General features: G+C 72.8%; 56 protein-coding genes (2 of these 56 running past the window's edge). 17 read left to right on the top strand and 39 right to left on the bottom strand.

The window, feature by feature from the left end; translation table 11 throughout:
* Positions 1–1205: the 5' end (the start) of a BTAD domain-containing putative transcriptional regulator gene (locus tag FGW31_RS24905; protein WP_142195723.1), read on the bottom strand. The gene continues 2068 nt to the left of window position 1, outside the view; the window shows 1205 of its 3273 coding nt (coding positions 1–1205); its start codon is at positions 1203–1205; the stop codon falls past the left edge of the window.
* A 389-nt stretch (positions 1206–1594) separates the two neighbouring features.
* Here FGW31_RS24905 and FGW31_RS24900 point away from each other — a divergent pair, with 389 nt between their 5' ends.
* A complete protein-coding gene (locus FGW31_RS24900; RefSeq protein ID WP_142195722.1) occupies positions 1595–2395 on the top strand; it encodes a site-2 protease family protein in 801 nt (266 codons plus the stop codon).
* Positions 2396–2425: 30 nt separating this feature from the next.
* Here FGW31_RS24900 and FGW31_RS24895 read toward each other — a convergent pair whose 3' ends face one another.
* Together FGW31_RS24895 and npdG are read right to left on the bottom strand one after the other, a co-directional pair.
* Positions 2426–2617, bottom strand: coding sequence for a hypothetical protein (locus tag FGW31_RS24895; RefSeq protein ID WP_142195721.1), 192 nt, complete (start codon positions 2615–2617; stop codon positions 2426–2428).
* 55 nt (positions 2618–2672) lie between these two features.
* The gene (gene npdG, locus FGW31_RS24890) at positions 2673–3386 is read right to left on the bottom strand and encodes an NADPH-dependent F420 reductase (protein ID WP_142195720.1); all 714 of its coding nucleotides are present in this window, start codon (positions 3384–3386) and stop codon (positions 2673–2675) included.
* A gap of 141 nt (positions 3387–3527) precedes the next feature.
* On the opposite strand from npdG, the gene FGW31_RS24885 reads away from it, so the two are divergent.
* Positions 3528–4133, top strand: a complete 606-nt coding sequence (locus FGW31_RS24885) for a hypothetical protein (protein ID WP_142195719.1) — start codon at positions 3528–3530, stop codon at positions 4131–4133.
* Between the two features lie 90 nt (positions 4134–4223).
* Here FGW31_RS24885 and FGW31_RS24880 read toward each other — a convergent pair whose 3' ends face one another.
* Positions 4224–4451: a hypothetical protein gene (locus FGW31_RS24880; protein WP_142195718.1), complete on the bottom strand. Its 228-nt coding sequence runs from the start codon at positions 4449–4451 to the stop codon at positions 4224–4226.
* Positions 4452–4510: 59 nt separating this feature from the next.
* On the opposite strand from FGW31_RS24880, the gene map reads away from it, so the two are divergent.
* Together map and FGW31_RS24870 are read left to right on the top strand one after the other, a co-directional pair.
* The gene (map, locus tag FGW31_RS24875) at positions 4511–5368 is read left to right on the top strand and encodes a type I methionyl aminopeptidase (RefSeq protein ID WP_142195717.1); all 858 of its coding nucleotides are present in this window, start codon (positions 4511–4513) and stop codon (positions 5366–5368) included.
* A 299-nt stretch (positions 5369–5667) separates the two neighbouring features.
* Positions 5668–6315 carry a biliverdin-producing heme oxygenase gene (locus FGW31_RS24870; RefSeq protein ID WP_142195716.1) on the top strand — a complete coding sequence of 216 codons (648 nt, stop codon included), beginning with the start codon at positions 5668–5670 and terminating at the stop codon, positions 6313–6315.
* Between the two features lie 195 nt (positions 6316–6510).
* On the opposite strand, the gene FGW31_RS36125 is transcribed toward FGW31_RS24870, so the two are convergent.
* From FGW31_RS36125 to FGW31_RS24855, 3 genes are all read right to left on the bottom strand, one after another.
* Complete coding sequence (locus FGW31_RS36125; protein WP_325053531.1) at positions 6511–6903, bottom strand: type II toxin-antitoxin system VapC family toxin; 393 nt, start codon at positions 6901–6903, stop codon at positions 6511–6513.
* 18 nt (positions 6904–6921) lie between these two features.
* Positions 6922–7119, bottom strand: a complete 198-nt coding sequence (locus tag FGW31_RS24860; RefSeq protein ID WP_142195715.1) for a hypothetical protein — start codon at positions 7117–7119, stop codon at positions 6922–6924.
* A gap of 196 nt (positions 7120–7315) precedes the next feature.
* Positions 7316–7960 carry a PhzF family phenazine biosynthesis protein gene (locus tag FGW31_RS24855; RefSeq protein WP_142195714.1) on the bottom strand — a complete coding sequence of 215 codons (645 nt, stop codon included), beginning with the start codon at positions 7958–7960 and terminating at the stop codon, positions 7316–7318.
* Positions 7961–8309: 349 nt separating this feature from the next.
* Between FGW31_RS24855 and FGW31_RS24845 the strand changes: the two genes are divergently transcribed.
* On the top strand, positions 8310–9467 hold the full coding sequence (locus FGW31_RS24845; RefSeq protein WP_142195713.1) for a serine hydrolase domain-containing protein: 1158 nt from the start codon (positions 8310–8312) through the stop codon (positions 9465–9467).
* A 417-nt stretch (positions 9468–9884) separates the two neighbouring features.
* A complete protein-coding gene (locus FGW31_RS24840; protein WP_142195712.1) occupies positions 9885–10508 on the top strand; it encodes a hypothetical protein in 624 nt (207 codons plus the stop codon).
* A 39-nt stretch (positions 10509–10547) separates the two neighbouring features.
* On the opposite strand, the gene FGW31_RS24835 is transcribed toward FGW31_RS24840, so the two are convergent.
* Together FGW31_RS24835 and FGW31_RS24830 are read right to left on the bottom strand one after the other, a co-directional pair.
* Positions 10548–10877 (bottom strand): hypothetical protein, encoded by a 330-nt coding sequence (locus FGW31_RS24835; RefSeq protein ID WP_142195711.1) that lies wholly within the window; start codon positions 10875–10877, stop codon positions 10548–10550.
* A gap of 105 nt (positions 10878–10982) precedes the next feature.
* On the bottom strand, positions 10983–11210 hold the full coding sequence (locus FGW31_RS24830) for a hypothetical protein (protein ID WP_142195710.1): 228 nt from the start codon (positions 11208–11210) through the stop codon (positions 10983–10985).
* 385 nt (positions 11211–11595) lie between these two features.
* Between FGW31_RS24830 and FGW31_RS24825 the strand changes: the two genes are divergently transcribed.
* Complete coding sequence (locus tag FGW31_RS24825) at positions 11596–12594, top strand: hypothetical protein (RefSeq protein ID WP_182674596.1); 999 nt, start codon at positions 11596–11598, stop codon at positions 12592–12594.
* 37 nt (positions 12595–12631) lie between these two features.
* Here FGW31_RS24825 and FGW31_RS24820 read toward each other — a convergent pair whose 3' ends face one another.
* Positions 12632–13366, bottom strand: a complete 735-nt coding sequence (locus FGW31_RS24820; protein ID WP_142195709.1) for a bifunctional DNA primase/polymerase — start codon at positions 13364–13366, stop codon at positions 12632–12634.
* 233 nt (positions 13367–13599) lie between these two features.
* Between FGW31_RS24820 and FGW31_RS24815 the strand changes: the two genes are divergently transcribed.
* The gene (locus FGW31_RS24815) at positions 13600–14475 is read left to right on the top strand and encodes a glycerophosphodiester phosphodiesterase (RefSeq protein WP_142195708.1); all 876 of its coding nucleotides are present in this window, start codon (positions 13600–13602) and stop codon (positions 14473–14475) included.
* Between the two features lie 61 nt (positions 14476–14536).
* Here the strand turns inward: FGW31_RS24815 and FGW31_RS24810 are convergent, their stop codons facing one another.
* A complete protein-coding gene (locus tag FGW31_RS24810; protein ID WP_142195707.1) occupies positions 14537–15166 on the bottom strand; it encodes a TetR/AcrR family transcriptional regulator in 630 nt (209 codons plus the stop codon).
* Positions 15167–15268: 102 nt separating this feature from the next.
* On the opposite strand from FGW31_RS24810, the gene FGW31_RS24805 reads away from it, so the two are divergent.
* Positions 15269–15541, top strand: coding sequence for a DUF6243 family protein (locus FGW31_RS24805; RefSeq protein ID WP_182674594.1), 273 nt, complete (start codon positions 15269–15271; stop codon positions 15539–15541).
* A gap of 37 nt (positions 15542–15578) precedes the next feature.
* Here the strand turns inward: FGW31_RS24805 and FGW31_RS24800 are convergent, their stop codons facing one another.
* Genes FGW31_RS24800 through FGW31_RS24790 form a run of 3 tightly spaced genes read right to left on the bottom strand, consistent with a single transcriptional unit; the run spans position 15579 to position 19196 of the window.
* Complete coding sequence (locus tag FGW31_RS24800; RefSeq protein ID WP_142195706.1) at positions 15579–16571, bottom strand: small ribosomal subunit Rsm22 family protein; 993 nt, start codon at positions 16569–16571, stop codon at positions 15579–15581.
* Position 16572: 1 nt separating this feature from the next.
* Entirely contained in the window at positions 16573–17781 is a 1209-nt protein-coding gene (locus FGW31_RS24795; protein WP_142195705.1) for a serine hydrolase domain-containing protein, read from the bottom strand.
* Positions 17742–19196, bottom strand: coding sequence for a multidrug effflux MFS transporter (locus tag FGW31_RS24790; protein ID WP_233452574.1), 1455 nt, complete (start codon positions 19194–19196; stop codon positions 17742–17744). Before FGW31_RS24790 ends, FGW31_RS24795 begins: the two co-directional genes overlap by 40 nt.
* A 135-nt stretch (positions 19197–19331) precedes the next feature.
* On the opposite strand from FGW31_RS24790, the gene FGW31_RS24785 reads away from it, so the two are divergent.
* The gene (locus tag FGW31_RS24785) at positions 19332–20333 is read left to right on the top strand and encodes a Gfo/Idh/MocA family protein (protein ID WP_142195704.1); all 1002 of its coding nucleotides are present in this window, start codon (positions 19332–19334) and stop codon (positions 20331–20333) included.
* 22 nt (positions 20334–20355) lie between these two features.
* Here FGW31_RS24785 and FGW31_RS24780 read toward each other — a convergent pair whose 3' ends face one another.
* Positions 20356–21996 carry an alkaline phosphatase D family protein gene (locus FGW31_RS24780; protein ID WP_142195703.1) on the bottom strand — a complete coding sequence of 547 codons (1641 nt, stop codon included), beginning with the start codon at positions 21994–21996 and terminating at the stop codon, positions 20356–20358.
* A gap of 134 nt (positions 21997–22130) precedes the next feature.
* Between FGW31_RS24780 and FGW31_RS24775 the strand changes: the two genes are divergently transcribed.
* The gene (locus FGW31_RS24775; RefSeq protein WP_142195702.1) at positions 22131–22910 is read left to right on the top strand and encodes an SDR family oxidoreductase; all 780 of its coding nucleotides are present in this window, start codon (positions 22131–22133) and stop codon (positions 22908–22910) included.
* 350 nt (positions 22911–23260) lie between these two features.
* On the opposite strand, the gene FGW31_RS24770 is transcribed toward FGW31_RS24775, so the two are convergent.
* Positions 23261–23578, bottom strand: coding sequence for a hypothetical protein (locus FGW31_RS24770; protein ID WP_142195701.1), 318 nt, complete (start codon positions 23576–23578; stop codon positions 23261–23263).
* A 907-nt stretch (positions 23579–24485) separates the two neighbouring features.
* Here FGW31_RS24770 and FGW31_RS24765 point away from each other — a divergent pair.
* The 4 genes from FGW31_RS24765 (at position 24486) to FGW31_RS24750 (ending at position 28145) form a co-directional block, all read left to right on the top strand.
* Positions 24486–25265, top strand: a complete 780-nt coding sequence (locus FGW31_RS24765) for a helix-turn-helix transcriptional regulator (protein ID WP_233288701.1) — start codon at positions 24486–24488, stop codon at positions 25263–25265.
* A 147-nt stretch (positions 25266–25412) separates the two neighbouring features.
* Positions 25413–26123, top strand: a complete 711-nt coding sequence (locus tag FGW31_RS24760) for a helix-turn-helix domain-containing protein (protein WP_233288700.1) — start codon at positions 25413–25415, stop codon at positions 26121–26123.
* A 204-nt stretch (positions 26124–26327) separates the two neighbouring features.
* Complete coding sequence (locus FGW31_RS24755; protein ID WP_142195699.1) at positions 26328–27248, top strand: ACP S-malonyltransferase; 921 nt, start codon at positions 26328–26330, stop codon at positions 27246–27248.
* An 18-nt stretch (positions 27249–27266) separates the two neighbouring features.
* Positions 27267–28145: an IclR family transcriptional regulator gene (locus tag FGW31_RS24750; protein ID WP_233452573.1), complete on the top strand. Its 879-nt coding sequence runs from the start codon at positions 27267–27269 to the stop codon at positions 28143–28145.
* A gap of 511 nt (positions 28146–28656) precedes the next feature.
* On the opposite strand, the gene FGW31_RS24745 is transcribed toward FGW31_RS24750, so the two are convergent.
* Together FGW31_RS24745 and FGW31_RS24740 are read right to left on the bottom strand one after the other, a co-directional pair.
* Positions 28657–30639 (bottom strand): ABC1 kinase family protein, encoded by a 1983-nt coding sequence (locus tag FGW31_RS24745; RefSeq protein WP_233288698.1) that lies wholly within the window; start codon positions 30637–30639, stop codon positions 28657–28659.
* Positions 30636–32789: an MMPL family transporter gene (locus FGW31_RS24740; RefSeq protein WP_142195698.1), complete on the bottom strand. Its 2154-nt coding sequence runs from the start codon at positions 32787–32789 to the stop codon at positions 30636–30638. The genes FGW31_RS24745 and FGW31_RS24740 overlap by 4 nt, the downstream gene beginning before the upstream one ends.
* A 351-nt stretch (positions 32790–33140) precedes the next feature.
* Here FGW31_RS24740 and FGW31_RS24735 point away from each other — a divergent pair, with 351 nt between their 5' ends.
* Positions 33141–34205 (top strand): polyprenyl synthetase family protein, encoded by a 1065-nt coding sequence (locus FGW31_RS24735; RefSeq protein ID WP_142195697.1) that lies wholly within the window; start codon positions 33141–33143, stop codon positions 34203–34205.
* Positions 34206–34309: 104 nt separating this feature from the next.
* Here the strand turns inward: FGW31_RS24735 and FGW31_RS24730 are convergent, their stop codons facing one another.
* Positions 34310–35197, bottom strand: a complete 888-nt coding sequence (locus FGW31_RS24730; RefSeq protein ID WP_142195696.1) for a helix-turn-helix transcriptional regulator — start codon at positions 35195–35197, stop codon at positions 34310–34312.
* 222 nt (positions 35198–35419) lie between these two features.
* On the opposite strand from FGW31_RS24730, the gene FGW31_RS24725 reads away from it, so the two are divergent.
* Positions 35420–36262: an SDR family oxidoreductase gene (locus FGW31_RS24725; protein WP_142195695.1), complete on the top strand. Its 843-nt coding sequence runs from the start codon at positions 35420–35422 to the stop codon at positions 36260–36262.
* A gap of 342 nt (positions 36263–36604) precedes the next feature.
* On the opposite strand, the gene FGW31_RS24720 is transcribed toward FGW31_RS24725, so the two are convergent.
* The 20 genes from FGW31_RS24720 to FGW31_RS24625 all read right to left on the bottom strand — a co-directional run.
* The gene (locus FGW31_RS24720; protein WP_185907438.1) at positions 36605–37510 is read right to left on the bottom strand and encodes a helix-turn-helix transcriptional regulator; all 906 of its coding nucleotides are present in this window, start codon (positions 37508–37510) and stop codon (positions 36605–36607) included.
* Positions 37511–37827: 317 nt separating this feature from the next.
* Positions 37828–38670 (bottom strand): ABC transporter permease, encoded by an 843-nt coding sequence (locus FGW31_RS24715; protein WP_142195693.1) that lies wholly within the window; start codon positions 38668–38670, stop codon positions 37828–37830.
* A 37-nt stretch (positions 38671–38707) separates the two neighbouring features.
* Entirely contained in the window at positions 38708–39652 is a 945-nt protein-coding gene (locus FGW31_RS24710; protein ID WP_142195692.1) for an ATP-binding cassette domain-containing protein, read from the bottom strand.
* Between the two features lie 115 nt (positions 39653–39767).
* Positions 39768–40304 carry a YbaK/EbsC family protein gene (locus tag FGW31_RS24705; protein WP_142195691.1) on the bottom strand — a complete coding sequence of 179 codons (537 nt, stop codon included), beginning with the start codon at positions 40302–40304 and terminating at the stop codon, positions 39768–39770.
* Positions 40304–41050, bottom strand: a complete 747-nt coding sequence (gene fabG / locus FGW31_RS24700; RefSeq protein ID WP_142195690.1) for a 3-oxoacyl-[acyl-carrier-protein] reductase — start codon at positions 41048–41050, stop codon at positions 40304–40306. The genes FGW31_RS24705 and fabG overlap by 1 nt, the downstream gene beginning before the upstream one ends.
* Before the next feature lie 73 nt (positions 41051–41123).
* Positions 41124–41603, bottom strand: a complete 480-nt coding sequence (locus FGW31_RS24695) for a 3-hydroxyacyl-ACP dehydratase FabZ family protein (RefSeq protein ID WP_142195689.1) — start codon at positions 41601–41603, stop codon at positions 41124–41126.
* Positions 41597–41998: a 3-hydroxyacyl-ACP dehydratase FabZ family protein gene (locus tag FGW31_RS24690; protein ID WP_142195688.1), complete on the bottom strand. Its 402-nt coding sequence runs from the start codon at positions 41996–41998 to the stop codon at positions 41597–41599. Before FGW31_RS24690 ends, FGW31_RS24695 begins: the two co-directional genes overlap by 7 nt.
* On the bottom strand, positions 41995–42258 hold the full coding sequence (locus tag FGW31_RS24685) for an acyl carrier protein (protein ID WP_142195687.1): 264 nt from the start codon (positions 42256–42258) through the stop codon (positions 41995–41997). Before FGW31_RS24685 ends, FGW31_RS24690 begins: the two co-directional genes overlap by 4 nt.
* A gap of 119 nt (positions 42259–42377) precedes the next feature.
* A complete protein-coding gene (locus FGW31_RS24680) occupies positions 42378–43493 on the bottom strand; it encodes a beta-ketoacyl synthase N-terminal-like domain-containing protein (RefSeq protein ID WP_142195686.1) in 1116 nt (371 codons plus the stop codon).
* Positions 43494–43593: 100 nt separating this feature from the next.
* Positions 43594–44541 carry a beta-ketoacyl synthase N-terminal-like domain-containing protein gene (locus tag FGW31_RS24675; RefSeq protein WP_142195685.1) on the bottom strand — a complete coding sequence of 316 codons (948 nt, stop codon included), beginning with the start codon at positions 44539–44541 and terminating at the stop codon, positions 43594–43596.
* Complete coding sequence (locus FGW31_RS24670) at positions 44538–45677, bottom strand: beta-ketoacyl synthase N-terminal-like domain-containing protein (protein WP_142195684.1); 1140 nt, start codon at positions 45675–45677, stop codon at positions 44538–44540. Before FGW31_RS24670 ends, FGW31_RS24675 begins: the two co-directional genes overlap by 4 nt.
* Positions 45674–46930, bottom strand: a complete 1257-nt coding sequence (locus FGW31_RS24665) for a beta-ketoacyl-[acyl-carrier-protein] synthase family protein (RefSeq protein WP_142195683.1) — start codon at positions 46928–46930, stop codon at positions 45674–45676. Before FGW31_RS24665 ends, FGW31_RS24670 begins: the two co-directional genes overlap by 4 nt.
* Before the next feature lie 115 nt (positions 46931–47045).
* Positions 47046–47306, bottom strand: a complete 261-nt coding sequence (locus FGW31_RS24660) for an acyl carrier protein (protein ID WP_142195682.1) — start codon at positions 47304–47306, stop codon at positions 47046–47048.
* Positions 47307–47448: 142 nt separating this feature from the next.
* Positions 47449–49173, bottom strand: a complete 1725-nt coding sequence (locus tag FGW31_RS24655) for a phytoene desaturase family protein (RefSeq protein ID WP_142195681.1) — start codon at positions 49171–49173, stop codon at positions 47449–47451.
* Positions 49174–49258: 85 nt separating this feature from the next.
* A complete protein-coding gene (locus FGW31_RS24650) occupies positions 49259–49984 on the bottom strand; it encodes a 2-hydroxychromene-2-carboxylate isomerase (RefSeq protein WP_142195680.1) in 726 nt (241 codons plus the stop codon).
* A 28-nt stretch (positions 49985–50012) separates the two neighbouring features.
* Positions 50013–51014 (bottom strand): acyl-CoA thioesterase family protein, encoded by a 1002-nt coding sequence (locus FGW31_RS24645; protein ID WP_142195679.1) that lies wholly within the window; start codon positions 51012–51014, stop codon positions 50013–50015.
* Positions 51015–51030: 16 nt separating this feature from the next.
* A complete protein-coding gene (locus FGW31_RS24640; protein WP_182674592.1) occupies positions 51031–51855 on the bottom strand; it encodes an alpha/beta fold hydrolase in 825 nt (274 codons plus the stop codon).
* A 420-nt stretch (positions 51856–52275) separates the two neighbouring features.
* Positions 52276–53478, bottom strand: a complete 1203-nt coding sequence (locus FGW31_RS24635; RefSeq protein WP_233452572.1) for an NAD(P)/FAD-dependent oxidoreductase — start codon at positions 53476–53478, stop codon at positions 52276–52278.
* On the bottom strand, positions 53475–55241 hold the full coding sequence (locus tag FGW31_RS24630) for an amino acid adenylation domain-containing protein (RefSeq protein ID WP_182674589.1): 1767 nt from the start codon (positions 55239–55241) through the stop codon (positions 53475–53477). Before FGW31_RS24630 ends, FGW31_RS24635 begins: the two co-directional genes overlap by 4 nt.
* 79 nt (positions 55242–55320) lie before the next feature.
* Positions 55321–55323, bottom strand: the final stretch of a protein-coding gene (locus tag FGW31_RS24625) for an amino acid adenylation domain-containing protein (protein ID WP_233452571.1). It continues 2916 nt past the right edge of the window; the window shows 3 of its 2919 coding nt (coding positions 2917–2919); its start codon lies beyond the right edge, outside the window; its stop codon occupies positions 55321–55323.

Here is a 55323-nt window from a genome sequence, read left to right as displayed (position 1 = left end):
CAGCGCTGCAGCAGCGTCTCCACGAGCCGGGCGGCGGCGTCGACCACGTGCTCGCAGTTGTCCAGGATCAGCAGTACGCGGCGTCGGGCGAAGTGTTCGGCGAGCCGTTCCACGGGGTCGGCGGGCCGGTCGGCGACGGCCCGCATGCTTTCGGCGCCGGCGCCGTACAGCACGGTCTCGCGGGCGCCGACGGCGGTGAGGACGGCCTCGGGGACGGCCTCGGGGTCGTCGACCGGGGCGAGTTCGGCGAGCCACACACCGTCCGGGATGCTCTGCCGTACGGTCTCGGCGGCCTCCTGCGACAGCCGGGTCTTGCCGGCCCCGCCGGGCCCGAGCAGGGTGACCAGCCGGGCGGCGGCGAGGTCCGCGCGGATGGTCTCGATGTCCGCTTCCCGGCCGACGAACGAGGTCAGCCGGGCCCGCAGGTTGCCGGGCCGGGTGGCGGCCGGGGAGGGTCCGGGGGCGGCGGGGGCCGCGGACCGGTGCAGCAACCGGGCGTGCAGGGCGCGCAGTTCGGGGCCCGGGTCGGAGCCGAGACGGTCCGCGAGCAGGCGTCGTACGTCCTCGTAGGCGGCGAGCGCCTCGGCGGTGCGGCCGGTGTCGTGCAGGGCGCGCAGCCGCAGGGCCTGGAGGGGCTCGTCGAGGGGGTGGCTGTCGCAGAGGGCCGTCAGGTCGGGCAGGCACTGCTCGGCGTCGCCGAGGGCGAGGGCGGCGGCGTGCCGGGCGCGCACCACGTCCAGGTGCCGGGTCTCCAGGCGGGCCGCCTCGGCGGTGCGGTCGGGCAGTCCGGCCAGGGCGGGGCCGCGCCACAGGGCGAGGGCGTCGTCCAGGACGGCGGCCGCCTTCTCGGCGTCGCCGTCGGTCAGGGCGCGCAGGCCCTCGCCGGCCAGCCGCTCGAAGCGGTGCAGGTCGACGTCGTCGGGTGCGGCGGCGAGCCGGTAGCCGCCGTCGGCGGAGGCGACCGCGTCCGCGCCGAGCACCCGGCGCAGCCGTCCGACGAGGGCCTGGAGCGCGCCGGTCGCGTCGGCGGGCGGGTCGCCGTCCCACACCTCGTCGACGAGCAGCCCCGCGGGCACGGTGCGTCCGGCGCGCAGGGCGAGCACGGTCAGCAGCGCACGCAGCCGTGCCCCGCCGACCGGGACGACGGTGCCGTCGGGGCGGAGTGCCTGGGTGGTGCCGAGGATGCGGTAGCGCACGGCATCCATTCTCTCCGGTGGCGGTCCGCGGGGTCACCGGGTTCGGGCGGCGCGGCGCGGTGTCCGTACGACGGTTCCGGCGGCGCGGCGCGGTGTCCGTACGACGGGTGCCGACGGCGCGGCGCGGTGTCCGTACGACGGGTGCCGACGGCGTGCGGTGCGGGTCCGGTGCCTAATGCCCGGCGCCTGGCGCCTGGTGCCTGCCCGGCGCTCGGTGCGGGTCCGGTGCCCGGTGCCTGGCGCCTGCCCGGTACCCGGAGAGGGCCCGGTGCCCGGTGCGGGCCGTCCCACCCTGCACCGGAACCGGCCCACCGCGCGAGACGTTTTCCTGGTGCGCCCGGTACCGTCGGGCAGTCCCCCGCGGGTCCCCCCGCGCGCCCGACCGTTCAGGGAGTCCCATGACCACCGCCACCACCCGTCACAGCGACCGGCGGATCAGCCCCGTCTTCCTCGGGATACTGGCCGTCACGGCGGTCACCGGGTGGGCCACCTGGACCGGGTTCGCCGCGCAACCCGGGGTCGCCGTGTTCCTGTTCGTGACGGCCGCCTGGATCGTCTCCCTGTGCCTGCACGAGTACGCGCACGCGCGCACCGCGCTGCACAGCGGCGACATCTCGGTCGGTGCGAAGGGCTATCTCACGCTGAACCCGATGAAGTACACGCACGCGCTGCTGAGCATCGTGCTGCCGGTGCTGTTCGTGATCATGGGCGGGATCGGTCTTCCCGGCGGCGCCGTCTTCATCGAGCGGGGCCGGATCCGCGGCCGCTGGCGGCACAGCCTGATCTCCGCGGCGGGTCCGCTGACGAACGTCCTGTTCGCGGTGGTGTGCACGGCGCCGTTCTGGCTGGACGCGCTGGACGGTGTACCGGCCGACTTCCGGTTCGCGCTGGCCTTCCTCGCGCTGCTCCAGGTGACGGCGGCGATCCTGAACTTCCTGCCGGTGCCGGGCCTCGACGGCTACGGCGTGATCGAGCCGTGGCTGTCGTACAGCGTGCGCCGGCAGGTGGAGCCGTTCGCGCCGTTCGGGCTGCTGTTCGTGTTCGCGCTGCTGTGGGTGCCGGCGGTGAACGGCGTGTTCTTCGACGCCGTGGACGGACTGCTGGGGGCGCTGGGCATCCACGAGTTCGACACGTACTGCGGATACGAACTGTTCCGCTTCTGGCGGGGCGAGAACGGCATCTGCGCGGTCGCCGGCTGACGCGACGCGGGCGTCGGCCCCTGGCGAGCGTCAGCCCGTGACGGAGCCGTCGCTCGCCCGGTTCCGGCCCCGCCGCAGGTAGTACCAGGTCATGTTGGACGACAGGCCCACCAGCAGCACCCAGACGATGCCGATGAACACGCTGCCCCGCACGAAGGAGACGACGGCCGCGGCGACGGCGAGGACGCAGACCGCGAGGGCGTAGAGGGCGAGGCGGGGCATGGCTGCTGGCTCCTGTCGGGGGACACTGCTACGCCGTCCAGTGTCCCCCATCGCCTCATACGTCCGTGACGCGGAGTCCCGCGTGCGCCTTGTAGCGGCGGTTGACCGAGATCAGGTTGGCGACCAGCGACTCCACCTGGTGGGCGTTGCGCAGCCGCCCGGCGAAGATGCCCCGCATGCCCGGAATGCGGCCGGCCAGGGCCTGCACGATCTCGACGTCGGCACGGGCCTCGCCGAGCACCATCACATCGGTGTCGATCTCGTCGATCTCCGGGTCCTGCAGCAGGACGGCCGACAGGTGGTGGAAGGCGGCGGTGACCCGGGAGTCCGGCAGCAGCGCGGCGGCCTGCTGGGCGGCGCTGCCCTCCTCCGGCTTGAGCGCGTAGGCGCCCTGCTTGTCGAAGCCGAGCGGGTTGACGCAGTCGACGACGAGCTTGCCGGCCAGTTCCGCGCGCAGGGACTCCAGGGTCGCGCCGTGGCCGTCCCAGGGCACGGCGACGATGACGATGTCGCTGCGCCGGGCCGTCTCGGCGTTGTCGGCGCCCTCGACGCCGTACCCGAGTTCCTCCGCGGCGGCCCGTGCGCGTTCGGCCGCGCGGGAGCCGATGATCACCTTCTGGCCGGCCTTGGCGAGCCGGTACGCGAGGCCCTTGCCCTGCGGTCCGGTGCCGCCGAGCACGCCGACGACCAGCCCGGAGACGTCGGGCAGGTCCCAGGGGTCCTTGGCGGGGGCCTTCGCGGGCTGCTGTGCACTGTCGGTAGAGGTCATGGGCCGACTCTACGTCCGTGGCGGCGCCGCTCCCGGTGCGCGTGAGCCCCGTCACGGCGGCGCCCGCGGCGTCCCCGGGTCGGGCGAATCCGGTTCGAACACGGGGACGTGGACGGGAGGTTGGGGGCAGGATGCGGCCGTATGGATGCGGTACGGGTGGCGTTGCTGCGGGACGTTCTGGCCGGGACCGAGTGGCTGGGCGCCACCCGGAGGTTCGCGGGGACGCTGCGCGGCTCGGTGGTGTCGCACGGCGGCGGGCTGCTGCTCGTGGGCACACCGGAGTACGAGCCGTGGCACCTGGCGGCGCACCTGGTGGACGAGGCGGCCTGGTCGGGCACGCCCGAGCTGGCGCCCACGCTGGTGCGGCACGACGCGCGGCCGTCCGATCCGGCGCACCTGGCGGTGGCGCTGGGACGGCTGGAGGCGGCGCGGCGGGGCGAGACGCTGCTGGTGGTGGCGCCGCCCGGCGAGCCGTCCGCCCCGCTCCTGGAACGGGTCTGCGGTGCGCGCCGGGCCGGGGCGACGCTGCTGTCGCTGGGGCCCGAGACCGGGGAGCTGCCGGCGCTGGCGCACGAGGTCCTGCCCGTGCCGGACGGCTCCGAGCTGGACCTGGACACCGTGCAGCACCTGGTCAGCGCGGCGGCCGGGGAGAACGCCCTGCCGGCCTCCCGGGGCCGGCGCCGCTTCCGTGACCGGCTGTCACGGCTGGCGGACCTGCTGACGGCTCCCCCGCCGGCGCGCTGGTAGGCGACGGCGGCGGGGTCGGTCCGTGGCGTTCGGCAGGCGACGCGTGCGGCGGCTCGGTCACCGCGTTCGGCCGCGGCGCGTGCGGCGGGTTCAGTCGTCGCGGTCGGCCGCGGGCGCGTCGTGCCACTTGGGGTCGTTCTCCCACTGGAGGTTGCGGTCGCGGGCCGTCTCCATGGCGCGCTCGGCCTCGGTGCGGCTGGCGTACGGGCCGAAGCGGTCCTTGCCCGGGCAGTCAGGGCCCTCCTCGACCTTCTTGTGCTCCAGGCAGTAGTACCACTCGCCCGGTTTTCCGACCGTCCGCTTCTTGAACAGGGGCATGACCGGCTCCTTTCACCACGAAGATGGTCCCCCGTCGCCGCTGAATTAGACTCGCCGGCATGTCTGGCCAGTCGCTGCTCGTACCTGGGGAGCTGTCCCCCACCCGCTCCGTGCCCGGGAACATCCGCCGTCCCGAGTACGTCGGCAAGCCCGCCCCGACGCCGTACACCGGTTCGGAGGTGCAGACGCCCGAGACGATCGAGGCGATGCGGACCGCCGGCCGGATCGCGGCACGGGCGATGGAGGAGGCGGCGAAGCTCATCGCGCCCGGCGTGACGACGGACGAGCTGGACCGGGTGGCGCACGAGTACATGTGCGACCACGGCGCCTACCCGTCGACGCTCGGCTACCGCGGCTTCCCGAAGTCGCTGTGCACCTCGGTCAACGAGGTGATCTGCCACGGCATCCCCGACTCGACGGTGCTGCGCGACGGCGACATCGTCAACCTGGACGTGACCGCGTACATCGGCGGGGTGCACGGCGACAACAACGCCACGTACCTGGTCGGCGACGTGGACGAGGAGAGCCGGCTGCTGGTCGAGCGGACCCGCGAGGCGCTCAACCGCGCGATCAAGGCGGTCAAGCCCGGCCGCCAGATCAACATCATCGGCCGGGTGATCGAGTCGTACGCGAAGCGGTTCGGCTACGGAGTGGTCCGTGACTTCACCGGTCACGGCATCAACTCCTCCTTCCACTCGGGCCTGATCATCCCGCACTACGACAGCCCGCACGCGACGACGGTGATGCAGCCGGGGATGACCTTCACCATCGAGCCGATGCTGACGCTGGGCACGCACGAGTACGACATGTGGGACGACGGCTGGACGGTCGTGACGAAGGACCGCAAGCGGACGGCCCAGTTCGAGCACACGCTGGTGGTGACGGACACCGGCGCGGACATCCTGACCCTGCCGTAGCCCTCCCCCGCGGGCCCGCTCTCTTCCACAGAGGGCGGGCCCTGTTGCGTGCGCGGCCCCTGGTGTTTACGCACCTGTGGTTCACGCAGGCGTCCTGTTGCTTGTGCGGGCCCTCTGGCTTGCGCGGCCCCTGTTGTTCGCGCGTGGCCGTGTTGTTCGCGCGTGGCCGTGTTGTTCGCGCGTGGCCGTGTTGTTTGCGCGGGCCGTGTTGTTTGCGTCGGGACCGGCACGGGGAGGTTTCCCGACAACCTGTCGGGAAACCGTTGACTTAGGTAAGCCTAACCACAGAAACTTGGGGCATGGACTCCTTCTCCACTCTCATCCGCACCGCCTCCCACGAGCAGCACATGGAGGCGGAGACGTCGACGTTCATGAGCGACCTGCTGGGCGGCCGCCTGGGGGTGGAGGCGTACGCCCGGTACACCGAGCAGCTGTGGTTCGTGTACGAGGCACTGGAGTCCGCGGCGGAGCGGCTGGCTCCGGACCCGGTGGCCGGCCCGTTCGTCCGGCCGGAGCTGTTCCGGCTGGCCTCGCTGGAGCGGGACCTGGCCCACCTGCGCGGCCCCGGCTGGCGCACCGGCCTGACCGCGCTGCCCGCGACCCGCACCTACGCCGACCGGGTCGCCGCCTGCGCCCGCGACTGGCCGGCCGGCTACGTCGCCCACCACTACACGCGCTACCTGGGCGACCTGTCCGGCGGCCAGATCATCCGCGACCGCGCGGAGCGGGCCTGGGGCTTCGCCCGCAAGGGCGACGGCGTCCGCTTCTACGTCTTCGAGCAGATCCCCAACCCGGCCGCCTTCAAGCGGAGTTACCGCGAACTGCTGGACGCGGTCCCGGTGGACGACCTGGAGAAGCAGCGCATCGTCGCCGAGTGCAAGCGCGCGTTCGCCCTGAACACGGACGTCTTCCGGGCACTCGGCGAGGAGTTCCCCATGACGGCATGACACCGACCGCCGTCACAACAGCCGCAGCCGCTCATCGCCCGGCGCACTTCCGCGTCCGTACGGTCAGCGCTTCGGCGGCGCGCAGCCGCACGTCCGGGCCCGTGCATACAGCGGCGGATCCAGAGCGCGTGCACGCCCTCCCAGGGGCGCGTGGAGGTGCGGCGGTGTGGAGTCCGTTGCCGTCGGAGGCGGCAGCTAGTCGGCACCGAGGATGCGGAGGCCGTGGTGGAGGCGGAAGTCCTCGTAGTCTTTGAGGTTGGGCGTGGCCAGCGGCAGGTCGTAGGTGAGGGCACAGGCGGCAATCCACATGTCGTTGGCCGGGCGGGGCCGGCCACGCTGTATCCCGGCGGCGGAGAGCCGTCCCCAGGTGACGGCAACGGGCTCGTCGCCGGGCAGGACGGGGATGCCGGCGAGCCAGTCGGCGAGTTCCTGGCGGCTGCGGGCCCCCCAGTGGCGGATCTCCGTCCACTCGGTCAGTTCGCCGTAGGTGACGAAGGTGATCAGCGGCCTGCGACCGATGAGGCGAGTGGCGAGCGGCCCGGTGAGCTTGCGCTTGTGCGACAGGGAGGCGACGTCGGTGTCGAGGATGACGGGTTACATGTGGCGTCAGGCGACGTCTCGGTGGCGCTCGGCGCACGTGAAGGCGCGGAACTCTTCCAGTTCCTCATCCGACTGGAACGTGTCGGCGGCGAGATCGTCCAGGGAGCGGATCGGTTGGGTGTCCTTGGCCGCCAACAACTCCTCGACCGACAGGCGCGGCCGGAGCGGCGGGGAGCTGAGGTCTTCCGGTGTGGGCGTGCTCATCAGGACCTCCACCAGGGACGGGAACCGGCTCCGTGGCCCAGCATTTACGGCGCCTTCACCTGCTGCGACCAAGGTTCCACACCACAAGCGCGCCTTCGAACAAGTGTGCCGTAAATCCTCCGCCGACGGCCCCGGCGCCGGTGCCGACCTCGTGAACCGGCAGCAGCTCCGGGGCCGCCACCCCGCGGTGTTGCGGTCAGCGTTCCAGGTGGACCCTGCCGCCGACTTCCGTCCAGCCCTCCGGTTGCGGGGCCGTGAGGATCTGGGAGCCGGTGCCCTGGGTGATGTTCAGGGCGCGGCCGAGGCGGTCGGTGAGGAGGAGGGCTGCGGCGCCCGTCGCCTCGTCCTCGTCGATGCCGTCGTCGCGGCCGGGGAAGGCGCGGGCGCGGACGCGACCGGCCGCCTCGTCCAGCCAGGCCCAGGCGTAGATCCACTCGCCCTTCGGCGGGACGGGCAGGTCGTCGACCTCGGCGGCGGTGGCGTACTGGCGCAGGGTGCGCGGCGGCACCCACTCCGCGCGGGCCTCGATCCAGCAGAACTCGCCGTCCTGCCGGGCGCCCACCACCCCGGCCGGGGTGACGAGTTCGGGCACGTCGAGCAGCCAGGCCGTGCCGACGCAGGGGTGGCCGGCGAAGGGCAGGCGCAGGGTGGGGGTGTAGATGTCGATGACGCCGCGCTCGGGGTCGTCGACGAACACGGTCTCGCTGAAACCGAGTTTCGCGGCGAACGCCTGCCGGTCGTCCCGCTCGGGCAGTACGGAGCCGTCGCGGACGACGCCGAGTTCGTTGCCGTATCCGCCGCGGGGGCCGCAGAAGACGCGCAGCACGTCGTAGTCAGTCACGGGGGCATTCAAGCACCGCGCGGAGCGGAGTGGCGGCGCGCGCACTTCGCGACGGCCGCCGGGGTGACGGGGGTGGGGGCCGAGCCGGGGCGAACAGCGGGACGGTGCGGGTGCCGGCGATCGCGAGGGTCGCGGCCGCGGTCCTGAGTGCGGCGAAGCCCTGGTGGCCCACGCCGCTCGCGCCCGCGTGGCCCGCCGAGGGCACACCTAGGGGTGACCCCCGAGGGGCCGGGGCCGGATATGCGGGGGTGGTCTCCTCTGTGTGCAGGATCTCGCGGGCGTGCGTGATCACCAGGATGGAGTGCGTCCGAGCAACGCAACTCCCTCCGAAACGCAGGAGCTTCGGCCCATGAACGTTCGTACTCGCGCCCGTGCCCGTACCGTGCTGGTCTCCGCGGTGCTGGGGGCCCTGGTCCTCGGTCCGCTCGCCGGGGCGGCCCCCGCCCGGCCGCAGTCCCCGCTCCCGTCCGTCACGGCAGCCGCCGCCGACGGGCCCGACACCGCCGCGTTGGAGCGGGCGCTCGTCGGCATCCCGGACGGGGACGTCTCGGCGGCGCTGGTCCGGGTGGGCGGGAAGGGCCGCTGGACGGGGAGCGCCGGTGTGCGCGACCTGCGCACGGGCGCGCCTGCGCGGGAGAACGCGCGGTTCCGGGCCGGGTCGACGACGAAGACGGTCACCGCCGCGCTCGTGCTCCGGCTCGTCGCGGAGGGCCGGGTCGACCTGGACGCGCCGGTCACCCGCTATCTGCCCGGGCTGCTGCCGTCCTCCTTCACCGAGCCGCCCACCGTACGGCACCTGCTGACGTACACGAGCGGTCTGCGACCGGGTGCGAACCTCGGCTCGACCACGGAGGAGATGTACGAGAACCGGTTCCGGACCCTCACTCCGGAGCGGGTGGTCGCCACGGCCGTCGCGGAGGGGCCGGCCTCCGCTCCGGGCGAGCGGCAGGTGTACCAGAACATCGACTACACGGTGCTCGGCCTGCTGATCGAGAAGGTGACCGGCGACAGCTACGAGCACCAGGCCGACGTGCGGATCTTCCGTCCGCTGGGCATGCGGCACACGGGCTTCCCGGCCGGACCCGACCCGCGCATCCACGGCCCGCACAACCGGGCGTACGCGGACATCGGCGGTGTGACGACCGACGTCACGGAGTGGAACATGTCCGACCGCTGGGCGGCCGGGAACATGATCTCCACCACCGCCGACCTGGAGCGTTTCCTGGTCGCCCTGTTCGGGGGCCGTGTGGTGCCGCGGCCGCTGCTGGACCAGATGTTCACCGTGCCGGACATCGAGGGCGCGACGTACGGCATGGCCTGGCAGCGCTTCGTCCACAACGGGACGGAGATCTGGGGCAAGACGGGGTCGCGGCCCGGCTACCACACGGTGCTGGCGGCGACCCGTGACCTGTCCCGGACGGTCGTGTACTCGGTGAACGCCAAGAGCGCCCGGGAGGACGGCTTCCCGCTCGTCGCACGCTTCGCCCTGCCCGCCTTCAACCGCTAGGGGCCCTCAGGGGTGCGGCACGGCCCAGTGCCGTGAGGCTGCTGTGGTCCGCACTGTGCCGCAGGCCACGGCCCGTGGCACAGTGCGGGAACAGCGCGAGCGCCTGGAGTGGCATGAGAAACCGATCGGAGTCACCCTTGAGAGAGGAGCTCGGCTCCATCGGTTCCGACCCCCTCCCCGGTCTCTCGAAGGAGAGACCGGGTCATGGTCGGAACGCGACGTGACGGTCGATGAACCTGGCCGACTCCATGCCGAGTTGACCCTCGGCAGGCCTGATCCGGCCATCCTGCGCATTGCGATGCGATGCGGTGCGGACGAGATGGCCGGCAGCCGGCCCAGCTCCCCTCCCAAGGAGTCGCTGACTTTCCACCGTGTGAGCAACGACCGACCGGCAACCATTGCGTCAAGGTGAGAAGAATGGGTGGACACTCCCACGACCACGACATGCCTCTGCAGGAATTCAGGCGGCACACCGGCGCTATCACTCTGATAGTGATCGGGGCCCGTCCGGCGCCGAAGAGCGTCGACAGCATATTGGAGATCGCGAACGCGGCCCACTTCCACGAAGAAGAAAGCTTCGTGGCGCGGAGCGACAACGGCAGTATCGAGTATGTGCCGTGCAGCCTGTCGGAGCACCCGATCCTCCAACTCATTTCTGAAGGAAGGCTGCAATACAAAATCATCGTGTCCGGTAGCCCGTACGGCGACCTTCCGTATCTCGCTCCAGGAACGTACTACAACTGGATCGAATTCGTGGAGGGGCCTGACCACGACGAGGGACGGTGGGTGGCACGCATAGTCAGCGAGGAGGGTGCGGTAGCCAGTGTTGTTACCGGCGTTGAGGTGAAGCAGATCTTCGCCTTCCACCTGGACGATGCGACACTTGCCGAACACAAGAAGCCTTCTGTGCATGTGCACGGAATCGGCATCGGTGAAGTGAGCGACAACTTCCCCACGGCCAGGTGGGCGTCGTCCACGAGCGGATGGGCCCCCATGGGCAACGGGTGTTGCCGCGTGGTGTCGTGCCAACCGGAACGGTGACTCGCGCCGGCAGCAGCAGGCCGACCGGGACGCGGCGCACTACGCAGGCCGGTAGACGACGACCGGGCAGATCGCGCAGGCCTGCGGTCCCTCCTGCGAGAACCACTTGCATGCGGAGCGGATGGCGCACCTGGGCAGTTCCGCGCTCTGTGCCGCGCCGGTGTCACGTCCGGCGGTCATCAAGCGGCCGATGAGGGAACAGCGCGCACCACTCCAGTGTTCACAGGAGTTCTCGACACAACGATCGGCGAAGCGAAAGCGTGTTTCCGGGTCACCGTGCCCTTCGCACGCATCGATGAACTGCTCGTCCACAGTGATCGAGGGGCGCAGATATCCCAGGCGTCCGTTCTCCCCGAGCACTCCGATCACCGCGGCTCCCTCATGACACGTGCTGCTGGGGCACAGCGGCGCGTCTCGCGTGCCGGCTCCACGGCCTGGTGTCGAGCCCGTGGGACGGGGGTTGGAAGGAAGCATCTACCTCACCTTCCGGACCCGGATGCCTTGCGTATGGCCTCCCTCGGCAATGCGGTCCACGCTCAAACCTGTCCCCAGGAGGTCGACTGCGCGGCCACCTAGGTTGACCGTGGCCAGTTCCGTGAGCACGGCCTTGCGAAGCGCATTGTCGATTCGTTGCACCACTTCGTCACTGAGATCGATTCCATCGAGCTCGACCCGGAACTGCTGTCCGCCGTTGTTCGCCATCACTCACCGTCTCTCCGCTGCCGTCGCTTGTGGATTCGGTGTTCGGGACGGAGCGGTGGACCGTTGAGCAACTGCCGCCCGTCGAGCACCTGCCGCTCGTCGCCTCAGCCAATCACCGTGGTGAGCCCACGGCCACTGCTCGGGTTCTTCCGGGTGACCGAATTCGTCCGGCCACTGCCGCCCGCCACCGACATCCGCCCCACTCGGAATCGTCCGGTCGACTCCGGGCGCCGTCCCGGTGCTTCCCACCGGGATCCGGCGCCCGCGGTCCGACGCGCCGCGGGCCGGTGGCCCCGGGGCTGGACCGGCTGTGTGCTCCGGGTGCCCGGCCGTGATCGGGGGCCGGTAAGGTTCGCCTGCGGAAAGGGGAGGGTGACGGAACCGGATGAGCAGGGATCTCGGCCTTCGAAGGCTCAACAGGCTCCGCAGGTGGAACAGGAGCGTGCTGGTCGCGGTGTCGGCGACCGCCGTGTCGCTGACGGCGAGCGGCTGTGTGGTGGTGCACGGGGAACGCGAGGTGCTGCCGGCCGCGACCCGCGCGGAAGCCGCGAAGGCGCTGGAGGAGTTCACCGCCGCGTACAACGCGGCCGACAAGGCGTACGACAGTTCCCTGGACGCCGAGCACACCACCGGTGCCCTCGCCGACATCGACGGGGCGCGGCTGAAGGCCGGGCGGGCGAACAGCCCGGAGGGCAACCCGCGTCACGCGCCGCTGGAGCTGACGGACGCGAAGTTCACCATCGTCGAGAAGGCGGGCTGGCCGCGCTGGTTCGTCGCGGACGCGGCCGGCAACAAGGGCGGCGCGGCGCGCTGGCTGCTGGTGTTCACCCGGGACGGCCTGGACGAGCCGTGGGAGGTGGCGTACCTGACGCTGGTCGCCCCGGACGACGTACCGGAGTTCAAGACGGACGAGAACGGCTGGGCCGAGGCCGTGCCGGCGAACTCCACGGATGTGGCGGTGCCGCCGGCCGAGTTGAGCAAGGGCTACGCCTCGTTCCTGAAGGACGGCGGGAAGACGTTCGCCGACGGCCCGCACACCAGCGCGTGGCGGGCGCTGCGCGCGAAGCGGGCGGAGCGCCCGGGTCTGGTCACGCAGTACATCGACGAGCCGATGACGAACGGCGACTACGCGCCGCTGGCGCTGCGCACCGAGGACGGCGGGGCGCTGGTGTTCTTCACGACGCGCCACTTCGAGAAGCAGACCGCGGCGGCCGGGGCGTCCGTGCCGACGCCGAACAAGGACGTGCTGGCGCTGACGGACGGGGAGATCACCCAGTCGCTGACGATGGAGTTCGTCTCCAACGAGGTGGCGCTGGACCCGGCCGACGGACCGGTGCAGGTGCTGGGCCGGATCCAGGGGCTGACGTCGGCAAAGGGCGAGTAGGGCGCGCAGGGCGCGTGCGGCCGGCCCGTGCGCGGTGTCAGTGGTGCAGGGGCCAGGCCGTGCCGGCGTGGTCGGACGGGTCGCCGGCGTGGCGGGCGCAGGAGTCGGTGAGGACCTCGAGGAGGCTCAGCGGGTCCGGCAGCGGGTGTTCGGGGCCGCGCAGCCAGTGCACCGACTGGTCGTCGTCGCCGGGCAGCCGGGCGGGCGGGACGAGGACGTAGGAGCCTCGGCAGTGCCAGCGCAGGCCGGGGTGCTCGTCCATGGTCTCGGGGTGGCAGTCCAGCTCGCACGGCCACCACTCGTCCTCGTCCTCGGGGGTGCCGCGGGTGAGGGTGAAGAACAGCATGCGGCCGTCGTCGCTCTCGGCGACGGGGCCGACCTCGATGCCGGCGTCGAGCAGGCGGGTGAGCGCCTCGCGGCCGGCGTCGAGGGGGACGTCGAGGACGTCGTGCACCATGCCGGTCGCGGTGATGAAGTTGGCCTGCGGCTGGTGGCGGGCCCAGCGCTCGATCTGCGCGCGGTCGGTGGTGGACTGCGTCTGCCAGGCGAACGACACCGGGTGCCGGGCGGGGGTGGGACAGCCCACGCGGTCGCAGGAGCAGCGGTATCCGGCGGGGTGGGCGGCGGGTGCGAGCGGCAGTCCCGCGTCGGCGGCGGCGAGCAGCAGGGCTTCCCGGCCGCCTTCGTCGGCGGCCTGCTTCGGGCGGCGTCCGCGCAGCCACTGGGAGAGTCTGCCCTGTCGGCCGCTCCGGCCGCCGAACTCCGCGCTCATCAATCTCCTCGCCTCGCCGTCGTGCCGAACAGCATGCCCTATGGTCCCACGATCGCGCGCATCGGGGGGCCGGAGCCCACAATCCGCGCAGGTGGGACGAGGGGGGCGGAGGGGACGAGGGTGTCGAGGGGTGCCGGACGGGGCGAACGGTGCGCTTGGGGGCGGTGCGGGCCGTAGCCGGTTCGGGTGTCATGGCGCGCTTCGGTGCGAGGGGCGCGCCTACCGTGGTCGCCATGGTCACATGGATCGCGGCGACGGGCCTGGCGGCCGTGGCCTCGGTGGTCTCCCTGGCCCTCCCGGCTGCCGGTGGTCCCGGGGCCCCGCTGGAGTGGGGCGGCGGACCGCTGACGGTGGACGCGCTGCCGCGGATCACCTACGTCGCCCATCGCGGCGGGGCCCGGGAGGTCCCGGAGAACAGCATGTCGGGGCTGATGGCGGCGTACCGGCGCGGTACGGCGCAGGTGCTGGACTTCGACACGCGGGTGCTGCGCGACGGCACGCCGGTGGTGTTCCACGACGCGACGCTGAACCGCACCACGTTCCTCGGCGGCGCGGTGCGCGACCTGGACGCCGGCGAGTGGCGGGGCGTACGGCTGCGTCCGCGGGACGGACTGCCGGGGAGCTGGCGGGCGGAGCGGCCGCCGACGGTGGCCGAGGTGCTGGATCGTTTCGGCGGGCGGATCGTGCTGATGCTGGAGGCGAAGGACCCGCGTGGTGTGGACCGGCTGGCGGCGCTGATCCGCTCCCGTGGCCTGACCCGCTCGGTGTTCGTGAACACCAACGACCCGGAGGTGGCGCGCCGCGTCCACGACCTGGGCCTGCTGTCCCAACTGTGGCGCTCGGCCCGCCAGTTGCGCACCGACCGCCCCGAGCGCTGGCGTTCCTACGTCGATCTGCTCGACGTCGACGTCCGGGCGCGGGACGCGGACCTGCGGCGGGCGGTGCGCTCCGGCGTCCCACGGGTGTGGGCGCACACCGTCGTCACTCCGGCCCAGCGCGACCGCGCCCTGGCGCTGGGCTGCGACGGGGTCATCACGGACGCGCCGGGGCGCCTGGCCCGCCGTCCGGCGCGGACGCCCGGTGCGGTGAGCGCGGCGCTGGGGCGGTGAGGGCGGCGCCGGAGCGGGGGCCGGGCGGGGCCCGGTGGGGCGGCGGGGCCGTGCGGGCGGTTCAGCGGGGGGCGAGGCCGTACAGCGCGTAGTCGACGAGGGTGTCGGTGTACTCGTACGTGATGGGGCCGGTGTACTGGAGCCAGCGCTGGGCCAGGGGCGAGACGAACAGCTCCAGGGCGATGCGCGGGTCGACGTCCGCGCGGACGTCCCCGGCCTGCTGGGCGGCGCGCAGCCGGTCGACGTACAACTGGAGCGGTGGTTCGAGCAGTTGGGCGACGAATCTGCGGCCGAGTTCCTCGTTGACGACGCCTTCGGCGGCCAGGGCGCGGGAGGGGGCCTCGAAGGCGGGGTCGCGCAGTTCGTCGACCGTGGCGCGCAGCACCTGCTTGAGGTCGGCGGCGAGGTCGCCGGTGTCCGGGATGGCGTACGACAGGTGTCCGGCGGCGCGCGCGGCCTGCTCGCCCAGGTCGAGGAAGGCCTCCAGGAGCACGTCCGCCTTCGATCCCCACCACCGGTAGATCGTCTGCTTGCCGACGCCGGCGCGGGCGGCGATGCCCTCGATGGTCGTCCTCGGGTAGCCGACCTCGACCACCAGTGCGAGGGCGGCGTCATAGATGGCGCGCCGGGAGCGCTCGCTGCGGCGGGTGGCGTCCGGTGCGGACTGGTTCGCGGACGGGGTGTGGGCCATGGGACGAATTTATCAGGTTGACAAGACGCCGCGTCTCGCCGGACAGTGGTGAAGGCATCAATAACGAGACGATACGTCTCGTTTAACTGGGAGGAGACGGTCATGGCGCGAGGCGGAGCAGGGAACATGCTCGGGGTCGGCGGCACTCGTCAGCACCTGGGCCGCGACGCGCTGCGCGGCGGCGGCCGTGCCGGCCGTGTCGGAGGCGGCCTCGACCCGCAGGCGCAGAAGCGCGAGCTGCTGCGCAGGCTCCAGGAGGAGCGACGGCACACCGCGCAGGACGGGCAGCGGCGGCAGGAGGCCGACGAAGGGACGGAGACGGAGACGGAGACGGAGGCCGAGACGGGGAAGAGCGAGGGCTCGCGGCGCGGTTAGTGCGCGGGCGGCTGCCCGGCGCAGGCGTCCGGTCCCGTCAGTCCTCGGCGGGCGGCCAGGCGTCGCCCCAGTCGGTGTCGCGGGCCGCGCGGTAGAGGTCGCCGTGGCGCTTGGTGACGGTGGCGCGGCGCAGGGCCGGGTCCGTCTCGCACAGGTCGAGGAGGACCTGGCCCTTGCGGATCTGCGGCTTGCGCACGACCCGGGCCGGCGCCGGGACCACCGGGAGGCGGGTGGCGGCGACGTAGCCGAACTTCTCGTCCTCGTAGGCGAGGGAGCCGCCCTTGACCTGGCGGTGCAGGGAGGAACGGCTGACCCGCGCCGAGAAGTGGCACCAGTCCGTGCCGGGGACGATCGGGCAGGCCGCGCTGTGCGGGCACGGTGCGGCGATGCGGAAGCCGGCCGACACCAGGCGGTCGCGGGCCTCGATGATGCGGGCGTAGCCGTCGGGGGTGCCGGGTTCCACGACGACGACGGCCTGCGCCGCCTGCGCGGCGGCGTCGACCAGGGCCGCGCGGTCGGCGGCGGTGAGTTCGTTGAGGACGTAGGAGACGGTGACGAGGTCGGCGCCGGCGAGGCTGAGCGCCGGGCCGATGCGGGTGCGCTGCCAGTCGGCCGCCTTCAGCGCGGGGTGCGCGGCGGCGAGTTCCCGGCCGAGGGCGAGGGCCGGCTCGGCCCAGTCGAGGACGGTCACCGGCCGCTCCCCGTCCCAGGTGGCGCAGGCCGCCCAGGCCGCCGCGCCGGTGCCGCCGCCGACGTCCACGTGGTCGCGGGGCACCCACCCGGGCACCGCGTCCGCGAACGCCGCCAGCGCCGAGCGCACCGCCTCGAATGTCGCGGGCATGCGGTATGCGGCGTACGCGGCCACGTCGGCCCGGTCCCGCAGGATGGGGGCCTCGGTGGGGGTGGCGCCCCGGTAGTTGGCGATCAGCCGGTCGACGGCCTGCGCGGCCTGCCGCGGCGGAAGCCCGTCGAGCAGCCCGGCGAGGGCGGAGCGCAGGGTTTCGGCGGGGGACGGGGCGGGGGCGTTCACGTCACGATTCTCTCAGCTCCGGCGGGCCGCCCGTGCCGGGCGGCCGGATGCCCCGCACCGCCCGCGCCAGCCGGGTGGCCGCCGCCGCCCTGGGCGCGCTGTCCGGCCGCCGGCGGCGCGGGTGGACGGTGTTGGCGAGGAGGATCAGGTAGGTGTCCGTGACCCGGTCCAGGACCAGGGACGTGCCGGTGAACCCGGTGTGGCCCGCGGCCCCGCGGCCCGCCAGCTCCCCCATGAACCACGGCTGGTCCATGGCGAAGCCCAGGCCGGGCGGGGTGAACAGCAGGTCCACGAAGTCGGGGCCGAGGATGCGGGCGGGCCCGTACGAGCCGCCGGCCAGCAGCGTGCGGCAGAACACCGCGAGGTCCCGGCCCGTGGAGAACAGCCCGGCGTGGCCGGCGACCCCGCCCAGCGCCCAGGCGTTCTCGTCGTGCACCTCGCCCCGCAGCATGCCCCGGTCGGCCTTGGCCCACGGCCGCCGCTGGTCCTCGGTGGCCGCCGCGTCCGGGCGCGGCCCGAAGCCGGTCGCCGTCATGCCGAGCGGCCGGGTGATGCCGTCGCGCACCAGCACGTCCAGCGTGCGGCCGGTGAGGCGCTCCAGGACGTGCTGGAGCAGCAGCATGTTCAGGTCGGAGTAGCAGTAGGTGCCGGGCACCCCGACGGGCCGCTCCGCGCGCAGCAGCGCCAGCCGTTCCGCGTGGTCGGCGCAGTCGTACAGCGGCAGTTCGGGACGCAGCCCGGAGGTGTGGGTGAGCAGTTGCCGGACGGTGATGCCGTGCCGCGCCGCGGCCGTGAAGTCCGGCAGGTACGCGCCCACGCGGGCGTCGATGCCCAGCGTGCCCCGCTCGATCTGCTGCACCGCGGCCACCGCGGTGAACAGCTTGGTCAGGGACGCCAGGTCGAACGGGGTGTCCACGGTCATCGGCACCCGCCGCTCCGGCGGCAGCTCCACCGGGGTGTCCGTCTCCTCGTCGTACGCCGCGTGGCGCACGGCCCAGCCCGCCGCCTCCTGCACGGCGAGGACCGGGCCGCGGCCGGCGACCACGACGGCGCCCGCCGCCCAGGGGCGCTCGCCGGCGGTCAGGGCGTGGACCTCGCGGACCAGGAGGCCAAGTTCCCCGGCGTCGAGTCCGGCCCGTTCCGGGGTGCCGTGGCGCAGTCTCGGCGCGCTCAGAAGCCCCCGCCCTTCGTGCTCGTCGGCCTGTTCCACGGGCGGCACATTCCCAGGAAGCAGGCCAGCGCCACCACGGCGGAGGCCAGTTGGACGACCGCCATCGGGACGGCGGTGTCCTCGCCGGCGATGCCGACCAGCGGCGAGGCGATCGCGCCGATGAGGAAGGACGTCGTACCGAGGAGGGCCGAGGCGGAGCCGGCGGCGTGCTTGGTGCGCAGCAGGGCGAGCGTCTGGGTGTTGGGCATGGTGATGCCCATCGCGGACATCAGGACGAACAGCGCGGCCGCCACGGGCACCAGCCCCACCTCGCCGAACACGCCCGACGCCATCAGCAGCAGCACCACCGAGGCGAGGGTCACGACGGCGAGCCCGAGGCCGAGCGCCAGGTCCAGGCTGACCCGGCCGACCAGCACCTTGCCGTTGATCTGGCCCACGATCAGCAGCCCGATCGAGTTCAGCCCGAACAGCAGGCTGAAGGTCTGCGGGGAGGCGCCGTAGATCTCCTGCACCACGAACGGGGAGGCGGCGACGTAGGCGAACAGGGCCGCGAAGGCGAAGCCGCCGGCCAGCATGTAGCCGGTGAAGGCGCGGTCGGCGAGCAGGCGGCGCATCGAGCCGAGGGCCTCGCCGACGCCTCCGCCGTGCCGGTCGGCGGGCGCCAGCGTCTCCGGCAGCTTCGCCCAGACGACGGCCGTCAGCAGCACGCCGACGACGGTGAGGACGACGAACACGCCCCGCCAGTCCGTCACCCGCAGGATCTGCCCGCCGATGACCGGCGCGACGATCGGCGCGAGCCCGGAGATCAGCATCAGGGTCGAGAAGAAACGGGCCATGGCCACGCCGTCGTACAGGTCACGGGCGACGGCCCGGGCGATGACGATGCCGGCCGCGCCCGCGAGTCCCTGCGCCAGCCGGAAGGCGACGAGGAGGTCGACGGTGGGCGCGAGCGCGCAGAGCACCGTGGCGACGACGTAGACGGCGAGGCCGACGAGCAGCGGGCGGCGCCGGCCCCAGCGGTCGCTCATCGGCCCGACCACCAGCTGCCCGAGCGCCATGCCGGCCAGGCAGGCGGTGAGGGTGAGCTGGACGGTGGCGGCGGGCGCGTGCAGAGCCTGGGTGACCTCCGGCAGGGCCGGGAGGTACATGTCCATCGCCAGGGGCGGCGTGGCGGTCAGACCGCCCAGGATCAGGGTGACCAGCAGGCTGGTGCGGCCGGCCCTGGCGCGGAGCGCCGGGTCGGCCGGTCCCCGGCCCGTTGCGGCCGGTCCCCGGCCCGTTGCGGCCGGTCCCCGGCCCGTTGCGGCCGGTCCCGGCGCGGTGCCGGGTGCCGCGCGCCCGGTGTCCGGGGCGGCCGCCGGGCCGGGCACCGGGTGTGCCGCCGGGTTCGTGGTGGCGTCGGTGGTGGAGTCGGTGGTGGTGCTGCTCGGTATGGACGGCCCGCCCTCGGGCATGTGGCCCCTCCCTTTCCGCGTCGTCGGCTCCCTATGCTCTCAGCTCGGACGGAGTGCTCGGCGTCAACGGCGATGCCCTGGGAGCGCTTCCATGATCTCCGCTACGCGGTGACGACACGAGCAGGGGTGGAACGGATGACAGGGCAGAAGGTTCGCTGGGGAATCCTGGCGACGGGAGGGATCGCCGCGACGTTCACGGCGGACCTGGTGGACATGCCGGACGCGGAGGTCGTCGCGGTGGCGTCGCGGTCGCCGGAGCCGGCGAAGGCGTTCGCCGAGCGGTTCGGCATACCGCGCGCGTACGGCGACTGGGAGTCGCTGGCGCAGGACGAGGACGTCGACGTCGTGTACGTCGCCGCCCCGCACTCGGCGCACCGCGCGGCGGCCGGGCTGATGCTGCGGTCCGGGCGGAACGTGCTGTGCGAGAAGCCGTTCACGCTGAACGCGCGCGAGGCGGCCGAACTGGTCGCGCTGGCACGGGAGAACGGGCGCTTCCTGATGGAGGCGATGTGGATGTACTGCCATCCCATGGTGCGGCGGATCAAGGCGCTGGTCGACGACGGCGCGATCGGCGAGGTGCGCAGCGTGCACGCCGACTTCGGGCTCGCGGGCCCCTTCCCCGCCTCGCACCGGCTGCGCGACCCCGCGCTCGGCGGCGGCGCGCTGCTGGACCTCGGCGTGTACCCGGTGTCGTTCACGCAGCTGCTGCTCGGGGAGCCGGCGGACGTCACGGCGCGGGCCACGCTGTCGGAGGAGGGCGTCGACCTGCAGACCGGGGCGCTGCTCTCGTGGGACGGCGGGGCGCTCGCCTCGGTGCACTGCTCCATCGTGGGCGGCACGGCGACATCGGCCTCGGTCACCGGGTCCGCGGGCCGCATCGACATCCCGTACGGCTTCTTCTTCCCGGAGCGGTTCGTGCTGCACCGGGACGGCCGTGACGCCGAGGAGTTCACGGCCGACCCGGCGGACGGCCCGCGCAACAGCCTCAAGCACGAGGCCGCCGAGGTGATGCGGGCGCTGCGGGCCGGGGAGACCGAGTCGCCGCTCGTCCCGCTCGACGGCACGCTCGCCGTGATGCGGACGCTCGACGCGATCCGTGACCGCGTCGGCGTCCGCTACCCGGGCGAGGCCGGCTGACCGGCCCGGCCGGTGCCGGGGCTCAGGCGGGCCTGAGCCCCGGCTCCCCCACCGCCGTGACGAAGGAGGCGGCCGTCGTGACCGGCGCGCCGGGCCTGGTCACGTACGGCACCGTGCGGAAGTCGGCGCGGGCCGCCTCCTGTCCCAGTTCGACCGTCACGTAGCCGCGCTGCCCGTTGTAGAACTTCAGGTGCGGGTTGGCGGTCATGTAGGTGTGCCAGTTGGCGGGCCGCTCGGCGCCGTCCTTGCCGCTGGTGACGGAGGTGGCGACGATCTCGGTGCCGACGGTCCGGGAGTCCGGGTCGTCGAAGTCGTCCTTGATGTCGAAGGCGTAGCCGACGTGCACGTCGCCGGTGAGCACCATCAGGTTCTCGATCCCGGCGGCCTTCGCGCCGTCCAGGACACGGCTGCGGGAGGCGCGGTAGCCGTCCCAGGCGTCCATGGACAGCTTCGAGGGCGTGGTGAGCTCGAACCTGCGCTGGGAGAACACGACCTGCTGCGGGACGACGTTCCACAGGGCCCGCGAGGAGTGCCAGCCGTCGAGCAGCCAGCGTTCCTGGGAGGCGCCGGTGATGGTGCGCGACGGGTCGTCGCTCTCCGGGCCGGGCACGTGGGCGCCGTCGCCGTAGGCCTGGTTGGAGCGGTACTGGCGGGTGTCGAGCACGTCGAACTGGGCGAGCCGGCCCCAGTGCAGGCGCCGGTACAGCTGCATGTCGGGGCCCTCGGGCTGCTGCGGGCGGCGCAGCGGCTGGTTCTCCCAGTAGGCGCGGTAGGCGGAGGCGCGGCGCAGCAGGAACTCCTCCGGCGGGACGCTGTTCTCCGGGATGTCGTCGGCGTAGTTGTTCTCGGTCTCGTGGTCGTCCCAGGTGACCACGAAGGGGTGGGCCGCGTGGGCGGCGCGCAGGTCCGCGTCGTCGCGGTAGAGGGCGTAGCGCAGCCGGTAGTCCTCGAGCGTCACCGTCTCGCGGTTGAACAGGGCCGGCAGGGTGCGGTCGGTGTAGGCGCGGGCGCCGCCCACGGAGTTGACCGCGTACTCGTACAGGTAGTCGCCGAGGTGGAAGACCACGTCGACGTCGTCGGCGGCGAGGTGGGCGTACGGGGTGAAGTAGCCGTCGTGGTACGCCTGGCAGGAGACGGCGGCGAGGGTGAGGGAGCCGGGTCGGCTGTCCACCGCGGGGGCGGTGCGGGTGCGGCCGGTCGGGCTGATCCAGCGGCCCGCGCGGAAGCGGTAGTAGAAGGTGCGGCCGGGTTCGAGGTGGGAGACCTCGACGTGCACCGTGTGGTGGAACTCGGGGTGGGCGGTGGCGGTGCCGCGCCGGGCGATCCGGCGGAACCTCTCGTCGTGCGCCACCTCCCAGTGCACGGTGACGCGTTCGGCGGGCAGGCCGCTGTCGGCCTGGAACGGGGCGGGCGCGAGCCGGGTCCACAGGACCACGGAGCCGGGCAGCGGGTCGCCGGAGGCGACGCCGAGCGTGAAGGGGTCCTCCGTGATCCGTGCGGCGTCGAGTTCGGCGGCGGCCGCGGTGCCGGCGGTGGGCAGGTTGACGGCGAACGCGAGCGCGGCGGCGGCCCCGGTCGCGGTCAGGAAGTGACGGCGGCCGATGTGCCGCGCGGCGGCGCGGAGTTCGGGGGCGTGCTGTGGCTGACGGGCCTCGGATGTCATCCGGTCCTCCCCTGGCGTGTGGATGCAGATGGCATTGGAGTGGCCGGGGACGGCTCGGCATTGACGCGCACACGGCATCCGGGTGACGGTCACATGAGGTCCGCATGGCGGACCCTCCCGTACGCTGCGGGGCCATGAACACCGAGGTAACGGACGGGAAGACGAGGATCGCCGTGGTGACCGGGGCGGGCTCCGGCATCGGGCGGGCGGTGGCGGTGGAACTGCTGCGCGCGGGCTGGTCAGTGGCGCTTGCGGGGCGGCGTACCGGCCCGCTGGAGGAGACGGCGGCGTCGGCCGCGGACGCGGGCGGCGGCGAGGCGCTCGCCGTGCGGACGGACGTGTCGCAGCCGGCGGACGTGGCGGCGCTGTTCGCGACGACCGTCGAGCACTTCGGCCGGGTGGACCTGCTGTTCAACAACGCGGGCACGTTCGGTCCGGGCGGGGTGCCGGTGGAGGACCTGCCCTACGAGGCGTGGCGGCACGTGGTGGACACCAACCTCAACGGGGCGTTCCTGTGCGCGCAGGCGGCGTACCGGCAGATGAAGGAGCAGCGCCCGCAGGGCGGCCGGATCATCAACAACGGTTCCATCTCCGCGCATGCGCCCCGTCCGCACTCGGTCGCCTACACCGCGACCAAGCACGCGCTGACGGGCCTGACGAAGTCGCTGTCGCTGGACGGGCGGCCGTACCGGATCGCGGTGGGCCAGATCGACATCGGCAACGCGGCGACCGACATGACGCAGCGCATGCAGGCCGGCGTCCTCCAGGCCGACGGGGAGATCGCTGCCGAGCCGGTGATGGACGTCGCGGACGTGGCGCGCACGGTGCGGCACATGGCGGAGCTGCCGCTGGAGGCGAACGTGCAGTTCGCGACCGTACTGGCGACGACGATGCCGTACGTGGGCCGCGGCTGAGGAGAAGACCGTCAACCAGCCCTCACATACGGAAGTTCATCTTCCGTAGCGTTGCCGCCGATGGGCGACCTATGCTCAACTCGTCTCCACCGAAGCTTCACAGATGGAGCAGGTCGCTTCCGCAGGCCATGTCCAGGGGGAGGGCAGTCGTTCCACACCGCCGGGTCGGGGGTGGACCCGCGAGGGACCGCGGGTGCGCACCGGCGGGTGGAACGGCTGCCTCGCATACGGGGACGACGCGCGCGTGCCGTCCGGCCGCCGTCAGTCCAGCGCCTCGATCTCGTCGGCGCACTCCACGGGCACCGCCACGTCCACTCCGGGGACGACGCGCGCGTGCCGTCCGGCCGCCGTCAGTCCAGCGCCTCGATCTCGTCGGCGCACTCCACGGGCACCGCCACGTCCACCAGGCTCTGCACCACGTACGGATCGCCATCGGACGGGTCGAGCGCCTCCTGGCGCCGCCGCTCGGCCTCGGCGCGGCCCCGGGCGAGGGACGCGGCGATCTCCCGGCAGTCGGCGGCGTGACCACCGTCCGGCGCCGGCTCACCGGCCGGGGTTCGGGGCGGTTCGGACGGCTCGACGGTCAGCGCCCAGGTGGCGACGAGACCGCCCAGACACAGTCCGGCCCAGGCCACCACGATCCGCCGACGCACCCCGACACCCGCCACCGGACCCCCGCCCCTTCCGCCACCGGCGGCCCATCATGCCGCACCTCCACGACACCGCGCCCGCCAATCTCCTCGCCCGTGCGCCTGCTGGGGCGGAGCGTCCCCGGCACCCGCGGTGCGCCGTGGACGCCCTCGCCGACGCGGACCTCCGCGGGCCACGGTCCCGCCGTCCCGTCGTACAGAGCGGGCCCCGATTCGGGGTGACATGGGTCACTTTTCTGCGTCGAGGTCGCATCTGCGTGCGTCGCGAAACGTTCATCCGCATGAAAGCGGCAAGAGATATACCGGACGGCGGACAGCGGCCGGAAAACGAGCCAAATTACGCTGTATACAACGGGCGCGAGCAAGAAAATGAACTTAACTCATGCCACTGGTCTACCCCTTTGAAAGCCGCCCCGAGACATTCGGGAATGAGTGAAGGATCCGATTCATTCGGATTGCCCGATTGATCAGCATCCGTGGCGACCCCTGCCCCACTAGCACAGGAATCAACAGTGGCAATGGCGGCTCACCGGGGGAAGATGACAAGTTGCGGCCAACTTGAGCACTCTACGTGCGAGTAACAGCCGGATCCGCACACGAACCGGAACTGTACTCTCCGGTTTCTGTATCTGTTCTGCATCTTGCTGCCACGGACCCCACCCCAGGAACTGGATATCGTCGGTCAGTCGTGATTACCTACACCTGATTTCGGCCACACCGTGAGCACATTGCCTTCGGCTGGTCCCCACGTGAGATTCATTGCCAAGGAGGCAAGCGTTCACAAGCGGCACGAAATTTGATTTCCGGTTCAATTAATTCGCCGAGCGGGGGCCGGCGGTGGCGCCGGGGCGTCACACAGCTGGGGCAACCAGGGCCGGTAAACGCGCGGCAGAGGCAATGTGGAAACAAACATGGGGGCTCACGCGTGGCTGGCACTTTGTTCGATCTACCCACCGTCGGCGACCTCGAGGAAAGCCTCCCACAGGGCCATGCCGCCCGCCTGGAGCAGACCCTGCTCCAGGCCCGCGCCCTGATCGAGTCCACGATGTCCCTGCACCGCCGCCGTCCGGCAACGGTGTCGGGCGTGACGCACACGGACGCCGAGGTGACCACCGAGACGCTCGAGAGACTCATACTCCGGGCGAGACGCTCGGTGAACGTGGCACTCACCGGGTCGGTCGCCTTCGTGGAGACGGTGCTGCGGTGCGTGGCCGAGGTGCCGAGCGGGGTGACCGTGCGGGTGCTGTGCACCCCGGCCGCCCTGGAGGTCTCGCCCGCGCGGCTGCGCGGCCTGGCCGGAGTGCGGATCCTCCCGCACGAACTGAGCGGATTCGTCGTCGCCGACGGCACGTCCGCGTTCCTGCGGCTGGCCACGCAGGGCCCGGCGGACGGCAGGGCGGCCGTCGTCACCGACCGCGCCGCGGTCAGCACCCTGCAACTGCTCTACGCCGGCGTGTGGTCACGCGGCCGCCGACTGGTCGACCACCCCGAGGTGAGTCCGCGTCTGCGCTCCGAACTCACCCGCCGCATCCTGGAACAGCTGCGGTCCGGGCGCACCGACGCCACCGCCGCGGTCGAACTCCAGGTGTCCCTGCGCACCTACCGGCGACACGTCGCCGAGATCATGCGTGAACTCAACGCGTCGTCGCGCTTCCAGGCCGGCGTGCGCGCGGTCGAACTCGGGCTGCTGCCGAAGGCGGCGTGACCGGCCCGGGCGCGCCGCGCCCCGTGTCCGTGGAGCGGACCCAGGGAACGAACATCCAGCGAGAAATGGGGGCACGAGGTGTGCGGCCAATCGGGGGACGAGTTGGAGCATGCTCTCTTGCAGGTCAGAGAGTTGATCGAGTCAACCATGATCATCCATCGGGACCGCAGCCGGCGGGAACAGCTCATCACGGCGCTGCCCGGCGGCTACGGACAGCTCATCGGCGTCACCCGGGAGCTGATGGCCCAGGCCACCAGCAGCATCGACATCCTGCGCTCCCGGGTCCCGGGCACCGGCAGCCAGCTGGAGCGGGTCGGGCTGCTCGAGGCCGACCTGCTGCACTTCGCCCGGGAGCGGGTGTCGGCCCGGTTACTGGCCGGGCCCGACCTGGTCGGCGACTCGCTCGGCAGCTGGCTGCCCGACCCGCACCGGCAGTTGACCGTACGGGTGGCGCGGCTGCCGCCGCTGCAGGTGCTCATAGCCGACCGGGCCACCGCGCTGGTGGTGGTCGGGACACCCGCCGAGCGCCGGGCGTCCCTCATCAAGGCACCCGAGGTGCTGCAGGCCCTGTGCGCGCTCTTCGAGAGCATCTGGTGCAGCTCCGCTCCCCCGGACGAGTACCTCGCCTTCGGCGACCGTGACCGGGCCCATCTGGTCCGGCAGATCCTGGGCGCCATGCGGGCCGGCGTCACCGACGAGGTGGCCGCCCGCGAACTGACCGTCTCCGTGCGGACCTACCGCCGCTACGTCGCGGAGATCATGGCCCTGCTCGGCGCCACCTCCCGCTTCCAGGCCGGCGTGCGGGCCGCCGAGCTGGGGCTGCTGCCACCCGGACAGGGCAACGGGCACCACCCGTGAAGGGCGCGCCGCAGCTTCCTGAAACGCGCGTTGCCGCGCCGCGGCACGCACAGTTTGATGGGTCCTCAGGGAACGGGACCGTCCTCGCGGACGGCTCCCGTCACCGGAGGTCCCCCCGTAGCCGCCGGTCCGTGGGGGCCCGCACCGGCCGGTCCGGTAAGGGTCCCCGCGCCCTCGACGAAGTCCGTTGCGGAAGGTGGATCCATGGAACGGCGGCCGATCGGTCTGGTGTTTCCCGGGCAGGGAACGCAGCGTCAGGCAATGGGCGCACCGTGGCGGGACACGCCGTCCTGGTCGGTCACCGAGGAGATCTCCGAGGCCACCGGGGAGGACATCGCCGACCTGCTGCTGAACGCGACGACGGAACACCTGCGCCGCACCGACCTGGCGCAGCTGTCGGTGTTCTCCGTCGCGATGATCGCCCACGCGGAGGCGGTGCGCCGCGGCGCGCTCGACGGCCCCGTGGTCGCCTGCGCGGGCCACAGCCTCGGCGAGTACGCCGCCCTCACCGCGGCCGGGGCGTTCACACTGCCCGCGGCGGCGGCCCTGGTGGCCGCGCGCGGCCGCGCCATGCGGGAGGCCTCCGGCGCCCGCGAGGGCACCATGGGTGTCCTGGTCGCGGCACCGCTGGACAGCGTGGAACACCTCGTGGACTCCGTACGGGAGGACGGCGCGGACGTGTGGGTCGCCAACGTCAACGCCCCCGGACAGACCGTGGTGTCGGGCTCGCCCGAAGGCGTCGCCCGGGTCGCGGACCAGGCCCCGTCGATCGGCGCCAAGTTCATCCGGCTCCAGGTCGGCGGCGCCTTCCACAGCCCGTACATGGCGCCCGCCGCCGAGACCCTGGCCGCCGCCCTGAAGGACACCGCCGCGGCGCCCCGGCACCTGCCGGTGGTGGCCAACGTGGACGCGCGGCCGTACGACGGCGGCGGCTGGACCGAACTCGGCACCCGCCAGCTCACCTCCCCGGTGCTGTGGGAGCAGAGCGTGCGCACCCTCACCGCCACCCTCGGCTGCGGCCGGCTCGTCGAACTCGGGCCCGGACGCACCCTGGCGGGGCTGATCCGCCGTATCGAACCCGGCGTCGAGGTGGTCTCCGTGGACGGCCCCGCCGCCCTGGACTGACTGACGACGACGAACCGCGTGAGCAGAAGAGACCCGGACACCACCATGGCAGCTGTTCCCGACGGCACGCGGACCCTCGCGGCGGCCGGCACGGTGACGGACACCGCGCCCCGGGAGTGGATCAGCGGTATCGGCGTGCTCGACAAGGCGTCCGTCCTGCTGGAGATCGTGGAGCGGGGTCCTGCGCCGCTCAGCGAACTGGTCACCCGCAGCGGGCTGTCCCGGCCCACCGTGCACCGCATCGCGGTGGCGCTGGAGCGGCTGGGGCTGCTGACCCGGGACTTCCACGGGCGGTTCGCGCTCGGCCCGCGGCTCGGCAGCATGTCCGTCGAGGCGCGTTACGACCGGCTGGCGCAGGCGGCGGGGCCGGTACTGGCCGAACTGCACGACCGCACCGGACTGGACGCGCGCGTGCTGCGCCGCCGCGGCAGGACGCAGACGTGCGTGGCGACCTGCGCGGAGGGCGCGCTCGGACCGGACGGCGCCGAGCGGGTGCCGGTCGGGATGTCCCGGCCCGCCGGTGCCGGGCCGGTCGCGCAGGTGCTGCTGGCCTGGCAGGAACCCGAGGAGATCCACGAAGGGCTGCGCGGCGCCCGGTTCACCGCGGCGCACCTCGCTCAGGTGCGGCGCCGCGGCTGGGCCCGCGGCTCGGACGTGATGCTGCCCGGCGACATCGCGTTCGTCGTGCCCGTGCGGGCGGCCGGGGACGACCGGGTGGTCGCCGCGCTGTCGGTGTCCGGTCCGCCGGGCCGGATGAACGCGATCCCGGCCAGGTGGCTGGGAGCGAACGTGTTCGACGCGGCCGCCGCCCTGGGCGACGCGCTGCACCGCTCCCACGCCCTGCCGTCCCGCAAACCCCCGGGGCCAGCGTCCGTGCGGGGCACGGCCGCCGTGTGAGGACCGGGCGCACCGGCGGTGTGCCGCGCCCGGCCCGGTGTGTGCGGGGCCGAACACACCGCTCCGGCACGCACGTTGCCGTCATCGGGACTCCGCGCGGGACACCGTCCGCGGCCGTGGTCGCCGGACCGCCCCACGACCGCGACCCGCCCCGGCACCTGGCCGGCCGCGAGCCACGCGGCGCCCGCAGCCGGACGCCGCGGCATCCCGGGCGCAGGACACCGGCGCACGCCGTCCGACCGAACGCGGCTCGGGCCGCCGTCCGGGACCGCAGTGGCCCGGACCGCCCACGACCGCGACCCGCCCGGCACCCGCGACCGGGCACGAAACAGCAGCGCACCGCCGTACGACCGAACAGCGTACGGAGGCGCCGCGCGGACCCCGCACCGGCACGCCGTCCGCAACGCACGAGGTCGGGTCGGCCGTCGTCACGGGCACGAGTGAGCGGACCGTGAGGCCGTTCAGCCTCGGCGGCTTGACGCCTTGGGCCGGGTGAGCGTCCCGTTGGAGGTCAGCGCTGCGGTTTGCTGATGGTGAAGAGCACGCGCAGCACCAGCACCGAACTGATCAGCAGCATATTGTAGCCGAAGACGTCGAACAGCCGCAGCGAGCCGGCGACCCGCGGCCCGCCCCGCGTGGACAGCAGCAGCATGCCCAGCACGCCGGCCACTCCGCCGAGGAAGGCGAGCAGCACGTCCCGGACGATGCCCTGGATGAAGCGCCGGTCCCGTTCGTCCGCGAACACCCGCACGTTGATGCTGAGCCGGCCCTGTTCCAGCGCGCTGCTGATGCGCTCGGCCCGGCGCGGCAGCCGCAGCAGCATCGGCAGCACGGCGGCGGCCTCGTCGGCCAGGGACCGGCTCAACTGCCGCGGGGAGAGCCGGCGGGCCAGTTCGGTGGCGGCGAAGGACCGCGCCTCCTCGACCAGGTCGAACCCCGGCACGAGCCGGCCCAGCGCGCCCTCCACCGTCGCCAACGCCCGGAAGGCGGCCGCCACTTCGGGCGGCACGGTGAGGCCGTACTGGGCGACGAGCAGGAACAGGTCGGAGAACATCTCCCGGCCCGGCGGCCCGGCGGAGGCGAGGTGGCGGGCCGTGTACCGGCCGAGCGCGCGGGTGAAGCGCTCCTCGTCGATCCCGTCGGGCCGTTCCACCAGGTCCAGCAGGGCGTCGGAGAGCGCCTGCGGGTCGTTGCGGTCGATCGCCATGAGCAGTTCGCGCAGACTGGCGCGCAGCATCCGGTCGATGCGGCCCACCGAGCCGAAGTCGATCAGACCGAGCCGGCCGTCGCCGAGCACCAGGATGTTCCCGGAGTGCGGGTCGGCGTGGAACACCCCGCCGATCATGATCTGGTGCAGCAGCGAGCCGAACAGGTCGCGGGCCAGCCGCTCACGGTCCAGGCCCTGCGCCTCGATGACGGTGTCGGCGCGGTTCAGCGTGACGCCGTCGAGCCATTCGACGACCAGCACCCGGGCGGTGGTCAGCTCCAGGTGGACCTCGGGCAGCAGGACCCGGGCGGCGGCCGCGGGCGCCCGGCCGTCGCCGTCCTCGGCTGTGCCGGGGACGGCGGCGTTCGCGGCGACGGCCGCGGTGTTGCGGGCCTCGGTGCGGAAGTCCAGCTCCTCGTGGAGCGAGTCGGCGAAGCCCTGCACCAGCGCACGCGAGCCGACCGTACGGCCCCAACTGGTCGTCCGCTCCAGCATGTCGCTGATCCGGAACAGGATGTCGAGGTCGCGTTCGAGCACCTGCCGGGCGCCCGGCCGCTGCACCTTGACGACCACCGCCCGGCCGTCGCGCAGCCGCGCCCGGTGCACCTGGGCCATGGAGCCCGCGGCGAGCGGCTCGGTCTCGAACTCCGCGAACACCTTCTCGGGCGGAGCCTTCAGCTCCTCGGCCAGCACCCGTTCGATGTCGGGCCACGGCTCGGGCGCCACCTCGTGCTGCAGGGCGCTCAGTTCCTCGACGAACACGTCGGGCAGCAGGTCGTAACGGGACGACAGCACCTGGCCGAGCTTGACGAAGGTGGCTCCCGCCTCCTCCAGCGCCAGCCGCAGCGACCTGGCCAGCGCGGCCTGGTCCTTGGGGCTCGCCGCGCCGCGCCGGGACCGGCCGGTCAGGAAACGGCCCAGCCCGTGCCGTACGGCGATCCTGCTGAGCTGGGTGTAGCGGCGGCTGCGCGCCAGCCTGCGGCGCAGCGCGCCGGGCCAGCGCACCATGCCGCGCACGGAGCCGCCCGCGACCGCCGCCTCCGACAGCACCAGGAAGATCATGGCGCCGAGCAGGGCCGCACCCAGCTGCACGGTCACCAGTGGGGTGCGGCTGGCCTGCGGGCCCATCGGCGTACCGACGACGCCCGCGGCGAGCAGGCCCGCGACGCCCGTGAGCAGTGCCCGGACCGCGCCGATGCGCAGTCCGAGCACTCTGCGGGCCAGTACGGCCATGATCATGGGGCCGAGCAGTGCGGTGGCCCCGGCGATCAGGAGGTAACTGCTCACGTACGCTGCGCGGCGACGGGCTCCTCGGCCGCCGGCTCCGGGTCGGCCTCCCGCTCCGGTTCGGGACGGACCCGGCCGGGCCACCAGGTCCGGTGGCCGAGCAGGGTGGTGACCGCGGGCACCAGCAGCACGGCCATCACGAAGGCGGTGAGCAGGATGCCGAAGGCCACGGCGAAGCCCATCTGGCGGAGCATGGAGTTCTGGGCCAGCAGCAGCACGCCGAAGGTGCCGGCGAGGATGACGGCCGCCGTTCCGACGGTGGACGTGGAGTGGGTGATGGCCTGGCGGACGGCCTGCGCCGGAGTGCTGCCGCGGCCCACCTCCTCCCGCAGTCGCGCCACCATCAGGATGTTGTAGTCGGTGCCGATGGCCACGACGAACAGGTAGACGATCACCGGCAGGGTGAAGGGCAGCCCCGCCTCACCGGCGACGGTCTGGAAGAGCAGCACGGTCGCGCCGAGCGTCGCGGCGAAGCCCAGGCCGACCGCGACCATCAGGTACAGGGGCGCGACGACGCTGCGCAGCAGCAGGCCGAGGATCACCATGATGGCCACGCCGGCGGCCGGGAAGACCACGGAGTAGTCGCGGTTGGTGGCGTGCTGGATGTCGGCGAGCACGGCGGACGTGCCGCCGACGAGGGCGCGCGTGCCGTCGGGCGCCGCCTCGTGCACGGCGTCGCGCAGCGGGCCGGCGAGCAGTTCCACGGCGCGGTCGCTGTCCGGCTTGTGCGTCAGCACCACACCGAACTTGGCGATGTCGCCCTTGGGCGCGAGGACGGGCGGCGTCACGCGTCCGAAGTCGGCGGCGGCGAGCTTCTCGCCGTAGGCGTCGACCTGGCGCCGGTCGAGCTTGCCGCCGTCCTCGGCCTCCAGGTACACCCAGGTCGGGTCGGTCTGGCCGGCCGCGAAGCCGCGCTCCAGTTCCTTGGCGGCCTGCACCGACTCCAGGTCCTTCGGCAGCGAACTGCTGCTGTCGAACACGGTGTTGAGGCTGAGCACGCCGGCCGCGAGCGCGGCGAGCAGACCGCCGGAGACGGCGGCGACCAGACCGGGCCGGCGGGCGGTGAGCGCACCGGTCCGCGCGGCGAGGCTGTGCTTGGGCTCCTTGCTCCACGCCTTGGACGGCCAGAACGCCTTGGTGCCCAGCAGCGAGAAGACCGCCGGTACGAGGGTCAGCGAGGCCACCAGGGTGACGCCGACCGAGATGGCCAGCGCCGGGCCGAGGGCCTTGAGCATGCCGAGGCTGGACAGCAGCAGGGCCAGGAAGGCGACGACGACGGCGCCGGCCGCGGACGCGATGGTCTCCCCGACCCGGGTGACGGCCTCGGTCATGGCCTCCTTCGGCTCCCGGCCCTGGCGCAGGAACTCCCGGTAGCGGAACAGCAGGAAGAGCAGGTAGTCGGTGCCGACGCCGAAGAGCACCACGATCAGGATCGAGCCGATCGAGGCGTCCGCCTGGAATCCGCCCGCCTCGGAGGCGATGGAGATCAGGCCGGTGGCGAGCACGAAGACGAGCCCGATGACGAGGACCGGCAGGATCGCGATGAGCGGGCTGCGGAAGATGGCCGCCAGCAGCACGATCAGCAGGACCAGCGTCGCCATCATGATCATGGCGTCGGTGTCGCCGGAGGACTCCTTGGTGTCCAGCGCCGTCGCCGCCGAGCCGGTGATGCCCATGTGCAGCTCGGTGCCCTCGAGGAGCGGCTTGGCCTCCTCGCGCATCTCGCGCACCGACTCGATCAAGGTTTCGTCGTAGGGGTTGTCGGTGTTCGCGAGGACACTCGCGAGGGCGATCTCGCCGTTCTCCGACACGGCCTGCGGGCCGGTCTGCACGGCGCTGATCTTCTCGAGGCCGGCCTTCTCCAGCCCGGCGGCGACCTTCTGCACGTCCGCGAGGTCGGCCTCGGTCAGCCGGCCGTTGTCGTCACGGCGGAAGACGATGACGGAGGCGGGCTGTTCCTCCTGCGGGAACGCCTTCTTCTGGAGTTCCCCGGCCTGCACCGACTCGTAGTGGGAGGGCAGGAATTCGGCCTGGTCGCTGACCGGTTTCAGGGGCGGCGCCAGGGACGCCACGCCTACCGCCGCGATCACCCACGCCAGTATGGTCAGCCAGGGGTGTTTGACGGCGGACCGTCCGACCCGTCCGAACATGGGGGGAGGCTCCTTCTCAGGGGATGGATGGGCGCACCGATTGTGTCCGCGCGCGTTCCCCGGCCGTCGGTGCGCGATGGAAAACTGTCATCAAGCTGCCGGGTGCCGCGGGCCTCACCGCCGGGCGCCGCAGGGAATTCCGACGCGCCTTCCGTTTCGTGGTTTCTCCGGCTTCCGGGCCGGTCGGGGCACGGGCAGTGGGCACGGACGGGCCCGTGGCCGGTATGACACCTTCATGCCAGGCCCGTTGTCGCGCGTGGGGGCGACTGCAATGGTTGCGGCTGGAAACAGCCGACGGTGTTCGACCGTCGTTCCGCTCCCGCAGGCCGCCCCGACAGGATGAGTTCGCTCGTGACCGCAGAGCAGCTGTACGAGGTCCCGACGACCGTCGTGCCGGTGGGCGACCGCCCGTACGCCGCCGCGCTGCTGCGCCGGCTCGGCCCCGACGTACCGGAGTTCCAGGACCGGCTGGGCGGTGCGCTGGCGGGTGTGGAGCGCCTGTTGCGCACGTGCACGCGGGACGCGTCCGACCCTCGGGTGAGGGAGCTGACCGGGCATCTCGCCGCCACCGGCGGCAAGCGGATGCGGCCCCTGCTGGTGCTGCTCGCGGCGGAGTTCGGGGATCCGGACCGTGCGGGCGTGGACCGGGCGGCCGTCGTCGCCGAACTGGTGCATCTGGCCTCGCTCTACCACGACGACGTGGTGGACCGGGCCCCCACCCGGCACGGCGCCGCCAGCGCCAACGCCCTGTGGGGCAACCGGATGGCCGCGATGGGCGGGAACTGGCTGCTGGCCAGGGCCGCCCGGATGTCCGCCGACCTGGTGCCGGACGCGCTGGCCCTCAACTCCTTCACGGCGAACCGCATCGTCGCCGGCCAGCTGCGCGAACTCGCCGGCCCCGGGCCGGAGGAGGACTCCGTCGGCCACTACTTCCGGGTCACCGCCGGCAAGACGGCCGCGCTGCTGGCCATGTCGCTGGGCGTGGGCGCGTTCCAGTCCGGGGCGCCGCGGGCGGTCGCCGACCGTCTCGTCGCGTACGGCGAAGAGCTCGGCCTCGCCTTCCAGATCGCCGACGACCTGCTCGACCTGCTCTCCCCCGAGGCGTTCAGCGGCAAGGAGCAGGGCCGGGACCTGCTCGCCGGCGTGCCCAGCCTGCCCGTGCTGCTGGCCCGGGACAGCAGCGACCCGGACGACGCGGAACTGCGGGAGCTGCTGGCGGCCGGACCGGCGGCGGGAGCGGACTGGCACCGTCGTGCCCTCGCCCTCTTCTCCGTCTCCCGGGCCACGGTCCGCGCGCAGTCGCTCATGCACGAGCGGCTGGACCGGGCGCGGGCGGCCCTCGACGCGCTGCCGCCGCTGCCCGCGCGCCACTCCCTCGACGCGCTCTGCGACTTCGTGGCCCTGCGCACCGGGTGAGTGATCCGGCGTGCCGCCGGGCCGCCGCCGGGAGGAGAACGCCGTGTCCGCATCCGTGCTTTCCTGACGACTGCGTGAGTTCAAGGACTCACAGGGGTGCACGGTCAGCCGGCTGGGTCGGTCCTCTCCGCACGGGCGTGCGGCCCGGGGGCCGGAGTACCGGTCCAGCTGGCGAGGAGGCCCAGAGCGTCGGCAGAAGGGGAGGCGGGTTCGGGGGTGTAGACGGTGAGGGTCTGTTCGGGATCGCCTTCGACGGTCAGGACCACGTAGTCGAGGGTGAGGTCGCCGACGAGCGGGTGATGGAGGCGTTTGGTGCCGCTGGTGTGCGCCTGGACTTCGTGGTCGGCCCACATACGGCGGAAGGCGTCGCTGTGCAGGGACAGCTCCCCGATCAGCTCGGTGAGCTGCGGGTCGTCGGGGTGGCGTCCGGCATACAGGCGCAGCATGGCCAGGCAGTCGCCGGCGACCCGGTCCCAGTCGGCGTACAGCGCGCGGGCGGCCTCGTCGAGGAAGACGAAGCGGGCGAAGTTGCGCTCGCGGCGAGGCCGGGCTTCGAAGTCGGTGTAGAGGGCGTGGGCCAGCCGGTTGGCGGCGAGCACGTCCGTGCGGCGTCCCTGGACCACCGCGGGGACGCTGAGGGAGTCCAAGGTCCGGTAGAGGACCGGGTGGACCCGCTGCGGGGCGAGCGGACGCCGACGGCCGGCCCGGGTGGCGGTGGGCTGGGCGAGGTCGAAGAGGTGGGCGCGTTCGGTGTCGTCCAGTCGCAGGGCGCGGGCGACGGCCTCCAGGACACTTTCGGAGACGCCCTGGGTGCGGCCCCGCTCCAGACGGATGTAGTAGTCGACGCTGACCCCGGCGAGCTGAGCGACTTCCTCGCGGCGCAGGCCCGGAACGCGGCGGGCGCCGCCGTGCGGGGCGAGGCCGGTCTGCTCGGGGGTGATCCGGGCCCGGCGGGTGCGCAGGAACTCACGGATCTCGCTGCTGCGGTCCATGGGTCCACCGTACGGCGGCCCCCGGCCCTCCGGAGCCCGCGAAGGAGGTACTGGCAGACCCCCGGAAGAGCCGTACCTCGTAGGCGGGCCCGGGCGGGGTCGGCGGGTGGTTGCCTGGATGGCGGGCCCGGGCACGGCACGGCGCAGTACGCGCCGTCCCGGCACGGCCGACGCCCCCCGACCCACCGGGCGCCGCATGCGGCACCCGAGAAGGAATCCCTCATGAGCAAGGTCATTTTCGTCACCGGTGCCGGACGCGGTCTCGGCACGGACATCGTCCGCCAGGCCCTCGCGGCCGGCCACCAGGTCGTCGCCACCGGCCGCCGCCCCGAGGAGGTCGAGAAGACCTTGGGCGGGCCGCACGACAACCTGCTGGTCACCAAGCTGGACGTCACCAGCCTGGACGACGCGCACGCGGCCGCACAGGCTGCCGTCGACCGCTTCGGCCGGATCGACGTCCTGATCAACAACGCCGGGAACTTCTTCGCCGGCTTCTTCGAGGAGATCTCGCCGGAGGACATGCGCCGGCAGATCGAGACCAACCTGTTCGGTCCGATGAACGTCACCCGTGCCGTCCTGCCCGTCATGCGCAGGCAGCGCCACGGTCACGTCATCACGATCTCCTCGCTCGCCGGTCAGGTCGGCACGGAGTTCACCTCCGCCTACGCGGCCTCGAAGTTCGCCGTCGAGGGCTGGATAGAGGCCCTGCACCACGACATCAAGCCGTACGGCATCCGCACCACGATCGTGGAGCCCGGCTACTTCCGTACCGAACTGCTCGTGGACGCCTCCACCACCTGGCCCGAGCCGACCGTCGACGACTACGCCGAGCGCACCACCGCCACGGTCGAAGTCTGGAAGAGCATCAACGGACGGCAGCCCGGCGACCCCGCCAAGCTCGCCCACGCCCTGCTGACCCTCGCCGGCCAGGACCAGCCGCCGCTGCGTTTCGTCGCCGGCGCCGACGCCATCGAAGGCGTCACGGCCAAGGCCAGGGAGCTCCTCGCCCAGGCCGAAGCCTCCCGTGAACTGGGCGGCGGCCTCGGCCACGACGACGCTGCCTGAGCGGCAGCCCGGCCGGCGTCCGACCTCTTCCCCGAGCAGTGCTCAAGGACAGGCGGTCAGTGGGGGCAAGGGGCCGGTGGGAGCGGTTGGTCGGGGTGGGGTGCCTCGGGAGCGTCGAGGTCTGGGCGGGGACTCGGGTGTGCGGGGTTCCGCTGCGGCGGGGGGGAGGCTCGGGGTGGTGCGGTGTACGGCCCCTGCGGGGTCGGAGGTGCGACCGAGGCGGGGGCTCGGTGAGGGGTGCGGCCCGCGGGGGCCGGGGTGTGCCCGAGGCGGGGGCTCGGTGAGGTGCGGCCCGCGGGGGCCGGGGGTGTGCCCGAGGCGGGGGCTCGGGGCACACGGGGTTCAGATGAGGCCGACCTGCATGGCTCGGGCGCCGGCCTGGAAGCGGCTGCGGGCGTCGAGCGCCACCATCGCCGCCGCCACGTCGTTGCGGACGGTGCGGACGCTGCATCCCAGACGGCGGGCTATCGCGTCGTCGGTGAGGCCCTCGGCCAGCAGCCGCAGGACGATCTCGGTGCGCGGCCGGCGCGTCGTCGCGGCGCCGGGGGTCCGTCTGAGCTGGCGCACGGCGGTGCCCCGCTCCCAGAACCGCTCGGCCAGCGCGCACAGGGAGTCCAGTTCGCTGGCGGAGCGCACCACGCGCGGTGTGTGGGAGTCGTCGATCACGACCGCCGCCGCACCGTCCATGATCATCGCGCTCACCGGCACCGAGTCGGCCATGCGCGGCGGCACGTCCTGCTGGGCCAGCCACTGCGCGTGGACCATGGCGTGGTGGGCGTGGAAGACGGACGACGTCCACACGGCGCGCAGCCGCATGCCCCGCCGCAGCGCCATGTCCACGATCGGCCGGGAGAAGGCGAACCCGCCCTCGACGTACCGCGGCACGAGGAACACCACGTCGCTCTCCGCCTTGGCGACCATCCGCTCGATCACGGTGGACGCGTCATGGCGGTGTCCTCCTCCGTCGGCGGATTCCTCGATCCGCTCGACGGCCCGCTCGTGCAGGGCGATGAACCGGTCGATCTCGACCGGGCGGGGCTGCGGGGAGCGCCCCTCGTGCATCGACCGGGCCAGCAGGGCCGGCAGGGCGATGCACGGTTCGACCGCGCGGAACGCGGTGGGGTCGTCCGCCGATACGGCGACGAGCCCCTCGGCCCGCAGTGTGTCCATCGCGCGTACGACCTCGGACGCCGGCCACTTCATGACCTGCGCCAGTTCACGCGTCTGCCAGTTCGTCCGCCGGAGCATCCTCCGGTAGAGAAGCTCCGAACGTTCGTCGAGACCGATACCGGATTGCGCCACGTCAACCTCTCGGAAGGTGTCTTCCCAGGGGCAGGTTTTGCCCACTCGCGGATTAAACCTAGACATGCCAAGAACGGCTTGGAGTGTTCGGTCTGCGGTTCGACATCTTGGTGCCACCGGGAAAGGACATCCCGCCCACTGCACCGGGGCAGAGGGCGGGATGAGGGCACTACCGGTCATGCGGTCCGGGGCGTCGGACCGGTTTGTCGGGTCAACTCGTCACTTCCTGCCAGGACTTCGGGTCGCGGCGTCCCGGCGGAGCGTCACAGCACCCGGAACGAGCGCTTGGAGATCGGGGCGCACACGCACACCAGGGCCAGGCAGACCGCGACGGTCGTGACCAGCTCCATCACGGTGACGTTCCCGGCGACCATGGCGCGCACGGCGTCGTTGGCGTACGAGATCGGGTTGGCCTGGGCGATCACGCGCAGCCCGGTCGGCATCGACTCCGGCGGCACGAAGGCGTTGGAGGCGAACAGCAGCGGGAAGGTGAGCAGCGTGGTGATCATGCGCAGCACGTCGCCGTTGCGCATCAGCGCCGCCATCATGATGAAGATCCAGCTCATCGACCAGCCGACGAGCAGGCTCATGAGGATCGCGCCCAGCACGCCGAGGATGCCGCCGGGTGGCGAGAAACCGAAGATGACCGCGGCCAGTACGGCCACGGCGATCAGCTGGTAGAGCGAGCGGGCGGCGTCGGCGAAGCTGCGCGCCAGCAGCACGCTGAACCGGTTGATGGGCAGCGTGTGGAAGCGGGTGATGACCTCGTTGCGCAGGTCGTTGATGAGGCCGTTGCCCGCCTGGGCGCCGGCGGCGACCGCCGTGATGATCATGATGGCGGGGGCCAGGCCGTCGATGTAGGCCATCTCCTTGGACATGCCCGGTGCCTCGCCGAGCACCTTCAGCACGCCGGCGAACATCAGCAGCATGACGAGGGGTTCGACGAACGTGACGATGATGACGCCGGCGTTCAGGTAGGGGCGCAGCGAGCGACCGGTGAGCGCGGCGGTCTGCGTGATGAGCCCGCTGGTGCCCCACTGGGCGGTCGTGCCGTCGCGCCGCACGGGTGGTGTCCGCAAGGGTGTACCGGCCTCGGCGACCGTCATCTGAGTGCTCCTTCTACGGTGGGGATGGTGGGGACGGTCACGCGGGCACCGGCGTCGCGGCGGGCTCGTGGGTGAGCCGGAGATAGACGTCGTCCAGGGTCGGTTCGGAGAAGCCGAGTTCGGCGATGTCGGTGTGCGCCTCGTTCAGCGCGCGCACCACGACCGCCAGGTCGGCGGAGGCGGTCACGGGCACACCGAGGGCGGTCGAGGAGTCCTGCGCGAGGGTGGGCCGGAAGCCCTCGGCCTCCAGGGCGCGCAGCGCGCCCGGCACCTGCGACTCGGCGGACAGTGTCACGTTCACCATGCGCTGGCCGACGGCGCCCTTGAGCTCGGTGGGCGTGCCCTCGGCGACGATCGAGCCCTTGGAGAGCAGGGTGATCCGCTCGCAGAGCCGGTCGGCCTCCTCCAGGTACTGGGTGGTGAGCAGCACCGAGACGCCGTCCTTGGCGAGCCGCTCGATGACCTCCCACACGGCGATCCGGGAGTTGGGGTCCAGACCGGTGGTGGGCTCGTCGAGGAAGATGACCTGCGGCGAGCCGACGAGGCTCGCCGAGATGTCCAGCCGCCTGCGCATGCCGCCCGAGTAGGTGGAGGCCGGGCGCTTGGCCGCGTCGGTCAGCTCGAACAGCTCCAGCAGTTCGTCGGCGCGGGAGAGCGCCTGCCGCCTGCTCGCGCCGAGCAGGCGGGCGATCAGGGTCAGGTTCTCGCGCCCGGACAACTGCTCGTCCACGGAGGCGAACTGGCCGGTCAGGCCGATGCGGCGGCGCACGTCCTGGGCGTCCCGGGTCACGTCCAGGCCGCAGATCCGCGCGGTGCCGGTGCTCGGTTCCAGCAGCGTGGACAGGATGTGGACCAGGGTCGTCTTGCCGGCGCCGTTGTGGCCGAGCAAGCCGTGGATCGACCCCTCGGGAACCGAGACGTTCACACCGTTCAGCGCGGTGACGTCACCGAACGACTTTGTGACGTCGATTGCCTCAATCATGGGATTGGCCACGTGCTTGGCCTCCGTTGCTCTCTCCGGCGGCCCGGTGGCAGGCCATGGTCTGGATATGTCTGCGGAATTTCCTGTGCCGCTGCTTCGTGATGCTAGGGCGGTATCACAAGGGAGACGGGGCGCCTGCAGGTTGCTGAAATACCGCGGCCGTCGAATCGGGTTCACTGATCCGCGCGATGCGCGGCCGCGCCATACGGAGGTAATCCTCGGTGGCGAGGGCCATCGACAGATCGAGCCGGGCCGCGTTGAAGAACAGCGTGTCGCTGCGCAGCAGGTCCTCCTCGACGATCAGTTCGAGGTCGGGGTGGAAGGAGAACGGAATGATGGATCCGCTGACCGAGCCGGCCAGCCGCTCGGCGGTCTCCCGGTCGGCGAACCCCGCCTTGCGCCCGCCGGCGCACTCGGCGACCCGGGCCAGGTCCACGCGCCGGTCGCCCGGGACGACGGCCAGCACGTACCGGCACGTCCGCTTCGTCGGCCGTACGGTGACCACCAGGCACTTGGCGCTCTGCTCCAGCGCGTGCCCGCGCAGTGCGCTGGCCGCCTCGGTACGGCCCTCGGGGGCGTGCTCGATGAGCCGGTACCTGGCACCGTGCCGGTCGGCCAGCGCGCGCAGCCGCAGGTAGGTCTCCCCGGTCATCAGACCGTCAGGCCGCCGTCGATCTGGAGGACCGATCCGGTGATGTAGGCGGCCCGCTCGCTCGCCAGGAAGGCGACGAGGTCCGCCACTTCCTCGGCCTGTCCGAAACGGCGCAGCGGAATGTTCTTCGCGGCGTCCTTCTTGACCTTCTCGGCGAGTTCGGCCGTCATATCGGTCTCGATGAATCCCGGCGCGACCACATTGGCCCTGATGTTGTATCGACCGACCTCTTTGGCGAGCGCCTTGGAGAATCCGATGATGCCCGCCTTGGAGGCCGAGTAGTTGGCCTGGGTGGCGTTTCCGTACACACCGGCGATCGACGAGATATTGATGATCGTGCCGGATTTGCGCTTCATCATTTCGAATATCACGGCGCGGCACACGTGGTAGACGCCGTCGAGGTTGGTGTCCACGACGCTGTGCCAGTCCTCGTCGGACATCAGGACCAGCGGGTTGTCGCGGGTGATGCCGGCCGAGCTGACCGCCACGTCGACCGGGCCGAGTTCGGACTCGGTGCGGGTGACCCAGTCGCGGACCGAGGCGGCGTCGGTGACGTCGACGCGCACGGCGAGGGCCCGCCGGCCGAGTTCGCCGGCCTCCTTCTCCAGTTCCAGCGCGGCCTGCTCGTTGGACTGGTAGCAGAAGGAGACGTCGTATCCCTCGGCCGCGAGCCGCAGGACCACGGCGCGGCCGATCCCGCGCGAGCCGCCGCTGACCAGGGCGACCGGCGCTGTGTTCTCCGTCATGACACTCCGTAGGTTGTCGGGGCGGCCCGGGCGGGCCGGATGGGGCGGGCGCGGTGCGGCGAGCGCGGGCGGCTCAGGAGCCCTGCGGCGCGGGCGGCGCGAGGGCGTCGCCGGGGCGGAAGGCCATGGTGATCTGGCCGATCGTCAGCAGCGGTGCGCCGCCGACGGTGCTCTCACCGGCGAAGATCATCGTGTCGTTCACGGCGCGTTCCAGGCGGGCGTGGTGCTCCACGGTGTCGCCCGGGAAGACCGGCCGGTGGAGGTCGATGCCGCTCATGGAGCCGAACAGCATGACCTGGCCGTCGGCCGCGTCGCCGGCCAGGCGGGTGGCGAGGATGCCGGCCGTCTGGGTCCACGACTCGATCAGCAGGAAGTCCGGGTAGGCGAGGTCGTCGTCGCCGGGCGACGGGCCGAGCCGGGCGTACCAGGGCTCGTTGAGGGTGACGGCCTTGACGGCCCGGATGTGGTCGTCGCCGATCTCGAGGACGCGGTCGACCATGAGCATCGGGTAGCGGTGCGGCAGGGCGGCGCGGACGCCGACGGCGGTCAGCACGGTGTTCCCTCCTGCCGGTAGCGCAGGCGGACCGAGGCGGCGGGGCCGCGGCCGGTGGCCACCTTGGCGGCGCAGCGCCAGTGCTCGCCGCGCGGCGACCAGGTGATGTCGACGGTCAGTTCGTCACCGGGGTGGACCGCGGAGAGGAACCGGGTGGACTCGACGGCGGCCAGCCGCAGTCCGCCGGTGACCGGCGGCGCGGCGGACTCCGCGGCGCGGCGCACGCACTCCATCACGCAGACGCCGGGGAAGATCGGGAAGTCCGGGTAGTGGCCGGCGAAGACGGGCTCGTCCTCGGTGATCGTCACCGTGAAGCCGGCCGTCCACGCCCCGGAGTCCTCGTCGTGGGCGGGTCCGCGCACCGGCCGCGCGGCGGCCAGGACGGTGCCGGTCACGGACGCTCCCCCAGTTTGCGGCGGACCACCTCGTAGGCGCTGTCCAGGGTGCGCACCTCCCTCATCTCCGACTCGGCGAACTTGACGCCGTAGGTGCGTTCCAGCACGACGACCACTTCCAGGGCCATCAGGGAGTCGACGCCGAGGGTCTGGACGAAGTCGGTGTCGTCCTGGACGTCGGTGACGTCCGCGTCGATGGTGTCGGCGAGCAACTGCCGCAGGTGTTCCCGGTCGAGACCGGCGGCCGCGTCGATCGGCATGTCCTTGCTTCTTTCTTCGGAGTGGGCGTCGGTCAGCGCGTTGCTTGGTGGTGCGCTTCGGTCGGCGCGGTGCTTGGTGCTGCGCTTCGGTCGGCGCGGTGCTTCGTGGTGCGTGTCGGTCAGCGCGCGGACAGGCGCAGCGCGGCGCAGGCGACGACGCCGTTGTCGTCCACGGAGGAGACGAGGGCGACGGCGCCGGCCGGGACCGCGGACTGCTCGGCGGCGGCCAGCAGCGATCCGATCTGGAAGGCGGCGGAGGCGGCCGCGGTGTCCCCGACGGCGCTCATGGACGGGGCCCGGTCGAGCACCTGGGCGCCGAAGCGGGCGGTGAGCACCTCGCGTTCGCGGGTGCCCGCGTTCCCGGCGGGCGCCGAGGTGGAGACCGCCCACACGTCGTCGCGGTCCACTCCCCCGCGCCGCAGCACGCCGTCCACGCAGGCGGCGAGGGCCTCGCCGGGGTCGTCGTCGAAGTAGACCCGGGACTGCACGGCCAGCACCTCGGCCAGCGCGCGGTCCGCCGCGTCGGCCGGATCGGCCGACTCCAGCATGAACATGGCGCAGCCCTCGCCGAGCAGGGCGTCCGCGCCGTCCTCGCCGCGCCGGTGGTGGTCCAGCCAGGCGCGGGCGTTGGAGAACTCCTCGGCCGCGCCGGACAGCACCGTGCGGGCGCGGCCGGAGGCGAGCAGCCCGGCGGCGTAGCTGAGCGCGGACAGGCCGGCGACGCGACCGCCGGCGATGGTGGTGTTCGGGCCCTTGAGGTTGTGCCAGATGGCGCACTGGCCGGCGGCGCAGTTCATCACCGCGTTCGGCATCAGCGACGGGTCGACGTAGAACGGCTTGTCGCCCTCGAGGGAGGCGCGGGTGAAGTCCATCATGCTCTGCGCGCTGCCGGTGGTGGTGCCGAGCACCAGGGCGGTCTCCTCGTCGGAGGCCGTGCGCCGGTCGCCGGAGTCGCGCAGCAGGTCGCGGACGGCGGTGACGGCCAGTCCGGTCACCCGGTCCATGGAGCGGGTGCCCTTCTTGCCGAGCACCTCGCGCAGTTCGAAGCCGGGGATCAGGCAGGCGTGGCTGTCGGGCGCCGCCCACTGCCCGGAGTCCAGCGGCGCGGAGGTGTCCTGTCCGGCGAGTACGCCGGCCGCGAAGCTGTCCTTGCCGATGCCGTACGGCGACACCGCGGACCAGGCGGTGATCACCGGCCGGGTCGTGGTCGCCGGCGCGCTCGCCGAAAGGGTCATGGTCGCATTCCGTTCTGCTCGGTGGTCTCGGTGGTGCTCGGTGTCCTCGGTGGCCCCGGTGTTCGGAGGTCCGGGGTCCGGGGTGTCCGGCGGGAGCCGGTCAGACCGCGGCCGGGCGGGCGCCGGCCGGCACCGGCGGGCGCAGCACCAACGTGGCCACGCCGTCGTCGGAGTCGGTCCCCGCCACCAGCCACATCGGGCCGTCGGCGCCCGCGTCGAGCGCGCCGACCGCCGCCGCGCACTGCACGACGCCGAGCGCCCCGGACAACTCGCCCCACACCGCGGCGAGGTCGTGCACGGGCAGCCCCTGCGACAGGGCCGGGGCGGCGGCCGCGGGTGCGTACCAGGCGGCCGGCTCGGACTCGACCTCGGCCAGTTCGGCGATGGTGCCGGCCACGTCCAGGCCGCGGGTGTGGGCGCCGATGACGGCCCGGACGGTGGCGCCGCGGGCCTCGGCGGCCTCGGCGCGTTCCAGCACCACGGCGGCGGCGCCGTCCGCCAGCGGGCCGCCGACCAGGCGGCGCGCGATCTCGTTGTCCGGCTCGACGCCCACCACGACGACGTGGTCGGCTCGGCCGGAGCGCAGCAGTGCGGTGCCCCAGCGGATCGCGTCGAGCCCGGAGGCGGGTCCGTTGCACAGCATCAGGTTGGGGCCCTTGAGGCCCCACCGGATGGCGATCTCGGAGGCGATGATGTTGCTGGAGGCGTTCGGGGTGTCCATGGGGCTGACGCCGTGGGTACCCTCGTCGGCAATGGTCTGGACCACGCGGCAGACGGTGTCGACGTTGCCCAGGTTGGAGCTGACCAGCACCGCGGTGCGGGTGCCGTCGACGGTCAGCTCGCCGTCGGCCAGCAGCCCGGCGTCGGTCAGCACGCGCTGCGCGGCGCACAGTCCGAGCTGGGTGGCGCGGTCCTTGTAGCGCAGGCCCTTCTTGCCCAGGACGGCGGCCGGTTCGACGCTGTCGCCGGGGCGGCTCGCGGTGGCCAGGGCGGTGGCGGAGTCGGCGCCCGGCAGGGCGACGCCGACGCCGGTGACGGTCATCATCATGATCCCTCGACAATCGCTACGGCGTTGACGCCGCCGAACCCGAATCCGTGCACCTGCGCCAGCCCCACCTCGTGCTTGGCCTCCTGGCCGCGGACCAGCCGCAGACCGGCCGCCTCCTCGATGGGCTGCTCCAGGTTGACCAGGGGCGGCACCTTGCCGGTGGCCATCACCTGCAGGGTGGTGACGAGGCTCATCAGGCCCGCGGAACCGCTGGTGTGGCCGGTCATCGGCTTGATGCCGGTGAGCACCGGACGGCCGGCGGCCTCGCCGAACACCTCGCCGTAGGCGGTGATCTCGACCAGGTCGTTGAGCGGGGTGCCGGTGCCGTGCAGCAGCACCATGTCGATGTCCTCGGGCCGGGTGCCGGCCAACCGGTGCGCCTGCCGCATCGCCTCGGCGACCTGGACCGGGTCCGGGGCGGTGGGGTGCTTGGCGTCGCAGGTCATGCCGACGCCGCGGAGCTTGCCCCACAGCCGGCCGCCCGGCCAGCGCACCTGCTCGCCGCGCAGCACGACGGCGGCCGCGCCGTCGCCGAGGATGGTGCCCCGGCGGTTGACGTCGAGGGTGCGCAGCGCGGTCGGCGGGTTGGGCTGGACGCGGTCGGCCAGGCCGTGCATCGACTCGGTGATCGAGTCGACGCCCGCGACGATGACGGTGTCCGCCTCGCCCAGCGCCAGCAGGTCGGCGCCGAGCGCCAGCGTGTACAGGGAGGCGGAGCAGGCGTTGGAGACGGTGAGGGTGTCGGCGGTGCCGAACCGTTCCCGCAGCGCGGTGCCGAAGTGCAGCCGGTCGGCGCCGAACGGCGCTCCGTCGCGCCACCACAGTTCGGCCGACCGCAGCTCGCGCAGGCCGGTGCCGACGAGCACCGGCACGCCGGACAGGTCGTCGCCGAGGCCGGCGTCCGCGGCGGCCTGGGCGACCGCGTCCAGCAGGAACTCGGTGGCGCGCAGCGGGCGGTCGGCGCCCGGCTCCGGCCGGTCGTCGATCTCGAACAGCTGCTTGCCGTTGTAGCGTTCGCCGTCGAACCCGCGCATCGGACCGAGTCCGCCGCGGCCGGCGCAGAGGTTGGCGAAGATCTCGTCCGCGTCCCGGCCGACGCTCGCGACGGCGCCGACGCCGATGATGGGCACCCTCATCGGACACCCTCCTGGTACTTGCCGAGGATCACGATGGCGTTGTTGCCGCCGAAGGCGAGGCCGTTGTTCTGCACGATCCTCAGGTCCGCCTCGACCGACTGGTTGGGCACGCAGTCGATCTCGCACTCGGGGTCGGTCTCGCGGTGGTTGATGGTCGGCGGGATGAAGCCGTGGTGGATCGACAGGGCGCAGGCGATGGCGGCCAGCGCACTGGCGGCGCCCATGGTGTGGCCGAGCATGGACTTCAGGGAGACGGTGCGCGGCACGGTGTCGCCGTACACGTCGTGGATGGCCCGCGACTCGGTGACGTCGTTGGCCTTGGTGCCGGTGCCGTGGGCGGAGATCAGGTCGACCTCGGACGCCTTGACGCCGGCGTTCTCCAGGGCGATCTCCATGCAGCGGGCGACGCTGTCCTGGTTCGGGGCGACCTGGTGGTAGGCGTCGCAGTTCATGCCGTAGCCGAGCACCTCGGCGTAGATGCGGGCGCCGCGGGCCCGGGCGGAGGCGAGGCTCTCCAGCATCAGCACGCCCGCGCCCTCGCCGGTGAGGATGCCCTTGCGGTCGACGTCGAAGGGGCGGCACACGTCGGGGGCGATGGTGCCGAGCCGGTAGAAGCCGGTGAAGGTCTTGCGGCACATGGCGTCGGCGCCGCCGCACAGGGCGTAGTCGACCTCGCCGCTGCGGATGGCGTCGAAGCCCTGGCCGATGGCGTAGTTGCCGGCCGAGCAGGCGGTGGCGATGGTGACCGCCTCGACGTTGGACAGGCCCAGCTCCTGGGCGGCGGCCACGGAGAGGCGGTTCGGGTAGACGCGGCGGGCCACGGTGGGGTCCATGGCCTGCGGTCCGGAGGCGACCTCGGTGCCGACCAGGTGGTCGAGTTCGTAGGACTCCCCGTCGGTGGTGCCGATGGAGATCATGCCGCGCCGGGCGCGCAGGTCGTCCAGGTCGGCGCCGGCGGCCTCGACGGCCATGCGGGCGGCGGCCACGGAGAACTGCGTGGCGCGGCCCAGGGTCTCGGTGGGCAGGTTGTGGATCCAGCGCTCGGGTTCGGCGCCGGTGATCTCGCAGCCGTTGGCGTGGGCGAAGCCCTCCGTGTCGAACAGCGTGATCGGCTTGGCGCCGCTGCGGCCGGCCCGCAGCCCTTCGGCGAACTCATCGGCGCCCACACCGATGCTGGAGAACACGCCGAACCCGGTCAGCACCACCCGGGTGGCCGCGTCGTCACGCGTCGCGTCGGAAACGTTCACTGACATCAATCTCCCTCGGTACGGCGTGGTCGCCTTGGATGAGGACAGGGCCGGGCGGCCACCGGGCGGCGGAGGGCCGACGGCGTGCTGCCCGCCCCTCCGGTCGCCCGGCGTACCGCCGTTACTTCTGGGCCGCGACGGCCTCGCCCACCACGGCGTAGACGCCGTCGAGGTTGACCATGCGCTCCAGCTCGGACTGCTCGATGGTGACCTTGAACTCCTTCTCGAGGCCCGCGAGGATCTCGATGGCGCGGAGCGAGTCCGCGCCGTGGTCCTCCTTGAAGAGGCTGCTGTCGGTCACCTCGTCCTCTTCGAGCTCCAGGACGTCGCAGACGATCTCCTTGATGCGGGCCTGGGCGGTGGTGTCGATGGCGGTGGTCATGTGATTCCCCTTGTTCTTCCGATGGTTCGGTCGGTGGATGGCTCGGTGGTTGGCTCGGTGGTTCGGTGCGGGGCCGGTCGGCCGTGGCCCCGGTGGGCCGTGGGCGGACGTCCCGCACGTCTCGGTGCGCGCGGGCGCGCGGTCACTCGCGTGCGCCGGCGAGGCCGGGCGACGGGAGGCGGAAGGGTCGGGGCGTGGTGGTGCGCCGGGCACCGCCGCGGCACACCTCCCTCGGGTCCCAGCCCTCGGGCCGTTCGGGCAGCAGGTCCGGGTCGCCGTACACGGTCCCGGCGCGGGCGGCGGCGAGCAGCGGCTCGCCGAGGATGTCGGCGGCGCAGCCGATCCCGCCGAGCATGACGCCGGCGATGCCGTTGCCGGCCTGGGTGCTGGCGCCGACGACGTGCAGTCCCCTGACGGCGGTGGCGGTGCCGGGCCGGGCGGTGCCGCCCCACTCCGCCATGCCGAAGGGCGTGCCGCCGGTGGACAGCGTGTACCGCTCGTGGGTGAGCGGGGTGGCCGCCTCGATGTGGGTGAGGTGCGGCCGCAGCGGGCCGAGGGCCTTCTCGGCGGCGTCCAGGGTGGCCTCGGTGAGTTCCTGCTTGCGCCGCAGATAGGTGGGGTTGCGGCGGTAGTCGCCGCCGTCGGCCGGTCCGTCCGTGACGCCCCACCACGCGTAGTCCGGCGGGCAGAGCGTCATCACCTGGAGGTTGGCGTGTCCCGGCGGGCACAGCTCCCGGTTGTGCGGGTCCTTCAGCGAGGCGAACGAGCAGAACAGGAAGGGCACGTCGCCCGTCTCGCCGCCGCTCACCCGGTCGAAGTAGCCGTCGATGTCGTCGGTGTCGTACCACCACAGGTTGGCGTTGGGCCGATCCCGCAGATCGGTGTCGAGGCCGAGGTAGAGCACCAGCCACGGCATGCCCATCTTCGCCCCGGCGGTGCGGGTGACGACCGACTTCTGGAAGTGTTCCGGGCCGACCAGTTCGAGCACGGTGCGCGGATAGTCCGCGTTGGACACCACCAGGTCGGCGGTGATGACCTCGCCGCCGTCCAGGTGGACGCCGACGACCTTGCGGTCCTCGACGAGGATGCGGGCCACCCGGCTGCGGGTGCGGACCTGTCCGCCGTGCGCCTCGATCACCTCGACCAGGCCCGCGGAGAGCACCTGTCCGCCGCCGGCCGGGTAGTAGGCGCCGCGCAGGTAGTGGTCGGTGACGCTGGTGTGCCGCGCCACCGTGGCCTGCTTCGGGGTGAGGCCGTAGTTGGGGGCCTGGGCGGCGAGCACGGTACGGGCCCGGGAGGACAGCCCGCAGTGCCGGAACAGGTCGTCCAGCGTGCGCCGGCCCCACTGCCGGATGGTGGCGGTGCGGGCGGCGATGTCCTGCGGCGCCCACGCGTGGGCCTCGAACAGCGCGGCGCGCTGCTCCTCGCCGAGCGCCGAGCAGACGTCGACGAACGCGTTCAGGCCCGCGGCCTCCTCGGGCATGGCCTGCGTGAGGCGTCGCCGGTACGCCTCCCAGCCGGCGGGCATGTCGACGGACACGCCCGGCACCCGGATCTGGTCGAAGCCGTCCTGGTCCATCTCCAGGAAGTCCACCCGGTCACCGAGTCCGACACCGGACAGGATGCTCGGGATGACTCCGCCGGGTGCACAGTCGCCCAGGTAGTGGACGCCCACATCGAATTCGTAGGCGCGGCGTCGCCGGAACACATGGCTGTTGCCGCCCACGATCGAGAACTGCTCCAGTACCAGGACGCGCTTGCCCGCGGCGGCCAGATACGCGGCGGCGGTCAGACCGCCGAGACCGGCCCCGACCACCACGGCATCCCAGTCGGTGCCGCGCGCGGTGCCGTGCGCGTCGCTGTCCACAGTCGTCTCCTCGTCATGTGGCGTGGATGGGTGGCCCTGGCCGCCGCACCGGCCAGGGCTGTTCAGGGGTGGGCGTGCCGCCCGGTCAGCCGCAGCCGCCGGCGTGGCCCTGGTCGCCGCCGGCCGCCAGCAGGTCGGCGTGGGTGGCGGGGTCCGGGGCGTCGGCGGCCGACTGCCGGGCGGACTCGGCCGCTTCGGTGCCGAGGACGGCGCGGACGAACGGCGCGACCCGGTCCACGCCCCAGAACTTGTCCCGGCCGTGAATGAAGAACGGCACGCCGAACAGGCCGTCGTGGGCGGACTCGGCGAGCAGGGCCGCGCCCCGCTTGCGCAGGTCGGGGTCCTGGGTCGCGGTGGACAGCCGCTGGGCGTCCAGGCCGAGTTCCTCGGCGATGCCGGCGATCACCTCCGGCTCGGAGATGTTCTTGCCGTCCTGCCAGCGGGCCTGGTAGGCGGCGGCGACGAACTCCTTGCCGCGGCCCTCGTCGTCGGCGGCGATCCACGCCAGGTGGGCCACCTCCCAGCAGGGGTCGCGGTCGATCGGCCAGCTGACGTCCAGCCCGCGCTCGGTGGCGAGCCGGCGGGTGTCCTGGAGGATGTAGAAGTTCTTCGCCCGGCTCATGGCGACGATCGGGAGGGTGACGCCCTCGTCGGCCAGCAGCCGTGCGGTCTCCTCGTCCGGCTCCCAGAACGGCAGCCAGTCGATGGCGTCGAGCACCTCGGGGTGGGTGCTCATCAGGTCGCGGTAGGCGAACCAGGAGTAGGGGCTGCGCAGGGAGAAGTACCAGCGCGGCCGGCGGCGGGAAGCCATGGGGTCCTCCGGGCTGTGGGGTGGGTGGTCACTCGCCGCGCAGCGCGCGCAGGACCTCGTCGTCGAAGACGGCCATCTGCCACTCGGCGTCCGGCGACACCTTGTGGCAGTAGCCGTGGGTGATCTCGCCGGTGGCGGTCTTGACGAGCTTGCCGTCCCGCACCACGTAGAAGTCCATGCGGGAGGTGTAGAGCATGTCCTTGAAGACGGACTCCACGGTGTAGACCGTGTACAGGTCCTCCTCCATGATCGCCTCGTCGGTGAAGTGCAGCTTGTTCTGCGTCACCACGGGGATCCAGCCGCGCTCGTCGAGGAGCCGCTTGATGCTGATGCCGCGGGAGGCGACGAAGAGGTGCTTGGCCTCCTCCATCTGGCGCAGGTAGCCCGACATCTGCATGCGCTCGGTGAAGTGGCAGTAGTAGTACGGGATGCGCCACTTCCAGCCGATGGCGTTGTCGTCGCCGATGATCTCGGCGAGCACCGGGTCGGTGGAGGCGTCCTCACCGCGGTGGAAGGCGCCGTGCAGGTCGTCCACCGGGGTGGAGGCCAGCTCGGCGGGCTCGGCGGTGGCGAGCCGGTCGACGACGAAGCGCTCCAGCTCCGCGGGGAGCGGCGCCGGGTCGGCGATGTTGGTGTCACGGCGCAGCAGCACGCGGAACTTGGAGGTGACGGCCTTCTTGGGGGCGCCGTCGCGCTCGACGATCGCGGCCACCGCGAACACCATCTCGCGGTCGGTGTCCTTGGTCTTGGGGGTGACCTCGACGGTCACGTCGTCGTCCAGGGTGAGCACGGTGTGCAGCCGCGTGTCGACGCCGACCACGTCGAAGTTGACGCCGTGCACCAGGTACAGCTCGGTGGCGCCGAGGCCGACGGCCCGGAAGTGGTCGAGCACCGCCGCTTCGAGCAGGTAGTTGTCGCACTTGAAACCGATCGCGGTGTTGATGTTGCCGCCCTCGTAGGAGGGGCGCATCGTCACCGAACTCGGCTCGGTCAGCAGCTTCTTGATGTCGACATCGGTCAGGGTGGCCATCGATGTACTCCCGTACTCAGTTGACCGCCGCCGGGGGGTGCCCCGCCGGCAGCGTGGTGAGGAATTGCTGGACAGCGAGCGAGAAGAGGTCAGGGCGCTCGGCCATCGGTGTGTGCGCGCAGCCCTCGATGCGGTGGATCGAGGCGTTGCCGAGCCGGGCCGCGAGGCGTGCGCCCTCGGCCGGCGGCGCGATCGGGTCCTGGTCGCCGATGACGACGTGAACGGGCAGGCCCACCAGGTCGACGGGCAGGAACGGGGTGCGCAGGTAGACGTGCAGGTGTCGCACGACCCAGTGCGGTCCGAGTTGTTCGCAGGAGCGCTCGGCCATCTCGGCCCGCAGGTCCGCGGCGAGCGGCTTGCGCGACCTGGCCGTGATGCCGTCCTCCGCTCCGAGCCGCAACAGGTCAAGGAACCGGGGCAGTTCGGCCCAGGTGAAGTCCTCCGGTCGCTGCCGGTAGAACGGTGCGACCAGGACGACGCCCCGGACGCCGAGCTCCTCGCGCGCATCGCGGCCGGCCGCCGCCAGGTCGGTGAGCAGGGTGAGCAGCAGCACCGACGCGTAGGAGTGGGCGATGACCACGTCGGCGCCGCCGGGTATCCGGCGTATCGCCTCGGTGATCCAGGCGGTGTCGTCCCGCTCGGCCACCGCGAAGGTGCCGCCCGCCCGCCAGGGCAGGCCGGCGCTCCACAACTCCAGGCCGGGCGGCCGGTGTTCCACGAAGGCGTCCCAGCTGCTCTCGCTGCTGCCGAGGCCGTGCAGCAGCAGCGCGCGCCGGCCGGCTTCGCCGGACGTGGCCCGCTGCCGGAGCACGAGCGGCTCGACATCGCCTTGTCGGAGCACCGGACATCCCTTTCCGAAGAAATTCGGGCAGCGGAGGATATGGCCGGGGCAAGGAGAATTGTTTCCCCCCGGCGAACTTCCGCCACGCTAGCAACCAATTCCGTGCCGCCAGACGGTCGGCCGGTGATTTTGCAGCGATATGCAATCCGCTGCACCGGCGCGCTTATCGGCGCGCCGCACACTCAAATCATCCAGGAATTACGGCCCGCCGAAAGGGCCGTTTCAGCAAGCTGCGACCGGGGGGCGTCACTCGGATCGGGCCGGCTCGCGGGAACGGCGCCTCGCGGCGGAGCCGGGCGGTGTCCGGTGTGCGGCCGCACGGCGGAGAAGGGCGGCCGGGCGGAGTCCGGCGACCGGCGACGACGCCGCGGACGCGCGTGCCGGACGCTACTCGGCTCCGGCACGGTCGAACGGCAGGCGCTACAGGGCTTTCCAGGCGGCGACGACGTCGTCCGCGGCGCCCTGTGCCGACAGCGCCCGCCGGGCGGCGAGCAGCGCCTTGGGCCAGTTGACGGTCAGTACGGCGGCCAGCCGGTCCTCGCGCCGGTAGGCGACGGCGAACCGGCGGCGCCCGGCGTCGGCCCGCACCACGGTGGCCTCGTCGCCGGGGCCGGGCCGGCCGAGCACGGTGATCTTGCCGCCGTACTGGTCGGACCAGACGAAGAACTCGGCGCGGCACGGCACCGGTTCGGGCCCGGTGAGGGTGCGGGCGACGGCGTCGGCCTGCTCCACGGCGTTGGTCCAGTGCTCGACGCGGACGTGCCGTCCGAGCAGCGGGTCGTGCCAGCGGGCGACGTCGCCCACGGCGAAGACGGTGCGCTCGGCGTCGGCGGCGCCGTACGCGTCGCACAGGACGCCGCCGTCGTCGTGCAGCGCGATGCCGGAGCCGGCCAGCCAGCCGGTGCCGGGGCGCACGCCGATGCCGACGACGACGGCGTCGGCGGGCAGCACGCTGCCGTCGGTGAGGGCGACGCCGGTGACGGACGGCTCGCCGACGAGGCCGGTGACGCCGGTGCCGGTGAGCAGGCGGACGCCGTTGTCGGCGTGCAGGAGGGCCAGTTCGGCGGCCGCCTCCTCGCCGAGCAGCCCGGACAGCGGTGCGGGCAGCGCCTCCACCACGGTCACGTCCGTGCCGCGGGCGCGGGCGGTGGAGGCCACCTCGGCGCCGACGAAGCCGCCGCCCACGATCACCAGCCGGCCGGTGCCGATCCGGTCGAGGTCGGCGCGCAGCCGCCGGCAGTCGGCGAGGGTGCGCAGCACGTGCACACCGTCGCGCGGCATGCCGGGCAGGGTGCGCGGCGCGGCGCCGCAGGCCAGGACCAGCCGGTCGTAGCCGAGGCGGGTGCCGTCGTCGAGGTGCAGCAGGCGGTGGCCGGTGTCCAGGGCGGCCGCGGCGGCGACCCGGCGTTCGGCGTTCCACTGCGCGGGGTCGCCGAGCGAGGCGCGCTGCTCGTCCCAGTCCCCGGCGAGGATCTGCTTGGACAGCGGCGGCCGGTCGTACGGGGCGTCCGGGTCGGGGTCGACCAGGGTGATCCGGCCGGTGTGGCCGGTCTCCCGCAGGCCCGCCGCGAGGCGGCTGCCGCCGACCGAGGCGCCGACGATCACCACGTGTCCGGCGGTCACGACGCCGCTCCCTCGGTCGGGGCGCCGGGGGCGTGGGCCAGGGCGCGCGGGGTGCGCAGCTCCAGCACGTCGCGCAGGCCGAAGGTCCAGCCGGACTTGCGGGCCTTGTTGGCCAGCTTGGCGGCGCGCAGGCTGTCCCCGCCCCGGTCGAAGAAGTCGTCGTCGAGGTGGACCACGGGCAGGCCGAGGACCTCGGCGAACAGGGCGCACAGCCGGGTCTCCGCCTCGGTCACCGGGGCGGCGCCCGTCGGCGCGTCGTCGGCCGGCGGTTCGGGCAGGGCGTCCTTGTCCAGCTTGCCGTTGGAGGTCAGGGGCAGTTCGCCGACCACGACGACGGCGGACGGGACCATGTAGGGCGGCAGGTGGCGGGCGACGGCCTCGCGCAGCGCGGCCGGGTCCGGGGCGGCGCCGTCCTCGGGGACCACGTAGCCGGCCAGGTAGCGGTCGCCGGAGCGGTCCTCGCGGGCGATCACGGCCGCCTGCCGCACCCCGGCCTGGGCCGCCAGCACCGAGGTGACCTCGCCGAGTTCGATGCGGTAGCCGCGGATCTTGACCTGGTCGTCGGTGCGGCCCAGGTACTCCAGGAGACCGTCGGGCCGCATCCGGGCGATGTCGCCGGTGCGGTACATGCGTCCGCCGCCGGGCGCGGCCACGAACCGCTCCGCGGTCAGCCCGGGCCGGCCCAGGTAGCCGCGCGCGACCTGGCCGCCCGCGATGTACAGCTCGCCCTCGGTGCCGGCCGGAACGGGGTTCAACCGCTCGTCCAGCACGTGCAGTTCGGTGCCCGGGGTCGGACGGCCGATGGGCGTGGCGCCGAGCTCGACGGGGTCGTCGGGGCCGATGGCGAAGACGCAGCAGCCGACGGTCGCCTCGGTCGGCCCGTACTCGTTGACGACGGTCGCGCCGGGGTGGGTCTTGCGCCACCGCTCGACCACGTCGCCGATCAGCATCTCGCCGCCGACGACCAGTTCACCGGTCGGCGACAGGCTGCTGGGCAGCACGGTCAGCAGCGGCAGGTGCGAGGGGGTGGCCTTGACGAAGGCGGGCCGCCCGGCCGGCGTACCGGGCTCGGGCTCCCGGTCCAGCGAGCCGACGCGCACGTGGCCGCCGCGCAGCAGCGGCCCGTACAGCGCGGTGACGGTCAGGTCGAACGCGACCGGGGAGTGCAGCAGCGCGCTCCGCGCCAGGCCCGGGTAGGCGTCGCAGGCGAAGTCCAGGTAGCGCAGCAGGGTGTCGTGCTGCACCGTCACGCCCTTGGGCCGGCCGGTGGAGCCGGAGGTGTAGATGACGTACGCCAGGTTCCGCGCGGTCAGCGGGGCCGGGCGGTCGGCGTCGGTGGGGTCGTGCGCGGGACCGCCGGCCGCCTCGGCGGCGGCGACCTCGGCGGGGACCGAGAGCGTCCGCGGACCCTCACCGGTGCCGTCGGCGTCCTCGCCGTCCGGTACGAGCATCAGCTCCAGGCCGGTGTCCTCGACGATGTACGCCAGCCGGCCGGCCGGGCAGTCGGCGTCGACCGGCACATAGGCGGCACCGGTCTTGAGCACGCCCAGCAGCGCCACCAGCAGGTCGGCGGAGCGGGGCAGCCGGACCCCGACCACGTCCTCCGGGCCGATGCCGCGGCCCAGCAGCCGGTGCGCGAGCAGGTTGGCCCGGCGGTTGAGCCCGGCGTAGTCCAGCTCCTGCCCGCCGCTGTGCACGGCGACGGCGTGCGGGGTGCGCGCCACCTGTGCCTGGAAGAGTTCGGCGAGGGTTGGGTCAGCCATGGTGTCGTCCGTGGTGTGGGTTGTGTTCACGTGCATCACGTGCGTCTCCTGCGTCCAGTGCGTTCGGGGCCGTCGCGTCTCA

The sequence above is a fragment of the Streptomyces calvus genome (assembly GCF_006782915.1).
Taxonomy (GTDB): Bacteria; Actinomycetota; Actinomycetes; order Streptomycetales; family Streptomycetaceae; genus Streptomyces; species Streptomyces calvus.
The sequence above is the reverse complement of the archived record's forward strand: the minus strand, read 5'-3'. Positions and strand labels throughout refer to the sequence as shown.

Bases quoted from the DNA above. Each gene is read 5' to 3' on its own strand.
- FGW31_RS24725 (WP_142195695.1), top strand. From the start codon at position 35,420: ATGAGCAAGGTCATTTTCGTCACCGGTGCCGGACGCGGTCTCGGCACG.
- FGW31_RS24840 (WP_142195712.1), top strand. From the start codon at position 9,885: ATGGGTGGACACTCCCACGACCACGACATGCCTCTGCAGGAATTCAGG.
- FGW31_RS24885 (WP_142195719.1), top strand. From the start codon at position 3,528: ATGGATGCGGTACGGGTGGCGTTGCTGCGGGACGTTCTGGCCGGGACC.
- FGW31_RS24870 (WP_142195716.1), top strand. From the start codon at position 5,668: ATGGACTCCTTCTCCACTCTCATCCGCACCGCCTCCCACGAGCAGCAC.
- FGW31_RS24760 (WP_233288700.1), top strand. From the start codon at position 25,413: ATGATCATCCATCGGGACCGCAGCCGGCGGGAACAGCTCATCACGGCG.
- FGW31_RS24780 (WP_142195703.1), bottom strand. From the start codon at position 21,996: ATGACATCCGAGGCCCGTCAGCCACAGCACGCCCCCGAACTCCGCGCC.
- FGW31_RS24860 (WP_142195715.1), bottom strand. From the start codon at position 7,119: ATGAGCACGCCCACACCGGAAGACCTCAGCTCCCCGCCGCTCCGGCCG.
- FGW31_RS24740 (WP_142195698.1), bottom strand. From the start codon at position 32,789: ATGTTCGGACGGGTCGGACGGTCCGCCGTCAAACACCCCTGGCTGACC.
- FGW31_RS24830 (WP_142195710.1), bottom strand. From the start codon at position 11,210: ATGGCGAACAACGGCGGACAGCAGTTCCGGGTCGAGCTCGATGGAATC.
- FGW31_RS24705 (WP_142195691.1), bottom strand. From the start codon at position 40,304: ATGACCGGGGAGACCTACCTGCGGCTGCGCGCGCTGGCCGACCGGCAC.
- FGW31_RS24720 (WP_185907438.1), bottom strand. From the start codon at position 37,510: ATGCTCCGGCGGACGAACTGGCAGACGCGTGAACTGGCGCAGGTCATG.
- FGW31_RS24645 (WP_142195679.1), bottom strand. From the start codon at position 51,014: ATGGCCACCCTGACCGATGTCGACATCAAGAAGCTGCTGACCGAGCCG.
- FGW31_RS24660 (WP_142195682.1), bottom strand. From the start codon at position 47,306: ATGACCACCGCCATCGACACCACCGCCCAGGCCCGCATCAAGGAGATC.
- FGW31_RS24820 (WP_142195709.1), bottom strand. From the start codon at position 13,366: ATGAGCGCGGAGTTCGGCGGCCGGAGCGGCCGACAGGGCAGACTCTCC.
- FGW31_RS24680 (WP_142195686.1), bottom strand. From the start codon at position 43,493: ATGACCCTTTCGGCGAGCGCGCCGGCGACCACGACCCGGCCGGTGATC.
- fabG (WP_142195690.1), bottom strand. From the start codon at position 41,050: ATGACGGAGAACACAGCGCCGGTCGCCCTGGTCAGCGGCGGCTCGCGC.
- FGW31_RS24650 (WP_142195680.1), bottom strand. From the start codon at position 49,984: ATGGCTTCCCGCCGCCGGCCGCGCTGGTACTTCTCCCTGCGCAGCCCC.
- FGW31_RS24815 (WP_142195708.1), top strand. From the start codon at position 13,600: ATGGTCACATGGATCGCGGCGACGGGCCTGGCGGCCGTGGCCTCGGTG.
- FGW31_RS24715 (WP_142195693.1), bottom strand. From the start codon at position 38,670: ATGACGGTCGCCGAGGCCGGTACACCCTTGCGGACACCACCCGTGCGG.
- FGW31_RS24775 (WP_142195702.1), top strand. From the start codon at position 22,131: ATGAACACCGAGGTAACGGACGGGAAGACGAGGATCGCCGTGGTGACC.
- FGW31_RS24755 (WP_142195699.1), top strand. From the start codon at position 26,328: ATGGAACGGCGGCCGATCGGTCTGGTGTTTCCCGGGCAGGGAACGCAG.
- FGW31_RS24805 (WP_182674594.1), top strand. From the start codon at position 15,269: ATGGCGCGAGGCGGAGCAGGGAACATGCTCGGGGTCGGCGGCACTCGT.
- FGW31_RS24825 (WP_182674596.1), top strand. From the start codon at position 11,596: ATGAGCAGGGATCTCGGCCTTCGAAGGCTCAACAGGCTCCGCAGGTGG.
- FGW31_RS24710 (WP_142195692.1), bottom strand. From the start codon at position 39,652: ATGATTGAGGCAATCGACGTCACAAAGTCGTTCGGTGACGTCACCGCG.
- FGW31_RS24730 (WP_142195696.1), bottom strand. From the start codon at position 35,197: ATGGACCGCAGCAGCGAGATCCGTGAGTTCCTGCGCACCCGCCGGGCC.
- FGW31_RS24790 (WP_233452574.1), bottom strand. From the start codon at position 19,196: ATGCCCGAGGGCGGGCCGTCCATACCGAGCAGCACCACCACCGACTCC.
- FGW31_RS24810 (WP_142195707.1), bottom strand. From the start codon at position 15,166: ATGGCCCACACCCCGTCCGCGAACCAGTCCGCACCGGACGCCACCCGC.
- FGW31_RS24785 (WP_142195704.1), top strand. From the start codon at position 19,332: ATGACAGGGCAGAAGGTTCGCTGGGGAATCCTGGCGACGGGAGGGATC.
- FGW31_RS24880 (WP_142195718.1), bottom strand. From the start codon at position 4,451: ATGCCCCTGTTCAAGAAGCGGACGGTCGGAAAACCGGGCGAGTGGTAC.
- FGW31_RS24685 (WP_142195687.1), bottom strand. From the start codon at position 42,258: ATGCCGATCGACGCGGCCGCCGGTCTCGACCGGGAACACCTGCGGCAG.
- FGW31_RS24895 (WP_142195721.1), bottom strand. From the start codon at position 2,617: ATGCCCCGCCTCGCCCTCTACGCCCTCGCGGTCTGCGTCCTCGCCGTC.
- FGW31_RS24845 (WP_142195713.1), top strand. From the start codon at position 8,310: ATGAACGTTCGTACTCGCGCCCGTGCCCGTACCGTGCTGGTCTCCGCG.
- FGW31_RS24670 (WP_142195684.1), bottom strand. From the start codon at position 45,677: ATGAGGGTGCCCATCATCGGCGTCGGCGCCGTCGCGAGCGTCGGCCGG.
- FGW31_RS24665 (WP_142195683.1), bottom strand. From the start codon at position 46,930: ATGTCAGTGAACGTTTCCGACGCGACGCGTGACGACGCGGCCACCCGG.
- FGW31_RS24900 (WP_142195722.1), top strand. From the start codon at position 1,595: ATGACCACCGCCACCACCCGTCACAGCGACCGGCGGATCAGCCCCGTC.
- FGW31_RS24630 (WP_182674589.1), bottom strand. From the start codon at position 55,241: ATGGCTGACCCAACCCTCGCCGAACTCTTCCAGGCACAGGTGGCGCGC.
- FGW31_RS24675 (WP_142195685.1), bottom strand. From the start codon at position 44,541: ATGATGATGACCGTCACCGGCGTCGGCGTCGCCCTGCCGGGCGCCGAC.
- npdG (WP_142195720.1), bottom strand. From the start codon at position 3,386: ATGACCTCTACCGACAGTGCACAGCAGCCCGCGAAGGCCCCCGCCAAG.
- map (WP_142195717.1), top strand. From the start codon at position 4,511: ATGTCTGGCCAGTCGCTGCTCGTACCTGGGGAGCTGTCCCCCACCCGC.